The organism is Candidatus Hydrogenedentota bacterium (assembly GCA_035450225.1).
Classification (GTDB): Bacteria; Hydrogenedentota; Hydrogenedentia; order Hydrogenedentales; family SLHB01; genus DSVR01.
Genome location: DAOTMJ010000004.1, coordinates 2,880 through 60,550 on the forward strand (window position 1 = coordinate 2,880; position 57,671 = coordinate 60,550).

General features: G+C 61.4%; 51 protein-coding genes and 1 riboswitch. Of the genes, 28 read left to right on the plus strand and 23 right to left on the minus strand.

What is annotated here, in order from left to right; genetic code table 11:
* From P5540_03975 to P5540_04000, 6 genes are all read left to right on the plus strand, one after another.
* A partial coding sequence (locus tag P5540_03975; GenBank protein ID HRT63961.1) for a PKD domain-containing protein occupies positions 1-2,502 on the plus strand: 2,502 nt, incomplete at its 5' end.
* Between the two features lie 59 nt (positions 2,503-2,561).
* Positions 2,562-2,648, plus strand: a riboswitch (ZMP/ZTP riboswitch).
* Positions 2,621-3,808, plus strand: a complete 1,188-nt coding sequence (gene gcvT, locus P5540_03980) for a glycine cleavage system aminomethyltransferase GcvT (GenBank protein ID HRT63962.1) — start codon at positions 2,621-2,623, stop codon at positions 3,806-3,808. It overlaps the preceding riboswitch by 28 nt.
* A 76-nt stretch (positions 3,809-3,884) precedes the next feature.
* Complete coding sequence (gene gcvH, locus P5540_03985; protein HRT63963.1) at positions 3,885-4,265, plus strand: glycine cleavage system protein GcvH; 381 nt, start codon at positions 3,885-3,887, stop codon at positions 4,263-4,265.
* Position 4,266: 1 nt separating this feature from the next.
* Positions 4,267-5,577 (plus strand): aminomethyl-transferring glycine dehydrogenase subunit GcvPA, encoded by a 1,311-nt coding sequence (gene gcvPA / locus P5540_03990; protein HRT63964.1) that lies wholly within the window; start codon positions 4,267-4,269, stop codon positions 5,575-5,577.
* Entirely contained in the window at positions 5,561-6,997 is a 1,437-nt protein-coding gene (gcvPB, locus tag P5540_03995) for an aminomethyl-transferring glycine dehydrogenase subunit GcvPB (GenBank protein ID HRT63965.1), read from the plus strand. Before gcvPA ends, gcvPB begins: the two co-directional genes overlap by 17 nt.
* Positions 6,998-7,407: 410 nt before the next feature.
* Positions 7,408-8,133 carry a biotin/lipoate A/B protein ligase family protein gene (locus P5540_04000; protein HRT63966.1) on the plus strand — a complete coding sequence of 242 codons (726 nt, stop codon included), beginning with the start codon at positions 7,408-7,410 and terminating at the stop codon, positions 8,131-8,133.
* 79 nt (positions 8,134-8,212) lie between these two features.
* Here P5540_04000 and P5540_04005 read toward each other — a convergent pair whose 3' ends face one another.
* The 4 genes from P5540_04005 to P5540_04020 all read right to left on the minus strand — a co-directional run bounded on the left by P5540_04005 (position 8,213) and on the right by P5540_04020 (position 12,871).
* Positions 8,213-9,622 (minus strand): hypothetical protein, encoded by a 1,410-nt coding sequence (locus P5540_04005; GenBank protein ID HRT63967.1) that lies wholly within the window; start codon positions 9,620-9,622, stop codon positions 8,213-8,215.
* A gap of 26 nt (positions 9,623-9,648) precedes the next feature.
* Positions 9,649-12,207, minus strand: a complete 2,559-nt coding sequence (locus P5540_04010) for a hypothetical protein (GenBank protein ID HRT63968.1) — start codon at positions 12,205-12,207, stop codon at positions 9,649-9,651.
* A 66-nt stretch (positions 12,208-12,273) separates the two neighbouring features.
* The gene (locus P5540_04015; GenBank protein ID HRT63969.1) at positions 12,274-12,432 is read right to left on the minus strand and encodes a hypothetical protein; all 159 of its coding nucleotides are present in this window, start codon (positions 12,430-12,432) and stop codon (positions 12,274-12,276) included.
* Positions 12,433-12,532: 100 nt separating this feature from the next.
* The gene (locus P5540_04020; GenBank protein ID HRT63970.1) at positions 12,533-12,871 is read right to left on the minus strand and encodes a PilZ domain-containing protein; all 339 of its coding nucleotides are present in this window, start codon (positions 12,869-12,871) and stop codon (positions 12,533-12,535) included.
* 206 nt (positions 12,872-13,077) lie between these two features.
* Here P5540_04020 and P5540_04025 point away from each other — a divergent pair, with 206 nt between their 5' ends.
* Genes P5540_04025 through P5540_04035 form a run of 3 tightly spaced genes read left to right on the plus strand, consistent with a single transcriptional unit; the run spans position 13,078 to position 15,763 of the window.
* Positions 13,078-14,109, plus strand: a complete 1,032-nt coding sequence (locus P5540_04025; GenBank protein ID HRT63971.1) for an alcohol dehydrogenase catalytic domain-containing protein — start codon at positions 13,078-13,080, stop codon at positions 14,107-14,109.
* Complete coding sequence (locus P5540_04030; GenBank protein ID HRT63972.1) at positions 14,106-14,324, plus strand: hypothetical protein; 219 nt, start codon at positions 14,106-14,108, stop codon at positions 14,322-14,324. The genes P5540_04025 and P5540_04030 overlap by 4 nt, the downstream gene beginning before the upstream one ends.
* 32 nt (positions 14,325-14,356) lie before the next feature.
* On the plus strand, positions 14,357-15,763 hold the full coding sequence (locus P5540_04035; GenBank protein HRT63973.1) for a neutral/alkaline non-lysosomal ceramidase N-terminal domain-containing protein: 1,407 nt from the start codon (positions 14,357-14,359) through the stop codon (positions 15,761-15,763).
* A gap of 24 nt (positions 15,764-15,787) precedes the next feature.
* On the opposite strand, the gene P5540_04040 is transcribed toward P5540_04035, so the two are convergent.
* Together P5540_04040 and fusA are read right to left on the minus strand one after the other, a co-directional pair.
* Positions 15,788-16,561, minus strand: a complete 774-nt coding sequence (locus tag P5540_04040) for an aldolase (protein ID HRT63974.1) — start codon at positions 16,559-16,561, stop codon at positions 15,788-15,790.
* 92 nt (positions 16,562-16,653) lie between these two features.
* A complete protein-coding gene (gene fusA, locus P5540_04045; GenBank protein HRT63975.1) occupies positions 16,654-18,690 on the minus strand; it encodes an elongation factor G in 2,037 nt (678 codons plus the stop codon).
* A 184-nt stretch (positions 18,691-18,874) separates the two neighbouring features.
* Here fusA and P5540_04050 point away from each other — a divergent pair, with 184 nt between their 5' ends.
* Complete coding sequence (locus tag P5540_04050; protein ID HRT63976.1) at positions 18,875-20,191, plus strand: glycosyltransferase; 1,317 nt, start codon at positions 18,875-18,877, stop codon at positions 20,189-20,191.
* 1,042 nt (positions 20,192-21,233) lie between these two features.
* Here P5540_04050 and P5540_04055 read toward each other — a convergent pair.
* Positions 21,234-21,791 (minus strand): EF-hand domain-containing protein, encoded by a 558-nt coding sequence (locus P5540_04055; protein ID HRT63977.1) that lies wholly within the window; start codon positions 21,789-21,791, stop codon positions 21,234-21,236.
* Positions 21,792-21,952: 161 nt separating this feature from the next.
* Here P5540_04055 and P5540_04060 point away from each other — a divergent pair, with 161 nt between their 5' ends.
* The gene (locus tag P5540_04060) at positions 21,953-22,675 is read left to right on the plus strand and encodes a DUF2161 family putative PD-(D/E)XK-type phosphodiesterase (GenBank protein ID HRT63978.1); all 723 of its coding nucleotides are present in this window, start codon (positions 21,953-21,955) and stop codon (positions 22,673-22,675) included.
* On the opposite strand, the gene P5540_04065 is transcribed toward P5540_04060, so the two are convergent.
* The 7 genes from P5540_04065 to P5540_04095 all read right to left on the minus strand — a co-directional run bounded on the left by P5540_04065 (position 22,657) and on the right by P5540_04095 (position 29,763).
* Positions 22,657-23,496 carry a sugar phosphate isomerase/epimerase family protein gene (locus P5540_04065; protein HRT63979.1) on the minus strand — a complete coding sequence of 280 codons (840 nt, stop codon included), beginning with the start codon at positions 23,494-23,496 and terminating at the stop codon, positions 22,657-22,659. The genes P5540_04060 and P5540_04065 overlap by 19 nt on opposite strands.
* Positions 23,497-23,639: 143 nt before the next feature.
* Positions 23,640-25,283 carry a pectate lyase gene (locus P5540_04070; protein HRT63980.1) on the minus strand — a complete coding sequence of 548 codons (1,644 nt, stop codon included), beginning with the start codon at positions 25,281-25,283 and terminating at the stop codon, positions 23,640-23,642.
* A gap of 35 nt (positions 25,284-25,318) precedes the next feature.
* On the minus strand, positions 25,319-26,740 hold the full coding sequence (locus tag P5540_04075) for a hypothetical protein (GenBank protein HRT63981.1): 1,422 nt from the start codon (positions 26,738-26,740) through the stop codon (positions 25,319-25,321).
* A 1-nt stretch (position 26,741) separates the two neighbouring features.
* Entirely contained in the window at positions 26,742-27,650 is a 909-nt protein-coding gene (locus tag P5540_04080; GenBank protein HRT63982.1) for a thiamine pyrophosphate-dependent enzyme, read from the minus strand.
* Positions 27,651-27,668: 18 nt separating this feature from the next.
* Complete coding sequence (locus P5540_04085; GenBank protein HRT63983.1) at positions 27,669-28,889, minus strand: transketolase C-terminal domain-containing protein; 1,221 nt, start codon at positions 28,887-28,889, stop codon at positions 27,669-27,671.
* Between the two features lie 6 nt (positions 28,890-28,895).
* Complete coding sequence (locus P5540_04090; protein ID HRT63984.1) at positions 28,896-29,207, minus strand: 4Fe-4S binding protein; 312 nt, start codon at positions 29,205-29,207, stop codon at positions 28,896-28,898.
* Positions 29,194-29,763 (minus strand): 2-oxoacid:acceptor oxidoreductase family protein, encoded by a 570-nt coding sequence (locus tag P5540_04095; GenBank protein HRT63985.1) that lies wholly within the window; start codon positions 29,761-29,763, stop codon positions 29,194-29,196. Before P5540_04095 ends, P5540_04090 begins: the two co-directional genes overlap by 14 nt.
* Positions 29,764-30,013: 250 nt before the next feature.
* On the opposite strand from P5540_04095, the gene P5540_04100 reads away from it, so the two are divergent.
* The 4 genes from P5540_04100 (at position 30,014) to P5540_04115 (ending at position 33,821) form a co-directional block, all read left to right on the plus strand.
* Positions 30,014-30,772, plus strand: a complete 759-nt coding sequence (locus tag P5540_04100; protein HRT63986.1) for a HesA/MoeB/ThiF family protein — start codon at positions 30,014-30,016, stop codon at positions 30,770-30,772.
* A 48-nt stretch (positions 30,773-30,820) separates the two neighbouring features.
* Positions 30,821-31,600, plus strand: a complete 780-nt coding sequence (locus P5540_04105; protein ID HRT63987.1) for a thiazole synthase — start codon at positions 30,821-30,823, stop codon at positions 31,598-31,600.
* 200 nt (positions 31,601-31,800) lie between these two features.
* Positions 31,801-32,925: a 2-iminoacetate synthase ThiH gene (thiH, locus tag P5540_04110; GenBank protein HRT63988.1), complete on the plus strand. Its 1,125-nt coding sequence runs from the start codon at positions 31,801-31,803 to the stop codon at positions 32,923-32,925.
* Positions 32,926-33,023: 98 nt separating this feature from the next.
* On the plus strand, positions 33,024-33,821 hold the full coding sequence (locus P5540_04115) for a hypothetical protein (GenBank protein HRT63989.1): 798 nt from the start codon (positions 33,024-33,026) through the stop codon (positions 33,819-33,821).
* A 158-nt stretch (positions 33,822-33,979) separates the two neighbouring features.
* Here P5540_04115 and P5540_04120 read toward each other — a convergent pair whose 3' ends face one another.
* From P5540_04120 to P5540_04160, 9 genes are all read right to left on the minus strand, one after another.
* Positions 33,980-35,233 carry a helix-turn-helix transcriptional regulator gene (locus tag P5540_04120; GenBank protein ID HRT63990.1) on the minus strand — a complete coding sequence of 418 codons (1,254 nt, stop codon included), beginning with the start codon at positions 35,231-35,233 and terminating at the stop codon, positions 33,980-33,982.
* A complete protein-coding gene (locus P5540_04125; protein HRT63991.1) occupies positions 35,230-36,003 on the minus strand; it encodes an MBL fold metallo-hydrolase in 774 nt (257 codons plus the stop codon). The genes P5540_04120 and P5540_04125 overlap by 4 nt, the downstream gene beginning before the upstream one ends.
* A 116-nt stretch (positions 36,004-36,119) precedes the next feature.
* Positions 36,120-36,617, minus strand: a complete 498-nt coding sequence (locus P5540_04130) for a hypothetical protein (protein ID HRT63992.1) — start codon at positions 36,615-36,617, stop codon at positions 36,120-36,122.
* Positions 36,618-36,620: 3 nt separating this feature from the next.
* On the minus strand, positions 36,621-37,136 hold the full coding sequence (locus tag P5540_04135) for a hypothetical protein (GenBank protein HRT63993.1): 516 nt from the start codon (positions 37,134-37,136) through the stop codon (positions 36,621-36,623).
* Positions 37,137-37,301: 165 nt separating this feature from the next.
* The gene (locus P5540_04140; protein HRT63994.1) at positions 37,302-38,639 is read right to left on the minus strand and encodes a glycosyl hydrolase family 28-related protein; all 1,338 of its coding nucleotides are present in this window, start codon (positions 38,637-38,639) and stop codon (positions 37,302-37,304) included.
* Positions 38,636-39,739, minus strand: coding sequence for an MraY family glycosyltransferase (locus P5540_04145; GenBank protein HRT63995.1), 1,104 nt, complete (start codon positions 39,737-39,739; stop codon positions 38,636-38,638). Before P5540_04145 ends, P5540_04140 begins: the two co-directional genes overlap by 4 nt.
* A 12-nt stretch (positions 39,740-39,751) precedes the next feature.
* A complete protein-coding gene (locus P5540_04150; GenBank protein ID HRT63996.1) occupies positions 39,752-40,732 on the minus strand; it encodes a DegT/DnrJ/EryC1/StrS family aminotransferase in 981 nt (326 codons plus the stop codon).
* Entirely contained in the window at positions 40,729-41,415 is a 687-nt protein-coding gene (locus P5540_04155; protein HRT63997.1) for a WbqC family protein, read from the minus strand. Before P5540_04155 ends, P5540_04150 begins: the two co-directional genes overlap by 4 nt.
* Before the next feature lie 128 nt (positions 41,416-41,543).
* Complete coding sequence (locus P5540_04160) at positions 41,544-42,875, minus strand: Gfo/Idh/MocA family oxidoreductase (protein HRT63998.1); 1,332 nt, start codon at positions 42,873-42,875, stop codon at positions 41,544-41,546.
* 228 nt (positions 42,876-43,103) lie between these two features.
* Here P5540_04160 and P5540_04165 point away from each other — a divergent pair, with 228 nt between their 5' ends.
* The 13 genes from P5540_04165 (at position 43,104) to P5540_04225 (ending at position 57,629) form a co-directional block, all read left to right on the plus strand.
* Positions 43,104-45,338 carry an ATP-binding protein gene (locus tag P5540_04165; GenBank protein HRT63999.1) on the plus strand — a complete coding sequence of 745 codons (2,235 nt, stop codon included), beginning with the start codon at positions 43,104-43,106 and terminating at the stop codon, positions 45,336-45,338.
* Positions 45,335-46,468: a glycosyltransferase gene (locus P5540_04170; GenBank protein HRT64000.1), complete on the plus strand. Its 1,134-nt coding sequence runs from the start codon at positions 45,335-45,337 to the stop codon at positions 46,466-46,468. The genes P5540_04165 and P5540_04170 overlap by 4 nt, the downstream gene beginning before the upstream one ends.
* 45 nt (positions 46,469-46,513) lie before the next feature.
* Positions 46,514-46,636, plus strand: coding sequence for a hypothetical protein (locus tag P5540_04175; protein ID HRT64001.1), 123 nt, complete (start codon positions 46,514-46,516; stop codon positions 46,634-46,636).
* A gap of 103 nt (positions 46,637-46,739) precedes the next feature.
* Positions 46,740-47,831 carry an MraY family glycosyltransferase gene (locus P5540_04180; GenBank protein ID HRT64002.1) on the plus strand — a complete coding sequence of 364 codons (1,092 nt, stop codon included), beginning with the start codon at positions 46,740-46,742 and terminating at the stop codon, positions 47,829-47,831.
* A gap of 46 nt (positions 47,832-47,877) precedes the next feature.
* Positions 47,878-50,565: an O-antigen ligase family protein gene (locus P5540_04185; protein ID HRT64003.1), complete on the plus strand. Its 2,688-nt coding sequence runs from the start codon at positions 47,878-47,880 to the stop codon at positions 50,563-50,565.
* Positions 50,566-50,575: 10 nt separating this feature from the next.
* Entirely contained in the window at positions 50,576-51,010 is a 435-nt protein-coding gene (gene aroQ, locus P5540_04190; GenBank protein ID HRT64004.1) for a type II 3-dehydroquinate dehydratase, read from the plus strand.
* Between the two features lie 12 nt (positions 51,011-51,022).
* A complete protein-coding gene (locus P5540_04195) occupies positions 51,023-51,412 on the plus strand; it encodes a diacylglycerol kinase family protein (protein ID HRT64005.1) in 390 nt (129 codons plus the stop codon).
* A 78-nt stretch (positions 51,413-51,490) separates the two neighbouring features.
* Positions 51,491-51,946, plus strand: a complete 456-nt coding sequence (gene ndk, locus P5540_04200) for a nucleoside-diphosphate kinase (GenBank protein ID HRT64006.1) — start codon at positions 51,491-51,493, stop codon at positions 51,944-51,946.
* A gap of 259 nt (positions 51,947-52,205) precedes the next feature.
* The gene (locus P5540_04205) at positions 52,206-52,664 is read left to right on the plus strand and encodes a DUF1844 domain-containing protein (protein HRT64007.1); all 459 of its coding nucleotides are present in this window, start codon (positions 52,206-52,208) and stop codon (positions 52,662-52,664) included.
* Positions 52,665-52,673: 9 nt separating this feature from the next.
* A complete protein-coding gene (locus tag P5540_04210; GenBank protein ID HRT64008.1) occupies positions 52,674-53,963 on the plus strand; it encodes an adenylosuccinate synthase in 1,290 nt (429 codons plus the stop codon).
* A 16-nt stretch (positions 53,964-53,979) separates the two neighbouring features.
* The gene (locus P5540_04215) at positions 53,980-55,278 is read left to right on the plus strand and encodes an extracellular solute-binding protein (protein ID HRT64009.1); all 1,299 of its coding nucleotides are present in this window, start codon (positions 53,980-53,982) and stop codon (positions 55,276-55,278) included.
* Positions 55,279-55,400: 122 nt separating this feature from the next.
* Positions 55,401-56,585, plus strand: coding sequence for a hypothetical protein (locus P5540_04220; protein HRT64010.1), 1,185 nt, complete (start codon positions 55,401-55,403; stop codon positions 56,583-56,585).
* A gap of 21 nt (positions 56,586-56,606) precedes the next feature.
* A complete protein-coding gene (locus P5540_04225) occupies positions 56,607-57,629 on the plus strand; it encodes a formylglycine-generating enzyme family protein (protein ID HRT64011.1) in 1,023 nt (340 codons plus the stop codon).
* The last annotated feature ends 42 nt before the right edge of the window (positions 57,630-57,671 follow it).

The window sequence follows — 57,671 nt, forward strand, 5'->3', positions numbered from 1 at the left end:
TCGTTCAGCGTCGAGGCGACGGGGAGTTGGCCTTTGAGTTTCCAGTGGCGCAAAGGCGCGGCCAGTATTTCGGGTGCGACGCTCAGCCAATATGTCATTGCGAACGCTCTGAACTCCTACGAGGGCGCATACACGTGTTACGTGTGGAATATGGCGGGCAGCGTTACATCGAATGCGGCAACACTGACCGTGAACGATCCGCCGCAGATCACTTCCCATCCGCAGTCGCTGACGGTGAATCCCAGCGCCTCGGCGTCGTTCAGCGTCGAGGCGACGGGGAGTTGGCCTTTGAGTTTCCAGTGGCGCAAAGACGCGGCCAGTATTTCGGGTGCGACGCTCAGCCAATATGTCATTGCGAACGTTCTGAACTCATACGAGGGCGCATACACGTGTTACGTGTGGAATATGGCGGGCAGCGTGACGTCGAATGCGGCCCTGTTGACGGTCAACGATCCGCCGTTGATTACAGCGCATCCGCAATCATTGACGGTAACGGCGGGATCTTCCGCGTCGTTCTCCGTTGCGGCAAACGGGACCGCACCGTTGAGTTATCAGTGGAAGAAGAACGGAACAGACATTTCGGGCGCCACGTCCTCGGCCTATTCTATTGCGTCGGCGCAGACGGCGGATTCGGGATCGTATGCCTGTGTGGTGTCGAACATGGCGGGCAGCGCGACATCGAACGGGGCGACGCTGACGGTGAATGCGGCGGCACAGCCGCCGGTGGCGGATTTCGGCGGGTATCCGCTGTCGGGGAGCGCGCCGCTCGCGGTGCAGTTTACGGACTATTCGGACTACAGGGGCCGGACGCCGCAATCGTGGGCGTGGACGTTCGGCGATGGCGGGACGAGCGCGCAGCAGAATCCGAGCCGGACCTACCAGTCGCCGGGCACGTACACGGTTTCGTTGACGGTGACGACGGACGCGGGCAGCGACACGGAAACGAAGACCGGTTATGTGACGGTCACCGAAGCGCCGCCGCCGGTGGTGGACTTCACGGGCGTGCCGCAATGGGGCGTGGCGCCGCTGACGGTGAACTTCACGGACGCGACGCTGACGTATGGGCGAACGGTGCTGTCGCGTTCGTGGACGTTCGGCGATGGCGGGACGAGCACGCAGCAGAATCCGAGCCGGACCTACCAGTCGCCGGGCAAGTATTCGGTTTCTTTGACGGTGACGACGGATGCGGGCAGCGACACGCTGACGAAGGCCAACTACATCACGGTGTCAGACACGGGCGAAGGGATCTCGATGTGGATTCCGGACCGATCGGCAACGGCGGGCAAAAACGTGGTGATTCCGCTGAACATGTCGGCCCCGGGCGGTGTTGTCCTGAAGGGCGTGCAGATCGAGTTCTACTATGACGCGGCCATCCTCGATCCGGCGACGGTACAGGTGCAGCCCACGGCGCTGACGGGCCGGATGAGTTTCGCGGCCACGGTGGGCACGCCGGGCAAGGTGATCGTGAACGTGATGGGCGCGACGGGCGAGATTCGGGGCGTGGGGCATCTGTTCGACGTGGAGGGGCGCGTGCGCACGAATGCCGTGGCCGATGCCTGCGGCGAAATGGGATTCGACGCGGTCTACCTGTACGACCAGAATGTAAGCCCGCTGCCGGTGAACTTCAGCGACACGGGCACTCTTTGCGTGGACGACAACTGCATGGTGGGCGATTTGAACGGAAACGGCGCGGTGGAAATCGGCGACGCGCTGCACGCGCTGCTGATCGCCGTGAAGAAACGCGACATGGACGCGTGTTCGCTGAAGGCGGGGGATCTGAACGGCGACAACGTGATTGACAGCGCGGACGCGGTCATGCTGCAACGGATGGCGGCGGGCATGTCCATCAATCCGCGGGCGGTCGCGAAAGCGGGCGAGGCGGACGAGATGCTGCTGAGCGTCATTCTGGAGGGCCAGGATTACGTCATGGTGTCGCTCGAAAACGGGGCGGCGCCGGTGGGCACGAATGTGGACGTCCCGATCTGGATTGACAATCCGGGCGGGCTGAGCGGTTTCGACGTGTGGATTTCCTATCCGCCCGAACTGACGCCGCTTGAAAAATTCCCCGGGACCGTGCTGTCTGGGGGCCAGATTGACTACAAGGCCGGCGACGGGATGGTCAACGTCAGCATGGGCCGGAAGGAAGGCGTTGCGCCGATGAAGGCCGGGCCGAGCACGCTCGCGACGGTGCGGTTTTACGTGAACGCAATGCCGGCGGGCGGCAAGGCGGAGGTGCGCATCGAGAAGTGCGCGCTCAAGGGCCAGTACGGCGACAGTTTCTCGTGGTACACGGCGGTGCAGAAAGTCAATGCGACCATCGCCGTCCGCGAGGGCGAAGGCGGGGATGACAACGGCTGTTTCGGCGGCACGCTCGATGCCGCGCCGCCCGTGACGCCGTCGTCCGGCGCGGGCGGTATATTGCCGCTGGCGCTGCTGCCCGTGGCGATCGCGGCCGCGTCGCGTCTGCGGGTGTTCAATCCGCGCCGGATACGCAAAAGTTGATGGTTGGCGCGGGGTAATTTGACACGCGCCGATTCGATATGGCAAAGTGATCGCATGAAAGGCGTCGTTGCGACTGGCGATCGAACGTGGAGGTAACCACGAGGGAGCAACGGCTGCTATGACCGCCGTTCGCCTGGGCGCCGACGCGGGAAAGTGTTCCGCGCCGGAGGCTTTGACCGTTGGAACGCGCGGCGAATCGCGTGAAGGCGCGCGGTTCGTGGGCGTATCCAGGGAGGCGAATATGCGGCGGACTCCACTTTATGAGGAACACGTTGCCCGTGGCGGAAAAATGGTTGATTTTCACGGGTGGCTGCTTCCGATCCAATTCAGGGGGATCATCGAGGAACACCATCACACGCGGTCGAAGGTCTCGTTGTTCGATTGTTCCCACATGGGCGAGTTCCTACTCAAGGGCGCCAAGGCGATGCGCGCGCTCGAGGGCATGGTTTTCAACGACATGATTTGCCTGCGCGTGGGGCGTTGCCGTTATTCAAGCATTCTCGACACCTGCGGCGGCATTATTGACGACGTCGTGGCCATGAAATTGTCCGAGGACGAACTGTTCATCGCGACGAACGCGGGGCCGTACCCGCGCGTCGCCCGGACCTTGTATCGCGTGTGCGGCGCACAGGATTTGTCGCCCGCCACCGCAAAAATAGATGTCCAGGGGCCGCTTTCGCGGCAGGCCCTGATTGACGCCGGACTCGGCGAAGTCGCCTCGCTCAAGTACTACACGGTCTGCCGGGCCAAGTGGGGCGGGGCGGACATCATTATTTCACGCGCGGGGTATACCGGCGAGTTGGGTTTTGAACTTTTTGTGCCGAACGAACTGGCCGTGCCGATTTGGCGGCGCCTGTTGGAAGACGAACGCGTCGAGCCGGCCGGCTTGGGCGCGCGCGACACGCTCCGGCTGGAGATGGGCTACACGCTTTATGGACAGGACGTGGATGATTCGCACACGACGCTCGAGGCCGGCATGGGGCGCTTCATTGACTGGGAGAGCGACTTCCATGCCAAGGAATTCCTCGTCATGCAGCGCCAAATGGGCAAGTACAAAATTCGCACGGGCATCCGTTCGATGAACCGTCAGGCGCCGCGGCAGGGTTATGAGGTCTTTCACGAGGGCCAGCCGGTGGGTGTCGTCACCAGCGGCTGCTACGGACCGAGCGTCGGATATGGCATCGGCATGGCCTATGTGCCGGTCGAACTGTCCAAACCCGGCGTCCGTTTCACCGCGGGACCCAAGGATATGGAAATTGAAGCGGTCGAATTGCCATTCTACAAGCACGGAACCTGCCGCGCCTGAACCGGTTTCGGTTCGGATCGCGCAGGGGCATAGGATCTTTGGATTGAAGCCTGTGGCCTGAACAGGAGGAACAAGGATGTATCCGGAACATTTGCGTTACACGGAAAGCCACGAATGGATCCGCGACGACGGCGGCGTGTATGTCGTCGGAATCACCGATTTCGCGGCCGAGCAGTTGGGCGACATCACCTACGTCGAGTTGCCGGAAGTCGGCGAGGAATTTGCCCAGGACGGCGAAGCCGCGACGGTTGAGTCGGTGAAGGCGGCCAGCGACGTCTATGCGCCGATCGGCGGGCGCGTGGTCGAAGTGAACCGCGCCCTCGATAACGCCCCGGAAATCGTCAATCGCAGTCCGTACGAGGAGGGTTGGTTTTTCAAACTGGTCGATTGCGACGCGGCGGAATTCGACGGCCTTATGACGGCCGCCGCCTATGCCCGTTTCGTGAAGGAAATCTAGCATGGGCTGGATTCCGACAACGGACGCCGAACGGATCGAAATGCTCGACGCCATCGGCGCGCCGGACCTCGATACGCTTTTCGAACCGATTCCCGAAAGCGTGCGCCTGAAATCGTGGGAGGTGCCGCCGGGACAATCCGAGATGGCCGTGCGCGATCTGATGGCGCGCATCGCGGGGCGCAATACGGCCGGCTACGTGTCGTTTCTCGGCGGCGGCTACTACGACCATTTCATCCCGGCGGCGGTGGATGCGCTGGCCTCGCGCAGCGAGTTCTACACCGCGTACACGCCCTACCAGCCGGAGTGTTCGCAGGGCACCCTGCAGGCCATCTACGAATACCAGTCGGCGGTATGCCGCCTGACGGGCATGGATTGCGCAAATGCCTCGTTGTACGACGGCGGCACGGCGGTCTTCGAGGCGGCCACGATGTCTATCCGCATCACGGGACGCCGCCGCCTTGTGTGCCATCCATCGCTCGGCCCGTTGTACCGCGCCATGCTCAAGACGCACACGGCCAATCTTGAGGTTGAAATTGCCGACGGCGATGCGCCGGATTCCGAAACGGCCTGCGTCATCGTGCAGAATCCCGCTTTCCTCGGCGGCGTGGCCGATTACTCGGTGCTGGCCCGTGAATGCCATGCATGCGGCGCGTTGCTCGTGGTTTCCTTCAATCCGGTTTCGCTCGGCATTCTGAAGACGCCGGGCGAAATGGGTGCGGATATCGCCGTGGCCGAAGGACAGTCCCTCGGCCTTCCGCTCGGTTTCGGCGGCCCGTATCTCGGCGTGATGGCGGTGCGCAAGGCGCATGTCCGCAAGATGCCGGGGCGCATCGCGGGCGCCACGCAGGATGCCCGGGGACGCCGGGGGTTCGTGCTGACGCTGCAAGCGCGCGAGCAGCACATCCGCCGGGAAAAGGCCATGTCGAACATTTGTTCGAACGAGGCCCTCTGCGCCTTGCGCGCGCTCATCTACCTCTGCCTTGCCGGCAAGGAAGGATTGCGCGACGTGGCGGTGCAATGCCATGCAAAGGCCGAATACCTCAAGGGCAAGTTCATGGTTCCCGGTTCGCACGTGACCGTGTTGAATGCGGAACCCACCTTCAACGAGTTTGCCGTGCGTCTTGAATCGGACGCATCCGACGTCGCGGACCGCATGCTGGGCCGCGGTTTTGTCGCCGGCTTGCCCCTGGCGCCGCTGGGCGCGGGCGAGTCCGGCGATTTGCTGATGGCCGTAACCGAAAAACGCACGCGGAAGGAGTTGGATGATTTCGCGGCCGCGCTGGAGAAGGAATCGCATGGAACTCGTGTTTGATCGCTCGCGTCCCGGAAGGCGCGGCATGCTGCTGGATCCGCTCGATGTGCCGTTATCGCCTTTGCCAGACGGGTTGTGCCGGCGCGAACCGGCCGCCTTGCCGGAATTGAGCGAGTTGGACGTCGTCCGGCACTTCACGCGCCTGTCGCAACGCAACGTCGGTGTGGACTCTACCTTTTACCCGCTGGGTTCGTGCACGATGAAATACAACCCGAAAATGGCGGAGGCCGTGGCCGGTCTTTCGGGATTCGCCGGCCTGCATCCGCATCTGTCGTCCGTGCCCGTTTACGAACCGTGCTGCCAGGGGGCGCTGGCGCTGATATACGACACCGAACGTCTGCTGGCGGAAATTGCCGGCATGCGCGCGGTCAGCCTGCAACCGATGGCGGGCGCGCACGGCGAACTTGCAGGCGTTTTGCTCATCGCGGCCTACCATCGCGACAAGGGCAATGGCAAGGACACGATCCTGATCCCCGACTCGGCGCACGGCACCAATCCCGCCAGCGCGGCCATCGCGGGATTCAAGGTCCTCCAAGTGCCGTCCGGGCCGGACGGGACCATCCATCTCGACCGTTTTATCGAAAGCCTCGACGAACGGGTTGCGGGCGTAATGTTGACGTGCCCGAACACGCACGGCCTGTTCGAGCCGGAGGTGAGCGCCATTGCCGACCGCGCCCATGAAGTGGACGCGCTCATGTATTACGACGGCGCGAACCTGAATGCCATTATCGGGAAATGCCGTCCGGGCGATCTCGGATTCGATGTCATGCACTTCAATCTGCACAAGACTTTCGGAACGCCGCACGGCATGGGCGGCCCCGGATCGGGGCCGGTCGGCGTGAGCGATCGCCTGCTGCCGTTCCTGCCCACGCCGCGTGTTGTCCTGAAAAACGACATCTTCACGTTCGAGACGCCGGAAAAAACCATCGGAAAGATGGCGCCGTTTTTCGGAAATTTCCTCATTGCCGTGCGCGCATACGCCTACATCCGCTGTCTGGGTGGCGAAGGCCTGAAGGCCGTTTCGGAACACGCGGTCCTGAACGCAAACTATATCTGGGCGCGCCTGCGCGACGCCTATCAATCCGCGTTTGACGGCCGATTCATGCACGAATGCGTTTTTACGGCTTCGCCGCAGGCGGAGCGCGGCGTTCACGCGATTGACATCGCCAAGGGATTGATCGATCGCGGATTCCATCCGCCCACGATCTATTTCCCGTTGACGGTGAAGGAAAGCCTCATGATCGAGCCCACCGAGACGGAATCGAAAGAGGCGATGGACGCCTTCTGCGACGCCATGCTGGAAATCGCCGATCTCGTCCTTCGGGATCCGGATTCGCTGCATGCCGCGCCCGTGACGACGCCCGTCGGCCGTCTCGACGAGGTCAAGGCCGCCCGCGAACTCGACTGCGCGTGCATCTGATTAATTGCAGATACTTGTCATCTTGAGAGTACCGAGTTCTGCATGTATTCACCTGCCCTGAACGGGCACGGGGAGTCCCTCGGGTGCGAAACGTAGGACAGACTGTCCAGTCTGTCTTTTCCGAAGCCACGCCATGCCCGCGGACGGACAGGCTGGACAGCCTGTCTCACATACTTGCCCCTATTTCTGCCATGTTGGGCTACCATGATGGACGCTTCAATACGATTCCGGAATCCATTCAACCGAGAAACGCCACTTTTCGGGGAATTGCAGCATGCAACAGGGCCCGAGAATTCGGTACTCGTGTTGTCATCGCAAAAAGTAGAATACCGGCGGGTTTTCCTGCTAATCTTGCGCTCCCGTTGCGGTGAATCATTCATGATAGGCCTGATGGCGAGGACTATTTTTCAATGCGGTTGTTGGACATATCGTTCCGGTGGCCGGAGGAGAATCTCGCATTCGACGAGATGCTGCTCGATGCCGCGGAAAACGGGAAAGGCGGCGAAACGCTCCGTTTCTGGGAAAGCCGTACCCGATTCGTCTGCCTGGGCGTGGCGCAAAATTGGCGGCGCGAGGTCTACGATCTGAATTGTGCCGAAGACCGCGTGCCGATTCTGCGGCGCGCCTCCGGGGGAGGATGCGTCCTGCAAGGCCCGGGATGCCTGAATTACACACTGGTGCTCGGCCATGAATTTAGAAACGGCATCGAGACGATCCGCGGTTCCTATTGCTATATCCTGGGACGGATTGCCGCCGTACTGCGCGAAAAAGGCCTGCCGGTCCACCACAAGGGCATTTCAGACCTTGCCATGGGCGGCAAAAAAGTGTCCGGCAACTCCCAGAAACGACGCAAACGGTTCATCCTGCACCACGGCACCTTGCTTTACAATCTCGACGTGGATCGAATGGAACGCTATCTTCGGGAACCGGAAACACGTCCACAATATCGCGGCGCGCGGACGCACCGCGGATTTGTCCGGGCGCTCCCGCTGGATGCGCGGGCGTTGCGCGAGGCGATCTGTGAAGCGTTCGACTTGGCGTATCGTCCCGTCGAGCCGGGCCGCGGCGAAATCCGCGCCGCCAAAATTCTCGCGCGAGACAAGTATGCCCGCCCGGAATGGACCTACCGGCGCTAATGCGGTGAACGAAAGGCGAAAGGCTTCCGCAGCGGTTTTCTCCTTCCGGACAAAATCCGCCGGGCTTGCCACGTACACCTCATTCACGGGACATGCGGAGCCCTTTGGCGTTTTCACGGCTGATTTTAAATTCATGCTCGTGAAACGGAGGTTGCCGGGCGATCATGCCCAGCAGGTCGCGTGACGAATCGAAAAGGATGGCTTGGGCGATGGCGATGGCGTCGCGTTCGGTGTATTGTCCGCGTTCGATCTTGGCCGCGAAGACTTCCGCCATGAGCGCGCGGACCATTTTGGCCTTGGCGTAGGCCCAATCCACGCAGTAGGCGTCGCTGAAGAAGCCGATTTGCCTGTTGACAGGGAGCATGTCGAGGCGTTCTTCCATCACTTGGCGGATTGCACCGGGGAAGAAGTTGTGCCACCAGTAGCCGGCGAGGGCGAAGTTGGGCAGTTCACGGGCGAGGGTGCACATCGCCTGGTTGGCGTGCCGCGTCGCGAGGAAGCAGATGAACCGCAGGCGGGGATGCCGCGCGACGAGTTCGGCCACCTGGCCGATGGTTCGCTGGTTGAGGCGGCTCGACGACTCGAAGGGCAGGCTTTCCGCGCCGATGCTGAATTGAAACACGATTTCATGGCTGTGTTTCTCCAACTCCGACAGAAACAGGTTCGTGATGTAACTTGCGTAGATATCACGTTCGCGATCCGTTGCATGGGCCCGGTTGCGCAGGGCTTCGTCCATCGCGGCGTCGTCCGGTGTCGAGTAATTCATGTCCGTCGAAATGTGGGTGGCCGTCGCGATCACGCGCCCGTAAGGGATGAGCGCGCAATAGTGCCGGACGGCCTCGTGAACGTCCTCGACGCGCCGGATGGTCTTTTCCAGGGGCGGCGCGCTCTTGCGATCGAATGTGACCGGGATGGCCTGTCCCGGTTCGGACGCATTCCACGTCCGTTCGAGTTCGAACAGGGGAATGTCGGGCTGGCCCCATTGCGTCCGCGAGAAGAAGGCCCATTCGAGCGCGTATTGGAACAAATCGTCGCACGATCCGTCGCGTCCGCGCCACAGTTCGGTGCCCGTTCGCGCGATGCCGGCGCGTTTCAGGATTTCGCGCGGCCATGCGGCGTCATGGGCGCGCTCGGCGATCCGCACATCGAGTTTTCGCCAATTTTCCGGCGTCACGGGTTCGCGCCAGTCGTAGAGGTCTTCGAGGATGATGCGGACGCCCCAGGAGATAAACGTGTTGCGCGTCTTTGGCAGGAACGGCACGGCCCCGGCAAGACGCCGGTGCGCCTCGACCGTCGTTCGGTCTTCGGGCACGCGCGCGCCGTCCGGACACCCCGCGGCGTACAGGTCGCTCACCGCCATGTGATACAGCAGAATGTCGTCCAGCCCGCGCGCGGACAGGTGCGCCGCGTCAATGTGCGAATGCGGATCCATCCACGGAAACGACGCGAAGGCCTCTTCCAACGAACGAATCGTGTCGGACAGCGCCACGGCCGGAACTCCCTCCCCGGATTCCGTTACCGTTCCCAAGAACGCCGGACTGTTTTGGGCTTGGCGGGACCGGCGGCATCCTGTCGTTCCCATGCGCGCCGCACCTGTTTCACCTTCTTTTTGACGGGTATCGCCGTAGGATCAAGACGTATCAGCATTGGATCGAGGGGAGCGAGATTCACCGGGAAACGAACATCGCGACCGCCGATCAGGTCGCGGCCCGCGCACGGGCCATCGTGCATGTGGCAGACTTGGTCCGTTTTACGCAGGTTGACAAGGTACAGATAATCGTTGCCTTCATGCTCGACGTGCAGCGATTTGACGCCTTCAAGCGTATATCCGAACGAATTGACGATGCGCGGTGTTCGGGGAAGCGTGCCGAACCGCATGACGCCGTCCATCGCGTGCAGATACTCGGCGGGCAGATTTTCGCCGCGCACATGGATGGTGCGCCGCCCGGGCGTGATGATGTCGCGGCGGCTACGGCCGCGCTCGTCGAACGTGATGGACGTGGAGGTCCGAATCACGCATTCGTCGCCCTGCATGTATTCCTTGATCAGTGGAAATGCCGCCTCGGATACCGCCGGCGTGTCGGGCACGACCAGCACCTTCACCGATTTCAACCCGCCGGCCGCGATCTGTCTCTCGGAAATGTAGCCGGTCTTGTATCCGGCGAACGAACAGCCCTCGAACGCGAATCGGGCCGAGGAAAGATGGGGATCGCCGTTATTGTATATCTTCGAGGAGTCGCTGAAGAGCACGCGGACCATGGCGGGCGCATTCTGGAAGGCCGTGACGATCGGGGCGAGACGGTTCAGATCGATCGCGGCCGCCGCGTATCCTTCCAGGCCTTCGGGGCGCATCAGGGCGTCGGGCACAACCAGCCCCGCCGCATCCAGGCCGGCCATCGCCGCTTCCCACGCCGCCGTATGCGCGCGCGCAAACGAACACGGCGTTTCCCACGTATCCCCGTCGAACAGGCGAAACGCCACGTTCACGAGGGGCTTGTCCGGCGCAAGCGAATTCAGCAGAGTGTAAAGGGCAACCTGTTGGGGATAACCCAGTGCGTAATACAGATCGCCCGGCGCGTTGCCGGCCAGACAGGCCGACACATCCATTGTGGCGGCCAGCGATTCGCGATCGATCGCCAGCGCGACCTCCTCGGACGCAAACGGCGCATCCGGCGTCGCAATCGTCACGGGCAATTCCGGCGCGCAGGATCGGGCAAGCACCCGCGTCGCCTCGGCCCATTGCGCCACAAGCGACAGGTGATGGGTCTGCCAGTCGTAGCGGTACGCGGAACTGTCCTGGTAGCGTGGATTCACATAATTCCAGCCGATTTCCAACTCGTCGAAACCGGCAAAGAGACTTTTCCATGATCGGTTGAGGGCCGCCGGATCGGCATATTGGCTTTTGACGGCGTCGAGAAAGCCCTTTCGGACTGTATCGCCCGTAAATTTCAGAAAGGGCGCTTCGGCAAGACAGACGGCCGCCACGTTGTCGCGCGCCGCCAACAAGGGCAAGGTCGCGGCAATGTGGCGTTCCATGAGTCCCCGCGCCTCCGCATCGGCCAGGTTGACGCGGCCGGAGGCTTCGTCCACGGCCGCGAGGTGCGCCGCGCGTTCATCGCCCGTCCATGCATCGGGCGCCAGCGATGCCAGCAACACTATCCGCTGCTGCGCCGCCTCGTCCAGGAAAGACGCCAGTTGTTCCGGTTGGCTGTTGAGTGCGGGCGGCACGGCCATCACGGCGAACGGCGTTCCGTACTGGGCAATGCGAGCAAGCGTTTCCGGAACCAGCGAAGCACCCGCGTGAAAACCGAACAGGAATCGCGGAAGCCCCCCGCTCTCGAACCCGGCGCCGGCCACGCGTACGGACGCCGGCGGCGCCGGCGCCTCGCGCCATTCGGGCGGCACGGCATCGGGTCCGGATTCGCGCAGGGCGGCGATGGCCGCCGACTTGGCGTAACGCATCAGCCGCGCCGCGCGCGCCACCGCGCCCGCATCCAAGGCGTGCCGCGCCGCGTCGAGCATGTCCACGGCGAAAGCCGCCCGCATCGCCGGATACGGCGAACCCTCGCCAAGCGAAGTACGGGCTTGGGCAAGATGTTTAACATGCACGACATGCGCGGCCGCTTCGTCCATGCCGGCGCGCAGTTCATCCACCGTGGATTTGCGCACGGTGTAAACCTGTTTCAATACCTCCAGCGCGGGAGGGCGTTTCAGCGAAAAGAAAAGGGTGTAAACCCCGCAGGGAACGGCGGACGCATCCCACGAAAATGAATACGGCCGGAATTCGGTGTCGAGCAGCAGGTTCCTGCGATCGTCCATGATCGTTTTTCCGTCTGCATCGCAAATCGCGATCGTCAGATAGGCATTGTCAATGGCGTCGTTTCCCCGGACGGTCACATTCAATCCGACGGGCGCATCGCCCGGCGCCGCCTCGTCCCATGCCAATCGCAAGGCGAAATCGTGGCCGGCATAGGGCTGGCAGTCTTCGATCCACACTTGGGTTTCGGCCGCCCACGCGCCGCTCATACACGCCATCAGGGCCAATCCCGCCGCCCACCGCATTCGCATACCCATCCGTTTTCTCCGTCTCCGCTCGTTTGTCGAGGCAAGCCCAATCATAAGAGTTTCCGGGATGACTTTCTAGTTTTTGATACCACGATAACGTTTTTCCAACCCGTCCCGTTGACCGGTCATGCCTTTGAACGGCCCCGCCGTGAATACCAGGAATCCCAACAGCCACGGACTGATGAACGCATACCCGATGACCTTTTTCTTGAGCAGCCGGTTTTTCATACGCATGAAAGGTACGTGGGTGGCTTCAACCGCCGAATCGCATGGCTGGCGCCCTAGACGTACGCAAAGCCTCTTGCGGGCAGATTGGGATAGCGATGAACCGTCTTTACAAGTCGGCTTTGCCGAGATAGGCTTCGAGGTAGGCGCGTTCGTAATCGTTCATTTCCATGAAACGGACGCCCAGCGTCCAGCGTTCCTCATTCAGTGGACGCACCCAGCAGACGAGTCCCTCGCAGCCGATATTTTTGTCCGGCAGCAAAATGTGGACATGGACGCGGCTATTGACCTTCATTTCGCGGGGAAACTTGATGCGCGCGCCGGTGGGGCTGAGATCGCTGGGCTTGCCTTTGTATACGGTGCTTTCCCCGGGTATGGATACACGAAGCAAAACATCCAAGCCCAGCCGGTGATGATGCCGTTTCTCGATATTCGGGCTGCTGTCCATGGGCCGATCCTCAACACGCGGCTTTCGCCGCACGCATGCGTTCGACTTAACAACCTTCGAGAATACAGGGCCAACTTCATGTCAAATTATACCATACCCGCATAGAAGTCCGAAATAGGCGGGAAAATTGAAAAATACAGGCGGCGTTTTCGGCGATTGTGCTATGATTGTCGCGGAAGAACCGGGTTTGGTTCGATGGGAGTGAAATGAAAGCAGCCCAGTGGTTTGCCCCGCGCGACATCCGGCTGGTCGAGGTTGAAAAACCCGTGCCCAAGCCGCACGAGGCGCTGATCAAGGTCGAATCGGTCGGTATTTGCGGTTCGGACCTGCATTACTATCTGGACGGCCGGATTGGCTCGACGGTTATCACCCGCCCGATCATTCTCGGCCACGAGTTCGGCGGAATCGTCGAATGCGTGGGGGAGTCGGCCGATCCGTCGCTGATTGGGAAGCGTGTCGCCGTCGAACCCGGCATCCCGTGTCTGAAATGCGAATGGTGCCGGACGGGCCATTACAACGTCTGCGCGGATCTCTTTTTTCCGGGTGGGCCGCCGTACGACGGCGTTCTCTGCGAATATACCGCCTTTCACGCCGATTTTTGTTTTCCGGTTCCGAACGATCTGGGTGCGGTCGAGGCGGCGATGATCGAACCCCTGGCCGTGGCGGTGCATACGGTCGAACTTGCGCAACTCAAACCCGGCGAAACGGCCGCCATCCTCGGACTCGGTCCCATCGGCCTGTTGACGGCCCAAGTGGCCCAGCGTGCCGGGGCGGGATTGCTGATCGGGAGCGATCGGCTCGATTATCGCGTGGCGGCAGGGCTGCACTATGGGCTGGATGTCGCCTTCAACGCCGGGCGGGAAGACACGGTCGAGGCGATACTGGATATTACGCATGGGCGGGGGGTGGACGCGGCCTTTGACACGGCCCGATCCTCTGACACACCGGCCTTGGCGTGCAAAGTGGTGCGGCCGGCCGGCCGGTGCGTGTTTACAGGCATTTCGGGCGAGGACTACGACCCGATTCCCGTCGGTGTGGCCCGGCGCAAGGAATTGACCATCCGCTGGTGCCGCCGATTCCGGCACGACTACCCCCGCGCCATCGAAATGGCCGCCTGCGGAATGGTTGACGTGAAATCCCTCGTCACGCACAGTTTTTCCTTGGAGCGCACCCGTGATGCCTTCGAACTGGTCGCGGCCAATGCGGATAACGTCTTGAAGGCCTCCGTGGATTTATGAGGAATTTCTGGCGCTCATTCCTCGAAAACACGATTCTCGCGATGGGTATTGCGTCGTTTTGGCCGATTGTTCTGGGATATGAAGCCTTCTGGTACCAATGCCTTCTGGTGTTGATAGCGTTCGGATTGGCCGTTCTGGCGCTGATGCGTTTCCGGCGGATCAAGCGGGAATACGAGGATGCTGAAACCGTTGATATCGAAAGACAGGTCAAATGACTGTTTGAACCATCGTGAAGGGAGTATGCAGCATGCGGTTGTGGAAAAAGATTCTCATCGGATTTGTCGCGTTCATGGTCCTTTTGGCGGGGCTTTTCGTTGTGTTCATCGGCCCGTGGCCCACGTACTCGGCCGGTTTCGAGGGCGCCGGTTATTTCAAGAATACGATGGCCCGCCTTGACCAAGCCGCACAGTCGGTCAAACCGCAAGACAATCCCGGTCCGCTCAAGGTGGGGTGGGGGACGGCGTTGATTACCCCGCCCATCGGCACCCCGCTGGCCGGATACAGCGCCCGCATGAGCAAGCCGTCCACGGGCGTCAACGATGAACTTCACGTGAAAGCGATTGCCATTAGCGACGGCACGGACACGGCGGTGCTCATTGGAGCGGACATGCTGCTAATCCCGCCCAACATCGCCGAACCGGTCCGAGAACAAGTGGCCCGGGAAACGCCTTTGAAGGCCGGCAACCTGTTTTTCACGGCCAGCCATACCCATGACGGCGTGGGGGCGTTCGCGCCGGGGCTTGTCGCCGAGTTTTCGTTTGGGAAATACAATCCGGCAATCCCGCCGATGCTCATCAGCGCGTTTACGAAGGCCATTGTCGAGGCATACAACGCCATGGAGCCGGCAAAACTGGCGCATGGCGCCATAGATGCGCCCCAGTTTATCCGGAACCGCGCGCGCGATGCCGGGGTGGATCCCGTCCTGAATTGGCTGTTGGCCGAGAAGGCCAACGGGAAGCGGTGCTTTGTGACGCGCTATTCGGCGCATCCCACGATCCTTGACGACGACAATATGCTCTTCTCCGCCGAATATCCGGGCTATCTCCAGTCCGCCATCGAAAAGGCCACCGGTGCGACCGCGATTTTTCTGGGGGGAGCGGTTGGCAGCATGAGTCCGCGTGCGCCCGAGGCGGCCGATCCCATTGGCCGCTGCGAGGCCATGGGGCAAGGACTGGCCCAACTCGTTCTGGAGGCCGCCCAAAATCCGGTCTTTGTGGAACGCGCGGATGTGGCCAGTATTGGCATTCCCATAGACTTGCCGCCGTTCCAGATGCGGCCGCTCAGCACGAAGTGGCGGCTTTCGCCATTGGCAAGACGGCTTGTCGGTCTTAGAGCGACGGGTTGGATGACCGCGGTCCGGGTCGGCAATATTGTCTTTGTGAATACCCCCGGCGATTTCAGCGGCGAGATTGCCGTTACGTGGCGGCAGATGGCCGCAAACAAGGGGCTGGATCTCTGGGCGTCGGGTTTTTCCGGCGAATATGCCGGCTATATTTCGCCGGATCGCTATTATCTCGATGTGAGGGACAAACGCGGCAATCCCCAATACGAGACGGCCATCATGTCTTGGTTCGGCCCGCATTTGGAAGGATACCTGACGACCCTCATGGCGCGCATGGTGGATTCCCTCGGCAAGCCGTCGTCCAAGGGTTGACGACCGGGGTCGGCGGCGCGTGTGTCAGTCGGCGATTCCCAGCGCTTCCTTGAGGTGGCGGATTGTTTCCTTGATAGGGGGAAACCCCCAGACATTGCGCCCGACGGTGCTGCCGGCGGCGCCGCTTCGGACGACATCGCGCATCATGGCGGCGGCCTCGGCGATCGTTTCGCATTTCGGTCCTCCGGCGGTCACGACCGGCACGGGGGTGGACGCTACAATGTCGCGAAACGATTCGACATCGCCGGTGTAGGGCGCCTTGATCACATCGGCGCCCATTTCGAGCCCCGCGCGGACGGCGTAGAAAACGTCTTCGGGCGCGGTGCTTACCGCCGGAACGCCCTCTTTCGACGCGATAGGATAGATATGGGTGATGACCGGCAGGCCGAACCGCTCCCCTTCCCGGACCGTCGTCGCGAGGCGCTTGAGATTATCCAGGTCCCCGGCGCATTTGACCAGAATCGCCACGGCAATCGCGTCCGCACCCAGCGCAACCGCTTCCTCGACCTCGACATGGTCGGCGAATCCCGGACGATCGGGCGTCAGGGCCATCTGCTGGACAATCAGCGGAATCCGGCCCGCAAAGGGCGCGAAACAACGCATGGCCGCCCCTTTGTTCAGTGTGATGGAACTTGGGCCCGCCTCGACAATTTCCCGGATGGTCTCTTCTATCTTGCGCAGTCCCGGGGGGATGCCGTCGCGATAATTGATCATGTGATCGGCGGCCACCGCCAGGATCCGGCCCGACGGATGACTGAATATCCGGTTCAACCGGATTTGTTTTCCCAATGCGCTCATGTTGGTTTCAATTTCTGGCCTTGTATGCGTCTTGACAACAAGCCAAAGCGCGAATGTCCGCTAGGGGGCATTCGCGCTCGAAAAACAACACATTACTCTCCGGCGGCGCGCGCCTTTTCATAGGCCGCAATCAGGCCGGAGGCGACATGTTCGGGCACTTCGTCGTAGTGGCTGAACGTGAGATCGTACGAGCCGCGTCCGCCGGTCATGCTGCGCAGATCCGTCGAATACCGCAGAATTTCGGCCTCGGGAACGTTGGCGCGGATGATCTGTTTGCCCGGTCCGCCGGATTCCATGCCGAGAATGCGGCCGCGGCGGCTGTTCAGGTCGCCGGTGATGTCGCCCATGTAGTCCTCGGGCACCGTGACCGCGATTTCCATGATCGGTTCGAGCAGACAGGGCCGCGCTTCCTTGACGCCCTTTTGGATGGCGATCGAGGCGGCGATCTTGAACGCCATTTCGGACGAGTCTACTTCGTGGTATGATCCGAAAAAGAGTTCGACGATGATGTCCACGACGGGAAATCCCGCGATGACGCCGCGCTGCAACGCCTCGATACAACCCTTGTCCACGGCGGGAATGTACTGGCGCGGCACGACGCCTCCCACGATGCTGTCAATGAATTGGTAGCCGCCGCCGCGTTCGTTCGGTGATATGCGCAGGTGGACATCGCCGTATTGGCCATGCCCGCCCGTCTGTTTCTTGTGCTTGCCTTGGACCTCGGCCTTGCCCCGGACCGTCTCGCGATAGGCAACCTTCGGCGTTCGGGTTTCGCATTCGACGCCGTACTTGCGTTTCATGCGATCGAGGAAAATTTCAAGTTGGAGATCGCCCATGCCGCGAACCACGTGTTCCTGCGTGTCCTTGTCGCGGTAATGCGAAAACGTCGGATCCTCTTCGGCTAGCCGGTTCAGGGCTTCGCCAAGTTTGTCCTCGTCGGAACGCGACTTGGGGTAGATGGCCAGTTTCACCATCGAATTGGGCAGGGGATGCTTCGGCAACTCATATTTCACGCCGGACGCGGCTATGGTGTCGCCGAAATGCGTGTTCTTGAGTTTGGCCATGGCCGCCAGATCGCCGGGGATGACTTCCGGCGTCTGGGTTTGTTCCTTGCCGCAGAGAAAGAACAGTTTCCCGGTGCGTTCCTTGGTCTGTGTCGTGACGTTGTAAAATTCGGAATCCGACTTCAGCGTTCCGCTGATGACGCGGAACAGCGTCAATTGCCCCACAAACGGGTCCACGATGCTGCGAAAGACCTGCCCCACGAAAGGACCGTTCACGTCAGGAACGATTTCAACCTCGGTTCCATCCGGATTTTTCGCCACAAATCGGCGTTCCAAGGGCGAAGGGAACGAATGGGCCACGACATCCATCAATTCTTCGATGCCGATGTCCTTTTCAACGCTGCCGGCCAAAATGGGGACAATCTTGCCGGAAGTAATGCCCCGCTGAAGCCCTTGGGTGAATTGCTCGGAAGTCAACGTGCCCGTTTCAAGATACTGCTCAAGCAACGCGTCGTCGGACTCGGCCACGACGTCCATCATGCCTGCCTTCAAGGTCTCGATTTGATCCGCCACCGCGGCGTTTTCACCGGACAGGATGTTCACCACGCCCGTCAATGACGCCGAAAGGCCGACCGGAATGACCAAGGGGACGCATTGCAACCCGTAGAACTTGCGGATGCTTTCCACGACCGCGTCGAAATCCACGTTGTCACGGTCAATCTTGTTTATGAAGAATGCGCGTGGCGTGCCGTATTTTTCAGCGTACTTGAAGGCGTTGTCCGTGCCGACCTGCACGCCGGTCGTCGCGTCAATGACGATGATGATGCCGTCCACCAGCGGCGTCGAAGCCGCGACTTCCCCGAGAAAATCCACATAGCCGGGATGATCCACAAGATGGATGCGCGATCCTTTCCAGTCCACGTGCATCAGTTTCATGCAGATGGTCTGCTGGCGTTCTTTTTCCTCGTCGAGATAATCGCCCGCCGTGTTGCCGTCGGCAATTCGGCCGATGCGGCTCGTTTTGCCGGCCTTGTGCAGGATATGCTCGATGAGCATGGTCTTGCCTGCGCCGCCATGCCCCAATATGCCCACGTTCCGCACTTTACTGGCATCCATGTTCGCCATTTCGTTCTTTCCTCCAAAACCGTCCTGTTCGAGTCTGCACTTGGATCCGGGTTGTTGCGAGGATCAAATTGCCCGCCGGTATCATTCCGGCGGGACGGATTTATCCATCACGCATTGCCACAATCGAAGGTAAAAGTATACTATTTTTTCGTCCCGTCCCTCAAATGAAGCCCGGAGACGCGCTGTGGCCTCCCTGAGCATTGTGATGATTGTGAAAAACGAGGCGGATTGCCTTGGCGAATGCCTCGCAAGCGTTTGCGCCTTGGCGGATGAAGTCGTTGTGGCCGACACCGGTTCGACCGACGACACCGTCTCGGTTGCCCGGCGATTCAAGGCGCGCATTCTGCATGTTCCCTGGCGCGACGATTTTGCCGCCGCGCGAAATGAGGCGCTGGCGGTCGCGACAGCCGATTGGGTACTCCATATTGATGCGGACGAAGTCCTCGATCCGTCCGGCGCGGAAAGGATTCGGGCCTTGATGCGGGCGGACGGCGACGGCGCCGACGCCATCGAGGTGACGCTGCGCAATTACTCGAACGACATCCGTTCGTGGCGGTTCATGGCTGTCGAACCCGGCGATCCGTTCGCGCGCGGTTTCGCGGGCTATTTGCCGGTTCCGCTGCTCCGGCTGTTTCGCAACGGATGCGGGTTCGAATACCGGGAGCCCGTCCATGAAAACATCACGGAAAGCGTCGTTGAAAAGAAGGGCATAATCAAACCTTCAACCATTGTCATCCATCATTACGGTTTTGAAACGAATCCCGAAAAGATGGGAAAAAAGCGCCGGCGCTATTATGCGATCGCGCTGGCCAAATCCGCGCGCCAACCCGAAAATCCCAAAACATGGCATGATTTGGCCGAGCAGGCGTTCGCTGTCGGCGAGGCCGCCGTCGCCGAAGAAGCGGCCCGCAAGGCGCTCGAACTCGATCCCATGCATCTTCCCGCCGCAACCATGCTCGGAAACATTCTGCTCAATCGCGGCGATCTGGACGCGGCGCGGACGCTTTTCGAGAGGATGGAAGGGCAAGGCTGCCGCGCGCCGCATATTGCCACCGCGCTGGGGGCGATTGCGTGCAGGCAAGGCCGGCTCGACGAGGCGCGCGCGAGACTTGAAAGCATTGCGCAAGAATGCCCAAAAGACATCCCCTCCCGGCTCTATCTTGCCCGTGTGGACGACCTCCGCGGCGAATTCGGTTCGGCGCGCGCGCGCCTTCTTGAATCGCTGGCCATTGCTCCGGTCTTGTCTGAGCTTCGGAATCGGGTCCGCGCGCACGAGTTGCGCGAAGAAGCGCGAAAAGTGCTGAACAGTGCGGCGGATCCAGGGGCTGTCGCGCAAGCCATGCGGACATTGGTCGAATCCCTGAGGCTCGATTCGGAAGACCCCCTTACCTACCGCGCGCTCGGAATGGCGCTCGAATCGCTCGGCCAACACGATCAAGCGCAAATACAATTCGACCGCGCAAACCGCCTCGCAGGCTCGACAAGACGGCCGCCGGTCTGAACAACGCGAGCATCCTGGGCGTGGAACGGGCAACCTTCGACGCCGATCAAGCCGTCGCGGCCAAGGCCGAAGGCATTGCCACACATACGGAATCCGTATCCTCCCAAAAGCCGACAGTCGGAAGGCCGAATCACGCAGACGTGCATGGCAAATACCCTTGCCATGCTGGGTGCCTGCGCCGGTCGAAGCGTCGCTATCTCATTCTCCGTCATACCGCATCCTTTCTTTGCGCCTTCGCGTCTTTGCGTGAATCCTCGTTCTCACGCCAAGACGCCAAGACGCCAAGATTTCTGGCTCTTCCGGTTTTACCGTACTTGAACTGCACGCGGATGCCAGCGAACCGGCAAGTAGACGGCGGGAGACCCCGAAAGGGTGCGATGTCAATAGCCGTGGGTGCGAACCCACGGCTGCGGGTTTCCTCGCCACGACCGCCGGGCGACTGAAAGGCGGTACGGGCGGAAGGGATTCCGGGACCACGGCCCCAACCGGGCACGGAAGAAAAATGGTGAGGAATAAAAAGGCGGCCTGTTTTGTCAACCGCTCAAATCCTTTCGCCTGTTGTGCGTTGTATTACAGCACAGACCGTGAACATGTTTCACATGTCATTGTTGGATCATCCGGCTCCTCCGTATTTTTTGAAAGACCTTGCAGCCCGGCATAACGGTTGAAAACCAGCCGGGTTTGTTTCTCTTGCCGTACCCGCGCGTGCATGTTTGCGCATCCGCCCCGCAAATGCGCCTCCTCCATTCTGATTGCGCCAATACGGTTGCCCTTTCCGTCTCCTCATGTCGCCTTGACGGGGCGCTTAGAGCCTGCGGGACAATCATCCCAACGGACTCCGGTCACAAATTTCATACTGGTAAGAAGGTCCGGATTGCAGGGCGCCACCCCTGTAAACGAATGACGAAAATCCATCCGTTTCCAGAAAGAAAAAGAATACGGGGACGCTTCGTTCCAGATGCCGAGAAGCGTCCCCGTCCGATCTTCAAGGGGACGATAGAGCAGTATTTTCCTTAAAAGGCCCTGGCGAACGGCGCCACGGTTACTTTTTCGGCGGTTCCGCCGGCGGCGCCTGTTCGGGCTTCGCGGGTGGCGGGCCTTGACGGTGGCCAAGACCCGGTCCGCGGCCCATGCCGGGGCGCGGACCCATGCGCATCTCGTCGAGCGTCAACACGCCGTCCTTGTTCGCGTCCATCATGTCGAAGCGTTCCTTGGTCATGCGGGGCCGGGCAGCCTGCAATTCCTCGAACGTCACCTTGCCGTTGGCGTCCTTGTCGGCTTCCTTGAACGCTTCGGCCGGGCTTGGAAAATCGGCGGCGCTCAACACGCCGTCCTTGTTACGGTCCATCATGTCGAAGCGTTCCTTGGTGATTTCCGGGCGGGCGGCTTTCATCTCTTCGAACGTGGCCTTGCCGTCCTTGTCGGCATCGGCCTTCCTCAACATATCGAGCATTGGATGGGGACCTCCCGGACCCCGGAGATGCCCGGCTTTGGGCGGCGCCGCCGGGGCGGCGGGAGCGGCCGGGGCGGGATCTTGCGCCCATACGGCGCCGGCCACCAGAAAAATTCCCATACATACGGCAATGATCGTCTTGTTCATGTCAAGTCCCTTTCGTTTTTGTTCATTCTGTCAAACACCGGGAACGCGGCAAGGTTCCCTGTACTTTTTACGCCCGCGGGGCTATGATGACGCGCATGTCCGATTCCGAGACGATGCCGATGACTGGAAAGAACAAGATCCCGGGAACAAAGTAACCGACGATGCCGCGACATTCCATCATACAATCCGAACGCGAACTGTACGGTCCCGTGCGGGATTATCTCGTTGCGCGGGGGTATGTCGTGCGCGGCGAGGTCAAGGGTTGCGATCTCACGGCCACGCGGGGAGACGATTTGCTGGCCGTGGAGTTCAAGCGTGAATTCAACACGGCGCTTCTGATTCAGGCCGCGCAACGCCAGCGCGCGGCGGATTCGGTGTATGTGGCCGTGCCGCGTCCGCCGGAAGGGCTTCGCACGAAACGCTGGCGCGGGATCTGCCATCTGCTGCGCCGTCTCGAACTGGGTTTGTTGCTCGTGAATCCTGGCGGCCCCAGACCTGCCGTCGAAATTGCGTTTCATCCCCTTCCCTACGAACGCAAACGCCTGAAGAAGGCAAAACGCGCCATCCTCGACGAGATGTCGGGCCGATCCGGCGATTTCAACGAAGGCGGCTCGGTCCGGCGCCGCCTGATTACCGCGTACCGCGAAAACGCCATCCATATCGCCTGTTGTCTCGCGGAATGCGGGCCCCTGTCGCCCAAAACATTGCGCGCCATGGGAACGGGGCCGAAGACGTTGTCCATCCTCGCCGGCAATTTCTACGGCTGGTTCGAGCGCGTGGAACGCGGCGTCTACCGGCTTACGGCGCGCGGCGGCGAAGACCTCATGGCCTATCCCGAACTGGCGGATCATTACCGCCGCCGAATTCAGACGAATGCGCGATAGGCGGTTTTAATCCGTTCGAGCAACGCGCGGGGATCTTCGGCCCAGAGTTCGTCGGAGAAGATTTCGACTTCGATGGCGCCGTCGTATCCGGTTTCCTCGACCCAACGGCGAATCCGGCGAATTGGAATGCAGCCTTCCCCCATCAGTCCGCGATCGTTCAGCAGATCGCGCGTGGGACACCGCCAGTCGCAGACGTGAAACGATAAAATGCGCGGCCCGGCGCGGCGGATTTCCGCCTCGAGATCCGGATCCCACCACAGGTGATAAACGTCCACCGTCACGCCCACAACCGGCGTCGCAAGGCGTTCCGCGATGTCGTTTGCCTGTCTCAGCGTGTTGACGGCGCAACGGTCGCCCGCGTACATCGGATGCAGCGGCTCGATGCCCAGACGCACACCCGCCGCTTCCGCATGGGGCACGACGGCGGCAATTCCATCGGCAATTTGCCCACGCGCTTCTTCGAGCGGGAGGCCCGGGACGGCTCCGCTGACCAAGACCACGAGCGGCGCACCAATGGCCGCCGCTTCGTCAACGGCGCGGAGGTTGTCCGCGATGGCTTTCTCGCGTTCGGCGGCGGTGCGCGCGGGGAAAAATCCTCCCCGGCACAGACTGGCCACACGAAGCCCGGAATCGCGAAGCATCCGCCCGGATACCACGGCTCCCTGGGGTTCGAGATGCTGCCGCCAAACCGTGATGCCGGGAATTCCGGCCGCGGTAAAGCCTTCGATGGCCTCCGCCAAGGACCAGCGTTTCACCGTCATCGTATGCACGCACAACCGGCGCAGGTCCGGCGGCGCGTCTTTATCGGTTATGGTTGTCATATTTTTTGGGTTCCCAACAATTGCAACACAAAGAGGCCGCGCGTGCCATTATCCTGAAAACGGCATTTCAATCGCGAATTGATGCGAGTAGCGGACGCAACCGATCATTCTCCAATACAGGGGGCGGTTTTCGGTCTGACAAGTCACGGTCGAAAATTCGCCATGCGGCAAAGATAATCTTCGAGATTCGTATAGCCGTTGCCGTCGGAATCTTGGGCGCCGTCGGCCGGATCCTGTGGATTCAGTCCATGGCGGCGTTCCCAAGTGTCGGGCATGCCGTCGTGATCGGAATCGTCCGGTGCGGGAAGCGAACGGAGTTCGGGCCAGCCGCCCACGGCCGTCTGGGAGTCTATCAGGCCTTTGCCGCCGCCGCCGTAGGTTTCGCCGTAACGGGCAGTCCCTGTCCGGATTTCCTCGATGATGCGCGCATCCACCGCGTCGCGCCTGATCGAACAACCCGCCTCGCGCAGCACCCGCTTGTATGCGCGCTTTGCCGATTGGGTCTTGACCGGCGCCACGACGTACGGTTCATGCGCGCGCAATGTCTGTTCGGTGGCTTCGCCGTCTTCGGCGAAATCAATGCCGCCGGCCCAATTGTCTTTCGAAACAAGGGGGAATCCCCACACATAATTCCCCGCGCAATACATTTTCCCTCGGGGATCTTTCTGAAGAAAGATGCGATCGCGAACATTCTCCGAGGTGGCGGGGCCGAATTTGTAGTAATTGTTGATCCAGTTGCGGGGCCACCGTTCGCCTCCGTACGCGCTGTTGAAGCCCCAGTTGTAGATGACGTTGTTCCGCAGATCGAGCAGGCCGGATTCCTCGTTGCCGGAGGCGCGCGGATTCCGGCTCGAATGGTGCGCCAGGATGTTGTGGTGGAACGACGCGCCCGGACCGCCCCACAACCCGCCGTAACCGTGCGAGCCCTTCTTGTGGAGCGATTTCGTGAGGCTTTCCGTGACCATGCACCACTGCACCGTCACATTGGAGGCCTTGTTGATGGAAAGCGTTTCGTCAACGCCCCAACTCACCGAGCAGTGGTCCACGATGATGTGATCGCCGTTGCCCCCGAACGCATCCTGTTCCTTACGTTTCTCGTCGCCGGGACGGAACCGCATGTAACGGACGATCATATGTTGCGTGTCGAAATTGAACTGGTAGTTTTTGATGCAGATTCCATCGCCCGGCGCCGTCTGCCCGGCTATGGTGATGTACGGGTGCCGAATCTTCAATTCGCGTTCGAGCGGGATCGTGCCCGAAACACGGAACACCACCGTCCGCGGTCCCTCGGCCTCGCACGCCGCGCGGAAACTTCCCGGTCCGTTGTCGTTGAGATTCGTCACCTCGATTACGCGTCCGCCGCGTCCGCCGAGGGTGTACTGGCCGAAGCCTTCCGCGCCGGGAAAGGCGGGGGCGCGATTCGGGCGAAATCGGCGCAGGATCACGCTTGCGGGCTTGCGGCGGTATTCCACATCGCACAGCCAACCTTCCGGAAGCCGAATTTGGTTGAACTTCCCCTGAAGGGCCTCGACGCCTTTTCCGAATACCGGGCAAACCGTGTTCTCGTGCGGTTCGATGCGTCCGGCGAACCGCACTTCAAGCACGCCCGACAGCCGCCATCGGCCCGATGTGATGGTATCGCATTCACCGCCGTCGGTTATCGTGAATTCGGTCCGTTCGCCGGTTGCCTGCCAGCCGGAAGCGATTTCGGACGCGGCCGCTTTTCCTGCCTCTCCCGCGCAGGCGCACAAAATCGCCGCGAAGCCCAACAGGTGTTTCACGTGCATGAAAAACGCCTCCCACGGTTCATGCAAACGACCGTTCAGTTCCCGGCTTGGGCCGTTACCTCGATCGGATTCGTCAGAATCCACGGGGCCATGTTTCGGGCGTAGTGTTCGCCGACGACGGCGATTTCGCCGGGAACGCTCACATCCGCTTGAATGCGGTATTTGCCCGGGGCCGTCACTTCGTACTCGAAGGTCCTGCCGCTCTGCTCGGTCACGCGATTGCCGTCGCGCACCAGCGTGAACCGGCAGGGCAGCGGCGCCTCGGCGCGCAACTTGAGACCGGGCGCCAACGCGATGCGTTCGCCCATTGTCACGCGCTGTCCGCCGCCCTCCGCCACATAGGCGAACCCGCCGGCGTCCGCGATCATGTTGAACGCCACAAAAGCACGCCCCGTCCGGACGGCGTCGAGCAGGGCCGGTTCGGTCAATTCTTGGGCAAGCAGGTGGGTATTGACGAATCGCGACGAACGTTCATACGGATCCATATCAATCCGGAACAATTGTTGGCCCGCTTCGAGTTTCCCGAAAAACAATTTCAGGAGCGTCCGCGTCACGGCGTTCAACTTGAACTCGGCGATCTTCTTCTTCGGATCGCTGTGGCCGGTATCCAGCAACAGCAGCGAGTCTTCCGCCGTATAGATGCCACGGGCGCCGACGTTCTGATGGCAGTCGTTGGCGGCGATGCCCGTGAGTTTGCGATGCACGTTTTGCTCGTCCCATTTCTGCACCAGCATCGCCAGCACCCACCAGTCGAATACCGAACGGAGCGTCTGTTCGGGATACGCCCACATGTTGATCAGGAGTTCCTTGACGACCTCGAGCCGGGAATGCTTTTCCATCATTTCATCGAGGAGGTCGGTGTGGATGTTGTAGATTTCCATGCCGTCAATTTCGGGAATGTGCCACGGACGCCCCGCCTCGCAATGTCCGAGGCACAGCACACCGCCGAGTTGGTGAATCTTTTTGGCCAGTTCCGCCGGATCCTCGCTGTTGGAAAACACGGTGTCGTCCGGAAGCCCCCACGGCATGAACCCGTCCCGCATCTCGAACCCGCGCACGAAGAGGATTCCGTCGTGAATACCCTTCCAGCCGAGCGAATAATCCGCCTTGCCGTCCACGACGTGATCCGTCATGAAAATGAATTGGCATTTTGCCTGGTGCAGCGCCTGGACGATTTCCGGAAACGTGACCTCCGAGTCGTGCGAGACCTCGGAATGGCTGTGCATCACCCCGCGATATTCCTGCCAGCCCGTTTGGAGCGACACGGGGGTTCGTTGCGCCGCGAGTTGCTTCCACGCCTCCGCCTGTTTCGGAAACAAATAAAAGCGATGATAGAGTTGCGGAGCAAAAAAGCCGCCGAAGGCCCCTCCTAGAAACACTACGAATAACACAAACAGACGCGCGCACCACCGCGCGAAGACAAGCAGGCATCCCTTCTTCTTTTTCTGCGTTTCCACGTCAGGACTCGTTTTCGGCGGCACGAGCCATGTAATTTTCCCAGCGGGCATCCACCCATTGCTGAAATTCGGCGAGACGTTCGGGATCGGGCTTGCCGAACCGTTTCTGGGCCGCGAAATAGGTTTCGATCGGCGCGCGCTTGTTTCGCTTGGCGATGGTGCGGCTCTTGCTCGTCAGGCGAAAAACGCCGTTTTCGATTTCATATAGGACCACCGCGCCGGTTTCGACGGCAAGACGTCCCACTTTGATGGTGTCGGTCGTCGGGAATACCCATCCGGGCGGACATGGTGTCGAGATGTGGATGTAGCGCGTGCCGGAAATGGCGCGGGCCTTGCGCACCTTGTCGAACAAGTCCGCGGGATACGACGGGCTGGCCGTGGCAATGTAGGGAATTCCGTGCGCCTCCATGATCCGCACCATGTCCTTCGAGTGCTGCTGCTTGCCGAGGATCGGCGTTGTCGCGGTCTTGACGTGGATCGGCGTGGCGCTCGAACGTTGGGTACCGGTGTTCATATAGGCTTCGTTGTCGTAGCAGATGTAGAGGATGTCGGCGTTGCGCTCGGCGGCGCCGCTCAATGCCTGGATGCCGATATCCAGCGTGCCGCCATCGCCCGCAAAAGCCACAACGGTCGTGCCGGTCTTGCCCAGCGCCTTCAGTCCCGCCGCCACGCCCGAAGCCGATGCCGCGGTGCTCGGAAACGCGACATTGAGCCACGGCATCCGGACCGACGATACGGGATACATCCCGCCCAGCACGGTCAGGCAACTGGCCGGCACCACCAGGATCGCTTGGCCTTCCAGCGCCTTCGAAATGTAACGCAAAGCCACCGCCAAACCGCAACCCGCACAGGTTCGGTTGCCCGAAAGCAGGTATTCTTCGTCCGGCAAATTCAACAAACTCGTTTCCATCGTTCACCTACCCGGTTTCTATATCCGGCAGTTGATCCAGCGCAGTCCTTGACCAACAAGGCCCGTCGTCTGATCGTGCATTGCATCGCGCGCGGCTTCCGCAAGTTCCGGGGCTTTCACGTCGCGTCCGCCCAGTCCGCATATACAACTCTGAACGGCGGGCGTTGACTCGCTGCCATAGAGCGCCGCCTTCAAATCGGCGGCAATCGGCCCTTCGTATCCATAACTGAGGCTTTTGTCGAAAACCACCGCAAGTTTGGCGCAGCGGCATTTTTCGACAACGGCTTGGCGCGGAAACGGCCGGTACACACGAATGCCCAGCACGCCCGCCGCGACGCCTTCCGCGCGCAATGCATCCACCGCGACCGTCGCCTCGCTGGCCAGACTGCCCGCCGCGACCAGCAACACATCGGCGTCTTCGGCGCGGTAGTCCCACGTCATTCCGCCCCAGTTCCGGCCGAACATCCGCTCGTATTCTTCGCCGACCGATACAATGGTTTCGGGCGCCTTTTCGAGCGCTTCCTGCAAGAGGTAACGCAGTTCCAGATAGCCGTGGCAGAGCGTGCCTTCGGCGTTCATGCGCGGATCGGCCAGCGTCACCTGGTTCAGGTTGCGCGGGTCCGCCGGATCGAGGATGGTATGCGGCTTGTACGGCGGCAGGAACCGGTCCACATCGGCCTGATCAGGCACTTCGACCGGCATCACCGTATGCGACAGCAGGTACCCGTCGTAACACACCATGACCGGCACATACACCGATTCCGCGATGCGGTACGCCTGAATTACCGTGTCAATGATTTCTTGGTTGTTGCGCGCGAAAATCTGAATCCAGCCCGCGTCACGTTGCGACATCGAGTCCTGCTGGTCGTTCAACACGTTCCACGGGGCCGCCATGGCGCGGTTCACGCATCCCATGACGATCGGCAGCCGGGCGCCCGCCACCCAGTGGATTTGCTCGCACATGTAGGCGAGGCCGTTGGCGCTCGTCGCCGTGAAGGCCCGCGCGCCCACCGTCGAAGCGCCGATGCACACCGACAGCGCGCTGTGCTCGCTTTCGACGGTCACATACTCTGCGGCCAGTTGGCCCGATTCGACATAATGGGACAAGGCCTCGGTGACCGGCGACTGCGGCGTAATGGGATAGGCCGCCACGACCTGAACCCGGCACAGCCGCGCGCCGATGGCCATGGCCTCGTTGCCGGTGATGACCACCACCCGCGATGTTTCCTTGACTGCCACGCCCGTCTACTCCCGCGTCGTTGGCGCGTCGGAACCGGTTTCGGGAACCATGGAAATGGCCCCCGACACGCACTCCTCGGCGCAAATGCCACATCCTTTGCAATATTCCAGATCGATTTCGATCGGAATCGTCCGTTTGATTACCGCTTCCGGGCAATACATCCAGCAACTGAAACAACCGGGACGATTGTTCTTGGCGGGGATGCACTTGGTGTTGTCCACGACCGGCCGCTGCGTCCGCCAGTCGCCCGTGCGGCCGGCCTCGCCGAAACTCGGCGTCGCCATGGCCGACGTGTGTTCGCACTCACGCGTTCCCATGTTCATCCACCCTTGTTTGCTCATACGTCATGCGCACCGCCTCGAAATTTTTCTTGGCAAGGGTCGGCGCGAATTTGTGCCCGATGGCCTCGCGGATATTGTCCAGGGTCACCAGCCGGGTGGCCCGGGCAAACGCGCCCAGCATCGCCGTGTTGACAATGACCGAACCCGCCACTTCCAAGTCGTTTTCGATGGCGATACGCGTCGCGTCGGCCGTCGCGACCCTGAACCCGTTCAGTCCCCATTCTCCGGGGCTTCTGGTCGTGTTGACAATCAGCCAACCCCGCGGGCGAAGCCCGGCCGTGGCGTTGGCGCATTCCATCAACGAATCATCCAACACGATTACAATATCGGGATTTACAATCTGGGAAAAGAAACGCAACGGCTCCAGCGACAGCCGCGTCGAGGCCGTAACCGGCGCGCCCCTCCGTTCGGCGCCAAAGGTCGGGGCGGAGGTCACGCCGCGAAATCCGCCATAGTAGGCGGCCTGCGCCAGAAGCTGGGCCGACGAAATCGCCCCTTGCCCCCCGCGTCCATGCCAACGAATCTCACACAGCCCTTCACTTAACTTCGCACTGCCTGCCATCGCCTGCTCTTCCATTCCTGCCATGTTCGCAATAAGTCCTTTATTATGCCATACACCCACAGGGGTTTGGCAATTCCCATCGAAGGCCCGAAGGCCCACAATCCGCACGTAAGCGGATCGCGTAAGGCGCAACGATATGTCGAGCCTTCCAGCGGATAGGGAAAACTCGCTTGATTGCGGCCCATGCGTTCGTCTGATAAGATCCCCCCAAGGTGATTGAATGAGTCTTTCGGACCAACAACGGGCGCGGTATGCGCGCAATATTCTGGTTCCCGGTTTTGGGGAAGCCGGCCAGGAGCGATGTTTCCACGCCCGTGTGTTGATAGCCGGACTGGGCGGCCTTGGCAGCCCGGCGGCGTATTATCTGGCGGCGGCGGGCGTGGGCACGCTGGGCCTGCTGGATTTTGATGTGGTGGATGTCAGCAATCTGCAGCGCCAGATCTTGCACACGACCGATCGAATCGGCGCGAGCAAAGTGGACTCCGCCGCGGCGGCTCTTTCGGCGTTGAACCCGGACCTCCGAATCGAACGGATTTATGAACGACTGACGGCGGAAAACGCACAGGACATCCTGCGTCCGTACGACGTGGTCATCGAGGCAAGCGACAATTTCGCCGCGAAATTCATCGTGAACGACGCATGCGTCGCGCTGCGGAAACCTTTCACCACGGCGGGGGTGTCGGAATGGGGCGGGCAAATGATGTTTGTGTGCCCCGGCCTGACGGCCTGCCTCCGGTGCGCAGTGCCCGAGGAGCCGCCCGCGCCCCCGGCGCCGTTTGGCATATTGGGCGCGGTCCCCGGCATTTTCGGCGGCATCGAGGCGCTGGAAGCGCTTCGGTATCTTGCCGGACAATGGGCGCCGCGTTCGGACGGCGCCGCCCTCCTGCACACGCTGGATGGTACGGTCATGCGGTTTCGGACCCTGCCGCTGCCCCCCCGGGACGAGTGTCCATGCAGGGACGCGGCGAACAAGACATGAGAAACCCCGCCGCCCTCTTTTGGTCGGCCATAAAATGGAATCGTGAACATGAATGATCCCCTGATAATCGCGGGGCGCGCGTTTTCCTCGCGATTGATGATCGGCACGGGCAAGTTTGCTTCCGCGGAGGCGCTGGAAGGCGCGCTCGAGGCATCGGGCGCGGAAATAGTGACGGTCGCGTTGCGCCGCGTGGACCTGTCGAATCCCGACGAGGGCAGCATCCTGCCGGTGGTCGCCCGGTCGAAACGCCTGATTCTACCGAACACATCGGGCGCGCGAAACGCCGACGAAGCCGTGCGGCTGGCCCGTCTGGCGCGCGCTTCGGGACTGGAGCCGTGGGTGAAACTGGAGTTGACGCCGGAGCCTCGTTACCTGTTGCCCGACCCGATCGAAACCCTTCGCGCGGCGGAGATCTTGGTGCGGGAGGGATTCGTGGTGCTGCCCTATATCCAAGCGGACCCGATTCTGGCCAAGCGGCTTGAGGAAATCGGCGCCGCGACGGTGATGCCGCTGGGCGCCCCCATCGGCAGCAACCGGGGACTTCGCACACGGGATCTGATTCGCATCATTATCGAGCAGGCCGGCGTGCCGGTCGTGGTGGACGCCGGTCTGGGCGCTCCTTCGCACGCGGCGGAAGCGATGGAAATGGGCGCGGATGCGGTGCTGGTCAATACGGCGTTGTCCGACGCCGCCGACCCGGCCGCCATGGCGAAAGCATTTGCCATGGCCACCGAAGCCGGGCGGCTGGCGTATCGCTCCGGACTGGGACCCGTCCGCGATGCCGCCGCCGCGTCGTCGCCATTGACGGGATTTTTACGAAAAACGTAACGCGGTCCGAAAAAACCGTGGAAAACCGGAAATTTTCCCTTCACGGCGGATGTCCACGGAGTCCGATTCATCCACCGTTTGAACGAATGAGCCGCTTTCAACCGGCGATTCCGGGTTCAATTGCGATTCCGCACGCCGGCATGGAACTTTACCGTATGGTTGCCGCATAGTACACTGAAAAAGAGCATGTGGAGATAACAATGGATTTGGCCGACGAACTGGCTTTGTGGCCGGCGGAGCGCGTGGCCGGCCTGATGGCCGACATGCAGCCGCACCATGTCGAGGCGGCGATCCATCGGGAGAATCGCAGTTTGCGAGATCTGGCCGCCCTGCTTTCCCCGTGCGCGCAGGCCTTTCTCGAACCCATGGCGCAGGAGGCGCAACGCATTACGCGCCGGCAGTTTGGCCGCGTCATTACGCTCTACGCGCCCCTTTACCTGTCGAACGCATGTGCCGCGGATTGCCTGTATTGCGGTTTTGCGGCGCAATCAGGCATGCGCCAACGCCGGATTACACTCGATGCCGGCGCCATCCGCGCCGAATGCCAAGCGCTGGCCGAACACGGTTTTCGCAGCGTGTTGCTGCTGACCGGCGAGGCCCCGCATGTTACGCCGTTGTCCTATATCGGGGAAGCCGTGGCCATCGCCCGCGACTTTTTCCCGTCCGTTTCAATCGAGATGTTTGCGATGGATCGCGACGCCTACGGCGCGCTTTGCGAACGTGGCCTCGAAGGCGTCACGCTCTATATGGAAACATACCACCGTCCCACCTACGCGCACGTCCATCCCGCAGGGGAAAAAAGCGACTATATGTACCGATTGGGCGCGCTTGAACGTGCGGGGCAGGCCGGGGTCCGCCGCTTGAACCTTGGCGTCCTTCTGGGATTGTTCGATTGCCGGATCGAGGCGTTTTGGATGGCCATTCACGCGCGCCATCTGCAAAAGGCGTGCTGGCGCAGCGCCGTGGCCCTCTCGTTTCCCCGGTTGCGAAGCACCCCGCCCCGGTTCGACATTCCCGCGCCGGTCGGCGACGCCGATTTGGTCCAACTGATCCTGGCGTTGCGGCTGTGCCTGCCCGAGTGCGGGTTCACCCTTTCGACCCGCGAATCACCGGAGTTCCGCGACGCCCTTGCGCCCTTGGGCGTTACCATGATGAGCGCCGGATCGTCTACCCGTCCGGGCGGATACGCCACCTGCGGCAACGAAACACTCGAACAATTTGCCGTTCAGGACTCCCGCACGCCTGAAGAAGTCGTAGCGGCGATTCGCGCCGCCGGATACGATCCGGTTTGGAAAGATTTCGACAGAGCTTTCTTCGCCGCCTGATGTCCAGCGCCGTCTTTTCGGATTGGGGTACGGCGAAAGAAATAACTGGACAATAAAGGGATATTATGCGAAAATCATGCAGGAGGAACTGATCGGCCATGATCGAAGAAAGGCCTCGACAACAGGCGCCTATCGAGCGCATTGACGCGGACGCGGTATGCGAGCAGTGCGGGATGGTCAATCCGGAAGACACGTTGCTGTGCAAGACATGCGGCAACAACTTGCGCGATCAACGTCTGCGGCGCGTGCGCGTGGAAACCCTGAGCGACGAAGGACCGGGCGAAGGCATACGCCTGTCTTTTTTAACAAAAGTATTGAGCGTGGCGGGCGCCTTGCTCATTATTTTCGTTGCGATCAATTTTGGGCGCATTGAGCAGGCCATGACGCGCGCCAGCCTCGGCGACACCGGCGATCCGAACCAATTTTGGCAGGGGGCTTCCGCCGCACCGTTCATGCAGCTTGCCCGCGAACTCGAATCCCATCCCGTCACGCCGCAGGAAGCCGAGTCCGCGATTGGCCGTCAAACAATGGATGACACCGTGGAGGGACGCTATGTCTTGGTGGATCGAGACAGCGATAATCAGGTCGGCCAGGCCATTGTCCGTTTCGAGAATGATACATACTATTTCGTGGCGCAGCTCACCAAGGGCGCTGCCGAGGTGCGGGGGTATGGATATATCGAGGGAAGCGCTCGGATTGCCTCGCGCGAAAAGAGCGCGGTGCAGATGGGCGGCCAGCGCTATTTGGCGTCGGGCTTCGCGCAACGCATTCCGGACGGCGCGTTCGAATGTTTCGGTCTCAGCCGGGCCGGCAACGACAGTTACGCCGTGCTGGCATACCGAATCAAGGAAGGGGTCCGGGACGAACAACCCCTCGCGCTCGATCAGAATCCGTAACCCCTACCGGTTTCGGGGCGAATAATCGGGACACCGCACGGCGTTGGGCCGTTCCGGATGGCTGCAAGCGGAAGGATGATCGTACCGGCAATGGTCGCAGAGGAATTCTTCCGGACAACGCATTCGAAGCCACCACGAACGAAGACGATCGAATAGGCTCATTTTTGGCTCCCGAATTGATTCCGATATTCGAGGGGCGTCATTCCTTCGAATTTCCGGAACAATTTGCCGAAATTGCTCACGTCGCGAATACCCACGCGCCGGGCCACGTCGCCGGCGGACAATTGGGTGCGGCGCAACAGTTCCTTGGCCTTGTCCACCCGCAAACGTCCGAGATATTCGCTGAACGACATGCCGAAATGGCGCTGCAGCCGGTGGGTGATCGCGGTCGGATGGACGCCGAGAACCGCGGCCACTTCATCCAGTGTAATCCCTTCCTCGAGACGGCCGATCACCAGACGGTTCAGTTCGGCATACTCCGGCGCTTGCGGCAAGGCGCGGGCCGTCTCGCGCTTGAGCGCGCCCAACAACTCCATCACGGCTTCCGCGAGACGCAGATCGGTACCGGCGGCTTTTACGGTCTCGATAAACGCCGGGAAACGATCCCAGCACGCATCGCACGCGAGTCCCGCCTGTTCGGATGCTTCCAGCGCCGCGGCGGCCAAGGCGATGGCGCGCGCGCGTTGCGCAGGCGCGCGCTTGCGGGCCGGAGCCCGGCTTTCCGCCAGCGCCGCCATGGCCAATTCGCGCGCCTTGCCGGGCATGCCGCCGGCCAAGGCCGCGGCGATGGGGCCGGCCTGGTAGGGATCGGCCCTGGCTTGACGGACCGGCTTGCGCGCCCGCTCCATGACGGCGCCATTGTCTTCCCGCGAAGTATCCTCGGGCGTGCCGGCCGGCTGCAACGTCGTGCGCAAGGCCATCAACCCTTCCCGCATCCACGCAAGAATGGCCGGGAAAACCGTCGCCGAGGTTGCGGGAATATCCCGCAACGAAAAAGGCAACTGGACCCGATCATGGGTTTCGACGGCGCGCAGACCGCGCCGAGCGTCCGGTTCGAGGGCCTCGAGGCCTTCAGAGGGACAGTACGGGCCTATCGTGACGGCCATGCCGAATTCGGGTTCGAGCAGCGGCGCAGAAAGGCACGCAAACCCCATGTGGCAAATGAATGGCGTGACGGCGCCGCGCCGCAAGGCGTTCGTTTCCGCTTTCAGCCGATTCCGTTTGCACTGGGCATGGCCGCGTTCGAGGGCGTTTACATAACGGCACGCGACGCGTGCGCCATGGGAAAAAATGCACGCGGGATCTTCCTTTTCACCATGATCGTGCACGCTCATCGCGGTGCCCGCGGCGCGCGATGCGCGTTCGAGCAAGGCCCGGACTTCGCCGGAGGCCACAAACGCCGCGGCGTTCATGCGTGAATCTCGAACAGCGGCGTCGGCGTGTCCTGCCGCGCCACCGCCAGCCGGGCGCCATGCCGTTCGAGCACTTTCGCCGCCATGCCCAGCGCCAGTTCAGGCGTGTTGTTTTCCTTGCTCACATGCGCGAGCAGGACAATTTGCAATCCCTCGTGCAGCAAATTCGACAACAGGCTGTTCATCTCCGCGTTCGAGAGATGGCCCTGGCGTCCGCGTATGCGTTGTTTCAGGGCGGGCGGATACGGCCCCCGCAAAAGCATTTCCGGACAGTGGTTCGATTCCAGAATCAGGCCGTGCGAACCGTGCAGTCGTGCGCGCACCAATTGCGAGACATGGCCGAGATCGCTTGCCATGCCGAGTTTTGCGCCCGCATGTTCGATCGTGTAACTAACCGGGTCTACGGCGTCGTGTGAGATGCTGAAACTTTCAATCTCCATCCCGTTGATCCGGAAGCGATCGCCCGCATCGAATGTCTCGATGGACGCCAACCCGCCGAGTTCCGGCGGCAGGCCCGCCCGCGTGCCGGCCGTCATGAAAACGGGCACGCCCAATTGGCGCGTCAGCACGCCGAGGCCCTTGATATGATCATTGTGCTCGTGCGTGATAAACACGGCCCGCAAGCCGTCCAGCGACTCGCCCACCGCCTGCGCGCGCAGGTTCAACTGTTTGAACGTCAGGCCGCAATCAATCAGCACTTTGGCCCGATCCGTCGCAACCAGCAAGGCATTGCCGCCGCTGCCGCTGCCCAGCAATGAAAAACGAAGCACGAAACACGACTCCCTGCCACAAATGTCATTCGGCGGATCTTACCATATCCGGACGCATTTCTCCCTGCCGGGCGGTCATCGAACATCCGGCCGGCGGGACAGCCATGACCGGCCCATCAACCCGTGGCGTCAAGACCGTATATGCGCCGGCCAATCCGCGCGATTCGGGCGAGAAGACGACCCTTGCCCGAGCAGTCGAACCGGCCATCCGTTTCGACGATCCATCCGTATTCGACCATGATGCCCAACCTGCGATGGATCATTTCTTCCTTCGGGTAGGCGTTTTCCAACTCGGCCAACGTCAGGCAATGTTTCGGGGAACGGGCAAGGGCGCCCAGCGTTCTCACCGAAACCGATCGATCCACGCCGAAGTAGAAGTGAAAATACAACACCGCGAGAAACAGGAAGACGGGTGCGGATACGGGTGCATGCGAACCCCATGAAACGTCGTGCAGACCTGCCCCGAATGCGGCCACGCCATATCCGGCGCACGCGGCCATCGCAAGCGTCGCGACATTCTTGCCCGAAGGCGGCAACAAGCGCCACACGATCAAATGGACCAGCAGGAAAACCGCCCATCCGGCGATTCCGATGGCGACAGTGATCGCCGTCATGACTCAGCCCCCCGGTCCCATGTTCAACAGCCGCTTGGTCCACAGACCCATCAGCCCCGCGCACAGGCCCAAGGGACGCAGCGCGATGGTGGAGCCTTCCCCGCGCCGGATCATGCCCACGGATTCCAGTCCGGCCAAGCGCTTTTCGAACATCCAGTCCAGTCCGCGTCCTTCACTGTATCCCGCCATAATCTGTTCCACAGTCAGTGGGCCGCGCTCGTGAATGTCCACCAGAATCCGAAGCGAGAAGCCGCGAATGGTGAGCGAAAAGACCTGGGCATACGACAGACAAAGAAACCCTATCAGGGAAACCCCTGCAATCGTCTGGGCCGCGTTGGGCATGCCGCCGCTCCGCCATGCCACCGCCAATAACCACACAAACGCATGGAGGAGCGCAGCCGGCAACAGATGAATGTACATCGGACTGCCGCCGTATCGGCGAAACAGAACAATATGGCTTGCTGCCTGGACGGGGAACAACGCGGCGGCCGCGGCAACGCTTTCAACCGTGTTGATCAAGGGCATGTCTCCAAGGCATTCAAACAAAGCAGGCCGATGGTACAGTAGAAAAAAAATGAATGCAAAATGCCCGTTTGCGGCCCCGTGCCCCGGTTATTTCGACAACGTATCGAAGCACCACTCTGTTCGCGCTTCCGCGCGCTCGAAGATCGCGGATTCAGGATGTCAGAAAGAATTTCGCGGGGTTTTCCGGGTGCGGGCGGGTTTTTCCCCCGCGGCTTTCACGGACAGATCCAACACGACGTTGTTGTCAATGATCGCGCGGCCTTTGGCCTTGTTGGCGATGCGCTTTTCGCCCACGAGGAGATTGTCGGTGACAACGGCGCGCTTGACGCCGGGTCCGATGCTGATTTGCGGCTTGTTCTCCTTGAATTCGCAGCCCCGGACGAGGATCGATCCCCCTGTGGCTTCGATGGAATAAAAAGGCTTGTTGTGACAGGCCCAATTCACGAAGGTGCAGTCGCTGAATCCGATGGTCCCGTTGCCGCCGATGACGGCATTGCGGTTGGCGGGACCCCAAAATGCGCAGTTGACGAACCGGACGGTTCCGGTGTTCGTGTCCGCGACGCGCACCATCGTCGGGTCGGGGCCGTCAATCGAGACGAATTCGCCGTTGGTGATTAGAATGCCCATGGGCGCGCTTTGTTCGATCACGACGGAAGTGCGGCAGTCGTCCGCGCCGATGCCGAGGAAATTGCCGTTGGTTGCGCCGGCCTTGGTGTCTATGAATTTGTAGCCCACGTTGTAGCCGAAGCAGAAGGTATTGAGCACATAATGCCAATCGGTTTTGCCGAAGATGAATGCGATGCCGTTGGATTTCTGCCATTCGAACAGGTCCTTCTGCATGGACCACCACGGGTTCCAGTGTACGTTTTCGAGGCGGCCGATGTCGTAGATGAGGTCAATGAACACGCCGACATGAAGGGGCTGGCCGTGTATGTTGCGGATCAGCGCGCGCTGGTTCCGGCTCGCGTCGATCGCGTTGAAGGGGTTCAGCAGTTCGCAGTCCATGATCGCGGGATTGTTTCCCCGCAGGGCCACGGCGTAGGGATAGGCGGTCGGCGGCGCCGCGTCGGGTTTCTGATCCGGGTAGAAGATGCACACGCCCTGCAGCACACTGTTCGACTGGAGGAGGATGAACGGCGGCCCGTCGGGCACGCCCGCGTTGGCGTACGGCATGAGAACCGTCCCATAGACCGGCTTCTCCGGACTGTTGTCGCGGATGCCGGCATGGGCGGGCGCGTAGGAATAGACCCCGCGCAACGCCACTTCCTTCGGGACCGTCAGCGAGCCGTCGAAACGGAAACGTCCGGTCGGAACCGTGACCACGCCGCCGTTGGCCGCGCCCGCGGCGTCCAATGCCTTCTGGAATGCGGCCGTGTTGTCCGAAGTCCCATCCGGCATCGCCCCAAAATCCATTACGTTCCACGTGGAATTGCCGTTCCTGTCCGTGCCTCCCGCGAGCAGGCTTGCGCCCGCGACCATGGCCGCCCACCAGATCATTTGCCGTCCTTTCGTTGTTCCGTTGTTGTGCGTTGCGTTTCACGCTGCCGGTTGCCGATGGCCATGAGTATCACAACGATCGCCAGTATCGCAAGGCCCTGCACGATGCCGAGGGCGCTGTCGAGCAGGTTGCTGCTGTTTCGGACGAGTACGCCGGAGGCGGCGAGCGCCACGGCAATCAGGTAGATGACGAGGACGGTCTGGCGTTGCGTGAAACCCATCCAGGTAAGGCGGTGCGAGAGGTGATCGGGCGCGCAATGGTTGATCACGGCCACGACGGTTCGCGTCTCGCCTTTCAGAATGCGGGCCACGATGATGTAGGCGAAATCGAACAGCGGCACGCCGAGAATCAGGATCGGCACGAGGCACGACACGATCCGGTTTTCGGTCCATTCGCCCATGACGCCCAGCGCGGCCAGCATGAATCCGAGAAAGAAACTGCCGGAATCGCCCATGAATATCCGGGCCGGCTTGAAGTTGAACAGCAGAAAACCGAGGTTGGCGCCAATCAACCCCGCCGCCAGCATGCCGAACCATGCCAGGCTGGTTTCGGTGCGCGTGACGAGCCATGCCTGCACGGCGATAAAGAGATAGGCGGCGGAGACGATGATCGCGATGCCGCCCGCGAGTCCGTCCATATTGTCGGTCCCGTTGAACGCGCTGGTCACGCCGACAATCCACACGAGCGTGAAGAGCAGATCCAGCGCGCGCGAATGGAACAGATTCAGGCGGACCCCGTAGCGATGCAGGATGAGCGTGACGGCCGCCAGCATCAGCAGTTTCCAGAATCCGGGGATTTTCCCGCCGGTGAGATCGTCCAAACCACCCAAAACCAGACAAAGAAACGCGCCGATCATCACGCCGTTGAAGGGATGGCTACGGTATCCCGGCCACATCACCGCCACCGCGAACGCAAAGAAAATGACGATCCCGCCGCCGCGTGGAACGGGCCGCTCGTGAATCTTGTTGGCGGCGACCGCGTCCATGATGTTGAAACGCCGGAGGAGAAAAATGGCGATTGGCATGCACGCCGCGCTCAAGACGAACGCCGTGGCAAATACTTGAAGATAGGTCGAAGGCCAGTAAGTCAGCCAGTGCATTGGACGATCCGTTCAGAAAAAACGACGCACCGATTCTATCACATGCCCGATTTCGGCATCGATCAGCGCGGGATAGAGTGGCAGCGACAGGATTTCCTCATGGGCGCGTTCCGCGTTCGGGTACACGCCGCCAAGATAATGATGGGCGGGGCGATACACGGGGCGCTTGGCTTCGATGCCGCATTTTTTCAAGTGCGCTTCGAGCGCGGCGCGCCGCGGTGTCGCGACCACATAGCGGAAACAGGCGTGATCCGACAGGTCCGGCAGGCGCAAGGGCAGATCGGCGAAGGCCTCGTTGTACGCCGCCGCGATCCGCCGGCGCCGTTCGAGAAACGCCGGAAGGCGACGCAGTTGGACCCGCCCGATGGCCGCCTGCAGGTCGGTCATTTTGTAGGGATACCGTGCAACGAAATCATCGCGGTTGTCGTAACTGCGCCGGTCGCGGACATGGGCCGCGATTCCCTCGTCATCGGTAAGAACCATGCCGCCCTCGCCGGTGGTCATGAGTTTCGTGGCATAGAAGGACGTCACGGCAATCCGTGCCGCGCGTCCGGTTGTGCCGTCAAACCGTTGCGCAATATCTTCAACGACGGCTTCGTGCCGGGGTATCCGCGCGCGCGCGCCGAACAGGTGCGCGACGATTGCCGCGGCGCATCGGGCGGGCACGGCGGACGGATCAATTCCCAGATGGTCGTCCACATCGCAGAGGATCGCGGCCGCGCCCTGAAGCCGCACGGCCGTCAACAACGCCGCGCAGACATACGAAGGCATCGCCACCGAATCGCCCGTGCCCACCCCCAGTGCGCCGAGGGCCAGATGCAACGCCGCCGTGCCGCTGCTGACGGCAATCCCGTAACGCCGTCCGCAGAACGCGGCGCATTCGCGTTCGAACGCGGCCGTTTCCTCCCCCTCCGCGATGTGACCCGACGCCAACACACGCGCGGCGGCCTCTTGTTCTTCAATGCCCAGAAAGGGTTTGCTGTGCGGAATCATGCGCGGCCTCCCAGGAGAATGTCGAGCGACTGCGGACCACAGTTGAAAAGCAGATCGATGATGGACAGGTCCGGTTCAAAGGGGCCGTATCGTTGCGGATACACGGGCGCGGTCCATTGCTGCCATTCGAGGACGATGCCCGCGTTTGCAAACAACGAGGCGTCCAAATAGGCGCCGACCGCATACGCGCCGCTGAAATAACGGTCGCCGCCGGCGGCGCGGACAAGTTGGACGAGGCGCTCCGTGGCCGTTCCCGGCACATGGAGTTCCGACGCGCGGAGTATCCGCGTGCGGATGCCCAGCGCCGCAAGGAAATAGCCGAGCATGTAAAAATTGAGATCGTTCAGGCGGGTCCAGTCCCTTTGGTACACATCGTGCAGAAATGCGGCGTGTTCCGCGAAGAAAGGGGCGCCGCGGTACGCCTGTTCGATGGATCGCAGGTGTTTGCGCGCCCACGGTATCTCATTGTCAATGCGGACGTCGTCGAGGGATTGACCGAAGCGATCAAACACGGGAACCGTCAACAGCAACGGACCGTGGGCGGTCTTGATGCGGTTCCGGTTTTGCCAGCCGTTCTTGTTGTACTGAATCGTGTCCAAAACAATGAACACGTCGCTGCGCGCGATCTTGTCGAAGTAGCGCAGCCACGGCAGATAATGCGGTTGATGGATGCTAACGCGCATGATCGAAAGACTGAAGGCTGAGGGCAAAAGGATGGCGATCGCGACGGTAACGCGAAACCGGGATCCGAAAGATACTGTCCATTGCGTCCATCATGTTCCTATCACCCATGCATTGATGGTGTGCACGGTCACACTTTCCATCCGTCGCGGTACGAACCGTTGATCCACGGATCCGCTTCCGGCAGGTTCTTGGCCTTCATGTGCGCGGCATCCCATTCGATGGGTTGTTGGGCGCGTAGGGCGAGATTGCCGAGGAGAACGAGTTCGGTCAGGCCGCTGGCATAATCGAAGTTCGACACGGCGGGCTTGCCCGACTTGATCGAATCAATCCAGTTCTGGTGGTGTCCGGCGGGCCGATCGAAATCCTGTTTGGACGGTTTGTAATCCTTCATGGCGGATTCCGGGATAAGGCGTCCGCCATTGCCGTACGTGCCGGTCATGATTTTGCCTTTTGTTCCGACGAACAGCGATCCCCCGTCGTCGTCGCCCATGCGCCGTCCCTCCTCGAGTTCGGGGGGGCGCGGCGGCATCTTGCCGCCGTCGTGCCACGTGAGGGTCAAGGGCGGCATCTTGCCGCGTTTGGGAAATTCGTAGCGGATGACGGACCACGCGGGCGCGGATTCATTGTTCACGCCGGAACTCTCGGCGGTGATGCGCGCGGGCGCGCCGAGGTCGAGTATCCAATGGGCCGCGTCCATGATGTGGCAGCCCATGTCGCCGAGCGCGCCCGTGCCGAAATCCCACCATCCGCGCCAGTTTCGCGGGGCGTATGCGCGGTGATACGGGCGGAAGGGGGCCGGTCCGAGCCACAAGTCCCAATCCAATGAGGGCGGAACCGGCATGGTTTCGGCGGGACGTTCCATGCCTTGCGGCCAGATGGGGCGGTTTGTCCAACATAGGACTTCGGTCACGTCCCCGATGGCGCCGTCTTCAATCCACGCCTTGGTCATGCGGCAGCCAAGGAACGAATGCCCCTGGTTGCCCATTTGCGTGACGACCTTGTGCCTGCGCCCGGCCTCCGCGAGTTTTCGCGTTTCGTAAATGCTATGCGCCATCGGTTTCTCGACATAGACCGCCTTGCCGAGTTCCATGGCCGCCAAGGCCGCGACGGCATGGGTGTGATCCGGCGTTCCCACAATCACGCCGTCAATGTTCCCGGCTTCCTTGTCGAGCATGACGCGGAAGTCCTTGTACCGGCGCGCGTCGGGAAACTTGTTGAAGGATTCCGCGCCGCGCTCGTCGTCCACGTCGCACAACGCGACGATGTCCGCCCATCGCGACACGGCGGCGATGTCGTGCCCGGCTTGTCCGCCCGCGCCCACCGACGCGATATGGGGCCTGTCGGATGGAGGCGTCTTGCCGGACTTGGCAATCACATGCCTCGGCACAATGGTGAAGACGGCGGCGGCGCCGGCCGTCCGTTTCAGAAATGAACGGCGCGAAACGGATTTCGTGTCCATGAGGCGTCCTTTCGGCGGTTTGGCTTCTCGTTTCCCATGACAATACCATGCGGAACGCCGTTTTCGCTATCAGCCCCCGCGCGGCATGTTGAAAAGGGATTGCCGCCTATATGATGATGGGGCGCGTACAAGAAGGGAAATGCCGATGCGCAAACCAGACGGAACCAACGCCGTGGCCGCGGCCGATTTTGTGCAGTCCTTCTGCTTCCGTGGAAAGCGTCCGCAATCATGATTGTTCTGCCCAACACCCAATCGATTGCCTTGGCCAATCTCGTTGAAAACGCGCGCGATTCGCTTCTCGCGGCGATGGAACGGTATTTCACGTTTCTCCGTCCCGAAGTAGCGCGCGCACTGGCGGTGGAATGGTGGGATTTGCAGGTGCAATACCTTCGCAAGGGCACGGTTCCTCCGCTGGAATGGACCGCGGCCTATGTCGAAAGCGTGCGCAGCGCGGGCGCGGGCATCGAGGAAATACTGACGGCGCTGCAAGCCGTTCGCGGCATGTTCATACAGTATTGCGAAGCGCATGCAAAGGACGTAACCCCGGCGCAAATTCTCGAGATCGCGCTGTCTGTCGAGGATCCGTTCCTGCGACAGATCGGCCTTGTGTACAAGGAAAAAGAGCGCCAGCAGGAAGCGGCGGGCCGCCGCCGCCAGAAAGCGATGGCGGAATGGATGGATCGCGCCTTTGTCATGCTCGACAACGAGGGGACCATCGCGCTCGCGAATTCTTTTTTTTGCGGCATGATGGGCGTGTCGGAGGATCGCGCAATTGGCCAGCCTTTCGCGTCCTATTGCGACGCCGATACGGCAGCCCGCTTCCGCCAGATTCTGCGGCAAAAGCGAGCGGTCAGCATCGGATCGTTCGAGGGAACGCTGATCTCCGCCAAAGGCGGCCACATGGCGTCGCGCTTCTGGACGATGGCCTTGTTCGATCCAGACGGATTGCGCGAGGGGCTGGCAGTGGCGGTGACGGACACCGAAGGCGCCGCCGGCAGCGTGGCCGTCAAGGCGCGGATGTTCGAGAATCTCGCCAACATGATGGGGATCGGCTGTTACATCATAGACGACACATACCGCGTGGTTTCGGCAAATGCCCATGCGCGTGAATATGTCCAGGCCGGCATGGAGGACGACGTGGCCGAGTGCTGCCGAAAACACCTGGATGAGGCCGGCCGGTGCGGAGACTGCCTGCGATCGCGCGTGTTCGATAGCGGGGAGCCATACCGCGCGGTCGTGCAATGCGCCCTGTTGTCCGGCGAAACGCGCTGGACCGAGATTACCGCCATCCCGCTGCGGGGCGAACATGGTACGGTCACGCATGCCGCCAAAATCGTGCGCGACGTGACCGAACAAAAGATGCTGGAAGACCAGATTATCCGGCAGCAGCGGACGTCGCTGGCCTCGCAATTGGCAATCGCCGTGGCGCATCAATTGCGCAACCCGCTGGGCGTGATCATCGGGTTTGCCGAAATGCTGGCGAATGGGATGCCGGCGGGGCAGGCGCCCGCCGCCATGGATCGCATCCTGCGCAATGGCATCCGCTGCAAGGAAATCGTGCAGGATCTCCTCGAATTCGGGCGGGGCAATCCGCGCGAATATGTGCCCGCCGACCTCGGCGTGGTCATCCGCGATCGCGTTCAGCCGGCCTACACGGGAGTCGCAGCCCGGCGCATCGAGTGGTCGCTCGGCGAATCGCTCCCGCCCATCGAGTGCGCGGCGGATCAGATGGCGCAGATCGTCATGAATCTCGTGGACAATGCCTTGGCGGCTTCGGCTTCCCGCGTGACCGTGACGGCGGGCGTGGAATCCGACCAGGTCGTGGTGCGTGTCGCCGACGACGGACCCGGGATTCCGGAAGAGGATCGGGAACGTATCTTCGAGCCGTTCTTCACCACGCGCAAGGATTCGGGCGGCGTTGGACTGGGGCTGTGCCTGAGCCGCACCGTCGTACAGGAGCATCACGGTTCCTTGACGCTGGAAGAGACGACGGGGCCCGGCGCCTGCTTTGCGATTCGGCTGCCGATCGCAAAAAAGACCGTGGAAGAACCGCCCGAGGAACCGCCGCCGCCCGCGCGAACCGGCCGCCGTATTCTGATCGTCGAGGACGAGACGGATCTGCAGTTTCTTTTGGGCATGGCGCTGCAATCGGAAGGACACGAGGTGGATTCCGCCACTACGGGCGCACAGGCCATGGAATATTTCCTTGGCGGCCATTACGACGCGGTCGTGATAGACATGCTCCTCGCCGACGAACTGGGCGGACACGACCTCTACCAGTATCTCCTCCAGGCCAATCCCGAACTGGCGAAACATTCCCTTTTCGTGACAGGCGACATGATGAAGTACGAGACGCGTCATTTTCTCAGCGAGGCAAAGCGTCCCTATCTTGAAAAGCCCTTCCTGATTTCCGATTTCATGGCCAAAGTGGAAGCGTTGTTCGAACAACGCCCGGCCCCATGAGAATCGTCCACGTTTACAAGGATTTCGATCCGCCGGTTCATGGGGGCATGGAGCGCCACATTGCGCTGATGTGCCGGTTTCAGCGGCAATGGGCGGATGTCGAGGCGCTGGTATGTTCGCGGACCTTGCGCACCCGGATGGTCGAGCGCGATGGCACGCGCGTGACCGAAGTGGGCGAATGGGGACGCTTCCAGAGCGCGCCGGCGTCGCCCCTGTTTCCGTGGCGCATGCGCCGTGCGCGCGCCGATGTCCTTGTCGTGCATGTGCCGAATCCGACCGCCGAAATCGGCTGGCTGATCGCCAGGCCGCCGGGCCGTCTCGTCGTGCGTTATCACAGCGACGTCGTGCGCCAGGCCGCCGCGATGAAAGTGTACGGCCCGATCCAGGCGGCGTTTCTGCGCAGGGCCGAGATGATTATTCCCACCTCGCGTCCGTATGTGGAGACATCTCCCATGTTGCAGGCCGTGATGCGCCCGCTTTCGGAAGAACAACGCAAATGTGTGATACGCGTGGTTCCACTGGGCATATTGACCGAGGAGTTCGAGCACGCGGACATGGCGCACGTAGCCGAGTTGCGGAAACGCTATGGCGGTGGCTACATACTGTTTGCCGGACGCCACCGGTATTACAAGGGCCTGGAATATCTCGTGCGGGCTGCGCGGGCGATTCCCGCGCCGGTGGTCATTGCGGGCGACGGACCGGAGCGTCCCGCTCTGGAGGCGCTTGCGCGCACCGTCGGCGGCAACATCCATTTTCCGGGATCCCTGAGCCAAGCCGATCTCGTGGATCATCTGCACGGATGCGACGTGTTCGCGTTTCCATCCGTGGAACGCAGCGAGGCGTTCGGCATGTCCATTCTCGAGGCGCACGCCTGCGGAAAGCCGGTCGTGGCGACCCGGCTCGGCACCGGGGTCGAATTCGCGAATCTGGACGGCGAGACGGGCCTGAACGTGCCGCCGCGCGACCCGGAAGCGCTGGCCGCCGCCATCAACCGCTTGCTCGGCGATGCCCACATACGCGACACTATGGGCAACCGCGCGCGGGAACGGGTGAAACGGGAATTCCATGCCGAGCGCGCCGCGCGCGATGAGTTTGCTTTGTTTGAAGAAGTATTGCAGGTAAAGAACTAGGGCCTGAGAATGAAGACGGACCCGATCTGGAACGAAATCCACCAAATGAAAAAACTGATTGCCCGAGAAGTAGGCAAGGACGCAGGCAAGCTGTGCGCGCTCTTGCGTGAATCGGCCAAACAACATCCCGAACGCATGGTGAATCCGTTGTTGCAGGAAGCCAAGTGAAACGTTCGCCGCGCCAAGCGTGGAAATGGTTGAAATAAAGGCCGTTTAAATTTCCGGATTCGCGCATCGGAAGATTGGATCTTTCGCCCGCTGAGTGTTGAGTATGTCTGAAAACTGGTATCTGATATTCGCGTTTTTGCTGGCGATGACGTTTGCGACGTCGCTGCTGCTGACGGAGCTGGTGCGGCGGCTTGCGTTGAAATGGCGGTTCATGGACCATCCCGGCGAGCGCAAGATGCACGAATCGCCGATCCCGTTGATGGGCGGGGTGGCCATCTTCACGACATTCTACGCATGGCTTCTCGTCAGTTTTCTGGCGCCCCGGCTGTTTCTTGAATTCGGTTCGGAATGGTGGGCGGAGCGCTTTCTGGCCGGGCTGGGCGAAAACGCGGGCGCGAAACTGACCGGCATTTTGGCGGGCGGGGCGCTGATTTTCTTGTTGGGGGTGGTGGACGATCTGAAGGTGCTGACGCCGGAAGTGAAACTGGCGGGCCAGATTGCCGCCGCGCTCGTGCTGGTTCTTTCGGGCATGCGGATCGAGTTGTTCGTGTTGTCGAGTCCCTGGATCGGCGGCGCCGTCACGGTACTGTGGATTGTGGGGCTTACCAACTCGCTGAATTTTCTCGACAACATGGACGGACTGGCCGGGGGCATATCGGTCATCGCGGCCTGTTCTTTCTTTCTTGCCGTTCAGGCGCACGAGCAGTACTTGGTGCGGCTGGTCCTGATTATTTTCATGGGCGCGGTGGCGGGATTTCTCTATCACAACCTGAATCCGGCGCGGATTTTCATGGGCGACGCCGGCGCGATGTTTTGCGGCTACATCCTCGCGACAGTGGCCATCATGGGCACGTTTCACACGGAGCAGACGCCATCGCGCGTGGCCGTGGCCGCCCCGTTGCTGGCGCTGAGCGTGCCGATATTCGACACGATGAGCGTCGTGTATATCCGGTGGCGCAAGGGCGAATCCATCATGAAAGGCGACAAGCGCCATTTTTCGCACCGGCTGGTGCGGCTGGGCATGTCGCAGCGGCAGGCGGTCGAGTTCATCTATCTGGTCGCCGGCGTGACGGGACTTGGCGCGGCATTGCTTCCGAAAGTCGGGCTGGGCGGAACGATCATCGTGCTTGCGCAGACCGTCGGCGCGTTTCTGCTCATTGTGCTGTTGATGAATGCAGGACGCAAAAACGGGTAAACTACACGCGTTTTCGGCGGCAAAACCGGCAGGCAAAGGCGTTGGCATGGCAAAAAACGACAAGATCCGTCCCGTGGCATCCCGCATTTCCGAACCCGCGGGACAATCCGCGGATCTCCCCTGGTGGCGCGCGGCGATGCGCGAACCCATCGCGTTGGGGCTCGGCGCGCTGATCGTCGTGCGGCCTTGGCTGGACGGCATTACATACCCCACGGACAATTTTTATTTCGTGTGGGGTATTTTGCTGTTGTTCACGCTGTGGGCCTCGCAAGTTCTGCTGCGCGGGACGCCCATCCGTTTCGGCATCCCCATTTTGCTGTTGTCGGGATTCTGGCTTGTCGCGGCCGCGACCGCCTGGACCACGATCCAGTTCGACGCCACGTACCGCGCCCTGATTGTGTGGGGCGGCCATCTGTGCCTTTTCATGCTGGCATGCAACGCGCTGCGGACGCGCATCGCCGTAGGCATTGTCCTGACGGCGTTCGTGGCGAGTTCCATCGCCGAAACCGTCTGGAGCCTCGTCCATTTCCATTATGTGCTGCCCTACGTCCGTGAATCCGTCATGCGGACGCCCGCGCTCCTGAAACAGTATTTCGGCACGACGAATCTCAGCCCCGAATTGGTTCACCGCCTTGAAGTCAATCGCGCGTTCGGTTCGCTGTTGTTTCCAAACGCCCTCGCGGCCCTGCTCGTCATCGGCATTCCCTACGCGTTCGCGGGCAGCATCCACGGCGCGACACGCCTTTTGCGCGAATTGCGGTCGGCGCGCCAGACCCCGCGCGGGCCGCGGGCGTCCTCGCTATCCGTGCTGCTGGTTTCGGGTCTCATGTGGATGGGCGTGACGGCCATCGCCTATTTTCTGTTTTCCTTTATCGCGACCTTTGAGATTGCAACCCATCCGGGCGTCCAGCGCATCACGTTTCTTCCGCTGGTGTACGACCCCGGCTCTGGATACGGTTTTGATAGGCCGGTCTACATCGCCCTATGGATATTGTTCGTGGCCATTCCGCCGTTGATCGCGGCGGGCGCCGCCGCGCGCATCGTTCAGCGTTACGGCATCGGGATGCTCGGCCGCGCCATTGCCGTCTGGACGCTTCCGCCCTGGTTTCTCCTGCAACTTGCGGCGCTTTGGCTGACGTATTCCCGCGGCGGCCTCATGGCGTTGTTCGCGGCCTCCGTGACCAGCGCCGTTTTGTATTATTACGGCAAGAACAAACCGTTCGTCCCCCGAGCCGCGGCCATGGCCGCGGCGCTCATTCTGGTGTGCGCCGCCCTGTTTTCGGCATGGCATGCCCACGCGGAACAACCCGCCATGGAGCAAGCGCAGGCGGCCGATCCCGGGGCCGCCCAGCCGTCTCCGCCGCCGATTCGCAAGGAAGGCGTGGATTTGACCATGAAAGACTTGGCTAATCCCGCCTCTTTCAAACTACGGTTGGGTTACTGGAAAACGGGCCTGCGCATGGCGATCGACAATCCCGTGATCGGCGTCGGGCTCGGCTGCTTCGGATTTGCCTACCCGCGCTACCAGCAGGTGGGCATCGGTGACGTCAAGGCCGCACACAACGATTATCTCCAGATACTCTGTGAAACCGGACTGTTGGGCTTTCTTGCGTTCTGCGGGTTCTGGGCATGGTTCATCTGGGCCGGCGCTCGGCGCATCCTGCGGGAAAACGACGCCATGAAACGCGCGACGCTTGCGGGACTGTATGCCGGCCTGCTCGCGTTTCTCATCCATGCACTCGTGGATTTCCCGTTTTACAATCCCGCGCTGGCCTTTTTCGCTTTCTTGTTGGCGGGTTTGTTTCTGGCGCTTTCGGATCATGCGGTCGAGGGCCATACGGCCGGGATTCGAACCGGGCGCGTGCAGGTGCTGGCCCTGCCGGTTCTGGCGGTGGCGGCTTTGCTCGCCGGCATGGCGGCCCGCGCCTATCTCTGCGACTACAACATCGGTGAACGCCGTTTGGTCAACGTCAGCAACCACCGGATGTTGACACGGCTGTTCGACATAACGCTCTTCTTCGTCAAGGAAGCCAGCGCGCCGCAGCCGGAAGGCCGATTGCCCGCGAAGGAAATCATCGCGGTCGCTTCCCTGATCCCGGACCGCGCCATGCTCGAATCGTTCGGCACAATCCGGATACCCGCACCGGAAGCGCCGGGAGGCCATCGCGCGCTCGCTCCGGGCGAACCCGTGCCGGAAAACGCCTTTTTCGTGGTTACGAAGCCGGCCGAGGCCAAGCAGCGCGCGCTCGATCATATCGAACTCGCCTTGGCCCGCATCGAGGAAATGGACGCCATTTTCCCGCACAACCCGGATATTGCCACCTTTATGGTCCAGTGCTATGATGTGCTGGCGGAAAACGTTTACCGGCCCGATCGCAAGCAACGGTATACACTGGAAATGCTGAAATGGGCCCGGGAAGGCGTGCGGCGTTCCCCGTGGCAGCCGCTGTTTCACGAATGGCTGGCCAAGGCCTATTGGCTTCGTGCGGGGCTAGAGGCGGCTTCGGCCCGGCGTCCCTATTATGAAAAAGGCCTGGCGGAATACAAAACGGCCACGGAGTGCTACCCGATTTCGGCGTCGTCGTGGCGCAAGTACGGCGAGGCGCTAATCCGTTTCGGCGAAGCGCTTCAAAACGGCATTGACGCCGCCGAGGGCGAAAGCTATATTGCCAAGGGACGCCAGACGCTTGAAAAGGCCGGGGAACTCGAACGGGCCATCGCCTCGATGCGATGAGGAGATTACGATGAATGTATTGGTGGTGCACGGACCGAATCTGAACCTGTTGGGATCGCGCGAGCCGGAAGTCTACGGGCGCGTGACGCTTGACGCGATCAACGCCATGCTCGAGGCGGAAGGCCGAAAACTCGGCGTCGAAGTGCGCGCGTTTCAATCCAACATCGAAGGTGAACTCGTGAACGCCATACAGGATGCGCGCGGGTGGGCCGATGCAATCATCATCAATCCCGCCGCCTACACCCACACAAGCGTTGCCCTTCGAGACGCCATCGCCGCCGTTGGCATTCCCGCCATCGAGGTCCATCTTTCCAACGTCAACGCGCGCGAGGCCTTCCGGCATCACTCGTACATCGCGCCCGTTGCCGCCGGCACAATCTGCGGATTCGGCGCCGAGGGATACCGTCTCGCCCTGATTGCCGCCACGACGCTGGCCAAACGCTGATCGGGACCGGTCATGGATCTTCGCCGGCTTGCGCCCGCCGAACGATTGAGAAGCCTCGGCTATGCGCTTCGCGGGATCGCACATGTTTTTCATACCCAGCCGAACGCATGGATCATGGCAATGGCCGCCGCCGTCGTTTTCATGGCGGGCATCTTTTTCCACGTGGACCGTATCGAATGGGCGCTGCTCGCGTCGGCGGTCTTTCTGGTGCTTGTCGCCGAAACGATCAACACCGCCATCGAACATCTGACCGACCTTGCCTCGCCCGAACGCCATCCCCTGGCCGGCCACGCCAAAGACGCCGCCGCCGGGGCTGTTTTGCTCGCCGTGATTTTTTCCGTTTTGATCGCGGCGATCGTATTCGGAACCCGGTTTGCAGGGATCGTCCGGCATTTGTTATAGTATTTCCCGCTTGCGAGGGCTGCTTCCGCAAAGTGGAAGGGCATGCCCTGTCCCTTGACCAACGGGTGGTGTTGAATTGTGTTTGAACGGACCTTTGTGATGATCAAGCCGGACGGCGTGGGCCGCCGGTTGTGCGGAGACATCATCCGCCGCTACGAATCCAAAGGGTTGCGTTTGGCCGGATTGAAAATGCGGATTTTGACCCGCGAGGACGCGGAACGGCTTTACGCCGCGCACGCGGATCGCCCTTTTTTTGCGGGGTTGATCGATTTTATGATTTCCGGTCCGACTATCCAGATGGTCTGGGAAGGCCCGAACGCCGTGAAGATGGCGCGATCCATCAATGGCGCCACCGATTGCCAAGAGGCGGCTCCCGGCACCATCCGGGGCGATTACGGCGTCAACACGCGCAAGAATCTCGTGCATGCATCGGACTCGGTCGAGACCGCGCGGCGCGAAATGGCATTGTATTTTACGGACAGCGAATTGTGGAATTATTCGATGCCCGATGGACACTGGCTGGCCGAGCTCTAACCGGCTCGCGGCACAATAAGGAGAACGATGCATGGCAGGTGGACGAAAGGTCCGGCGCGCTAAAATCGCGAAGCACAAGAGGAAGAAGAAGCGGCGCGCCAATCGTCACAAGAACAAGTAGGCAGACGGCATGGCCGCCTGCGCGGACGTTCCCCGTGCGGAACGCTACCGCGGCGCGAAGATACGAGCCGGTCCCGGCCGCACGGGACCGGCTCTTTATGGCCAGAAAAAGGGCGGAAACAGACAGGGAGACACACCCATGCCGGATGACAACGGCCCCAAAATCATCATTGACGAGGACTGGAAAGCCCGCGCCCAGCGCGAAAAGGAAGAGGCTTCCCGGAAGGCAGCGGAACAAACCGGAGAATCCGTCGGCGAACAGAAAGCCGAGCCCGATCCCGTGTCGTTTCCGGGATTGGTCAATATGTTTTCCATGCAGGGCTTGATTGCCCTGGGCATCCTTGTCCCGCGAGACGCCAAGGAAGTCATGGTCGATCTCGACGAAGCCAAATACATCATTGATATGCTGATGATGCTGCGCGACAAAACGAAGGGCAATCTGACGCCGGAAGAGCAGGGTTTGCTGACGGAAAGCCTAGCCCAGTTGCAGCAGGCCTATGTGTTGCGCGCGCAGCAACTACAGGAATCCGCGATGCGCGAGGCGGGCTTCGGCGGCCAGCCCATGGGCGGATCGGGATTCGCTCCCGTTTCCATGTGAGGATAATCCATGCCAACGAATGTCGTAGTGGGAATGCAGTGGGGCGACGAGGGCAAGGGCAAGGTCGTTGACTACCTGACCCGGTACGCCGACATGGTGGTGCGCCATCAAGGCGGCAACAATGCCGGGCATACGGTTGTCGTCGCCGGCAAGCAGACCATTCTGCACCTGATTCCCAGCGGTATCCTGCACGGCGGAAAAGTGTGCCTGATCGGCAACGGCACGGTGGTCGATCCCGCCGTGCTGATTGAGGAACTCGACGCGTTGGCCGCAACGGGGCACCACGTCGAGGGGCGTCTTTACGTCTCCCTGTCCGCGCATGTCATCATGCCGTACCACAAGACGCTCGACAAGTGCCAGGAATCGCTCCGGGGCAAGAATCGCATCGGAACCACCGGACGCGGTATCGGCCCTGCCTACGCGGACAAGGCCGACCGGTTCGGCATCCGCATCGGCGATCTGCTCGATGCCAAACTCTTCGAGGCGAAACTCGCCGCCATGCTCGAATACAAAAACCGCATTCTCACCCGTGTGTTCGACGCCGAACCGCTTGCGTTCGAATCCGTCCGCGACGAATACCTCGGTTACGCGGAACGGATCCGGCCCTTTGGGGCCGATACCGTCGCCATGCTCCATGAAGCCATCGCCGCAGGGAAGCGCATCGTTTGCGAAGGCGCGCAGGGCACGATGCTCGACATAGACCATGGCACTTTCCCCTTCGTGACCAGTTCCTCGACCGTCGCCGCGGGCGCCTGTTCCGGCGCGGGCATCGGCGCCACCGACATCCAGCGCGTCATCGGCATCGTCAAGGCCTACACGACGCGCGTCGGTGCGGGCCCAATGGTGACCGAACTGACCGACTCCGTCGGAGATTACCTCCGGGAACGCGGTTCCGAATACGGCGCGACCACGGGGCGTCCCCGCCGTTGCGGCTGGCTCGACGTGGTCCAACTGCGGCGCGCCGCCCGATTGAACGGCGCCACGCACTTTGTCGTGACAAAGCCGGACGTTCTCGGCGGACTCGAAACCGTCAAGATATGCACCGCGTACGAGATAGACGGACAAACGACCGGCGAGTTCCCGTCGCAAACCGCCGTGCTCGAACGCGTGCGGCCCGTTTTCGAAGAACTGCCGGGCTGGGCCGAGGACATCTCGCTCTGCACACGCTGGGAGGAACTCCCCGCCAATGCCCAAGCCTATTTCACCCGCATGGAACAACTCGTCGGCGTGCCCATCGCCGCCATCAGCGTCGGCCCCGGCCGCGAGCAGACCATCGAACGCTTCGATCCGCTGGCATAGCGCAACCTGTCGCGCATTGGCCACGGGAAGAGAACAGTACAGCTCATGGTTTCCGCTGTGCGCGGTGTTGCTGCTCCTTGCCGGTTGTTTTTCCGCCCCGCCGCCCCTCCCGCCTCATGAGGCCCTTGCAAGGACTGCCCAGCGCATTCAACAAATCCTCGATGAGGAACGAAAACTCCTCTCCGATCCGGTGCGTTTTCCGGAAAGCGCCGCGAATCCCCATGAGACCGCTTTCTGGTACTGTTCGCATCCCCTGATATCGCATGCGCTTCTGGCGCATCCCGAACGGGTCGCGGCTTTCCGCTCCGCGCATCCGGCCTGTAAATTCGACCTCCAGTATATTGGCGACTGGTCTGTGGCGATCCAAAAATTGACCGTGGCGATTGCGGCCGGCGACGTGCCCGACGTGGCGCTGGTGAAACGCGGATGGTTCGCACGGTTGGCCGACAGCGGCTGGGCGGCCCCACTCGACGATCTCTTGCCGCGTGAATTGATCGACGATTTCCGACCCGTCGCGATCGATTCGCTCAAACGCAATGGGCGCCTGTATGCCCTTCCAGCCGATGGTTTCTGCTCCGTGCTCTTTTACAACAAAGAGAAACTCGGCCCGCCTTGCCCGCCATCCACTCCCGGCCACCAGCCCCCACCCATCACCCCGTCCACTTGGAACGATCTCCGCCAGCGGGCCCGCGAACTTTCAAAGCCCGGTGAAGATCCTCAAAAGACGGTCTACGCTCTCGGCCATCTTCCGTATCTTGAAACGATCTGGTCGGCCGGCGGCGATATCTGCGACGAGACCCGGTGTCTCCTGGATTCGGAGGCCGCGCGCGAATCGCTCGATTTTCTCCTCTCATTGCGGACGGACGGTCTTGCCCACCCCCGCGTCCTTGCCGATTGCGGCGGCGCGTTGGCCCTCTTTCTCTCCGGACGCCTCGCCATGACCGTCGCCGGCAGCGAATACATGCCTCAAATCCGCAACGCCCAGTTTCCCATCGGCATCGCGCCCGTTCCCGGCAAGAACGGCCCGGTCTCCCGGCAAAGCGACGATGTCTTGGTCGTCTTTGCCAAACACGCCCACGCCAAACGCGCTGCGATCGCTTCCCTGCTTGATTTCCTCACCGGCCCTGCCGTTCAGGATCAAGAGGCGTTTCAGAACGGTTCCGCGCCCACACGAAAAAGTCTTATGAAAGATGCCCCGCTTCCCGAAGGAATTGACGCGGCCTATAATCTTTCCCGCAACACGCCCCTGGTTTCCGCATGGTCCGCCATCGCCTTCGAACTCGACGCCGGCCTTGGCCGATGCCTTGCCCCATGATCGCTTTTATTTCCGTGTGCGCCATACGGGCAGGCATGGTATACTTGGATTTTCGGCCCGGCTGGAATGCGCGTGGCGACTCCCGGTGGTGTCGGGCAATCATGGGTTGCAAAGGAAGGCACATGAGAATCGCTGTTTGTTTGACGCTTGCCGCGGCGGCTTTTTCGGCATGGCCGCAGGCGGTGAATGATTTTCCGGCACGCGAGGATCCCCTGAACGTCCGCGCGGAACGCTTCGGCCAACTTGTCCGGGGCAACCACCTCAACGAGGGGATTGTTCTGCCGATGGTCGTGTTTCCGCCGGCGGGTTCCGCGTTACCGTCCGTCGGACGGCATGAAAATGCGGCGCTGGAAACGGGCCTTTACCTTGCCGCTCTTTCCCACGAATACGCCGTGACCCAGTCGCCGGAAACCCGCGCGCTTGCGGATCAGGTCATGGACGGCATTCTGAAATTGGAAAAAGTGACCGGCCAGGACGGATGCGTCGCCCGAAGTTTCTATAAGGCGGAGGGTCCGTCTTGGCACGAGCGATGTTTTTTCATTCCGGCGGCGTGGCGCGACTCGGCGTCAATGGCCGGATACCGCTGGCTCGGCATGATGGGAACGGATCACCTGGCCGCATTGATCGCGGGCATCGAAACGTATTGGGATCTGTGCGCGGACAGTGCGCATCGGAAGATCGCCGCAGCTTTCGTGGACCGCGTGATGGGGCACTGCATCGAAAACAACATGCGCATTGTCGAACCGAACGGCAAGACCAGCCTTTTCGGGAATGCCAGCCCCGATCTGCCACACGAGCCGGCCAAATCGCTCCATATCCTATCGAGCCTGAAAATTGCGCTCAAATTGACCGGCAAAGTCGCATACCATGCGGCGTACAACCGCCTGATTGTGCGCTATCGCTACGACGACGAAGTCATCCTTGCGCGCGATCTCGCGTCGAACGACACCTCCGGCGACCGGCCTGCCGCGCTCGCCCTGCAATCCCTGATACAGAATGAGGACAATTCCGGAATTCGCCCCAAGTATCTTGCCGGCCTAAACCGGTACTGGCACGTCTGGCGACAAGGCGGCGACCCGTTTTTCGCGATGGTGTACGAAAAAGTGGCCGGCGAGAAGACGATCGATGAGGCGCGCCTGAATGCGATCAAGGCGCTTTGGGACGCCGACCGGCAGCGTGGAACGTGGCGGATCGACACGCCGGAGGGCGTTCAGACCGTGGAGGCTGAAAGCGAGGAAAGCCCCGTGCCCTTTCTTCACGCTTACTGGTACGGACGGCATGCCGGCGTCATTGCGCCGGAATGGTAGCAACACGCAGGAGAACGAGCGATGCATCGCGTGAATCGTGAAATATTCAGGCCGTTTTTTCCCATGTTGGCGGCGCTTCTGTTGCCCGTGTGGGCGATGGCCCAGGTTCCGGCGCCGTCCGATGCCGATCTGACGGAACAAACGTTCAGGAGCGGCCTGGGCGGCGGTTCATCAGTCATGCTCGTGAACAACGGCGAATTCAAGAAGTTCCGTCCCGGCATGAAATTCGAGGCCCGGCAGGAAGGCGCGCCCGTTCTGATGACGCCCCGCGAAGCCGGGGATTATGCCGCCTTTCTCGGCAAGCGCCTCGGAACGGATTTCTTCTGGAAACAGGCCCCGCGCAAAGAAACGGGCTATCTTATCGTGGCGGCGCCGAACCTGAATCTGGAATCGCTTCCGTCCGTGGAATGGCCGCCGAAGGCCCCGGAAGGAATGATCTATATACCCGAACGGCCCTTCATCATGGGCAGCGACAAGGGCGACGCCGACGAAAAGCCGCAGCGCACGGCTACCACCGGTCCTTTTTTCATGGATAAATACGAGGTTTCCAACGCCGAATTTAAGGCCGTTTTCCCCGAATTTGAATTTCCCCAAGGACAGGAGAATGTCCCCGCAGTCGTCAACTGGCGGCAAGCCGCCGACTATGCGGCAAAGGTTGGAAAACGCCTGCCCACCGAGGCCGAATGGGAAAAGGCCGCGCGCGGATGGGACGGGCGCACATTCCCGTGGGGCGAAGTATTCGATCCGAGCCTCGTATGCGCCGGCGACACGACGCCGCGCGGCGGATCCATCGCCGCCGCGGCAAGCCCTTACGGGTGTATGGACATGGCCGGCGGCGTGTGGGAGTGGACCGCCGACTGGTACCAGCCCTATCCGGAAAACGACTCGCCCTCCGAGGATTACGGCGAAACCTTCAAGGTCTTGCGGGGCGGTTCGACCGGCGCGGACGCCGCCGCGCTACGCACCAGTTTCCGTTATTACCTGCCGCCCGACACCACCGGCGGCCTTCGCGTGGGTTTCCGCTGCGCCAAGGATATCGAGTAAGGTATCCGCGGCCGAAGGCAAAAAAAGGACCAACACAGCAAA

Bases quoted from the DNA above. Each gene is read 5' to 3' on its own strand.
- fusA (HRT63975.1), bottom strand. From the start codon at position 18,690: ATGGCGAACATGGATGCCAGTAAAGTGCGGAACGTGGGCATATTGGGG.
- P5540_04175 (HRT64001.1), top strand. From the start codon at position 46,514: ATGAAAAAACTGATTGCCCGAGAAGTAGGCAAGGACGCAGGCAAGCTG.
- P5540_04195 (HRT64005.1), top strand. From the start codon at position 51,023: ATGGATCTTCGCCGGCTTGCGCCCGCCGAACGATTGAGAAGCCTCGGC.
- P5540_04160 (HRT63998.1), bottom strand. From the start codon at position 42,875: ATGGACACGAAATCCGTTTCGCGCCGTTCATTTCTGAAACGGACGGCC.
- P5540_04105 (HRT63987.1), top strand. From the start codon at position 30,821: ATGAATGATCCCCTGATAATCGCGGGGCGCGCGTTTTCCTCGCGATTG.
- P5540_04060 (HRT63978.1), top strand. From the start codon at position 21,953: ATGCCGCGACATTCCATCATACAATCCGAACGCGAACTGTACGGTCCC.
- P5540_04170 (HRT64000.1), top strand. From the start codon at position 45,335: ATGAGAATCGTCCACGTTTACAAGGATTTCGATCCGCCGGTTCATGGG.
- aroQ (HRT64004.1), top strand. From the start codon at position 50,576: ATGAATGTATTGGTGGTGCACGGACCGAATCTGAACCTGTTGGGATCG.
- P5540_04030 (HRT63972.1), top strand. From the start codon at position 14,106: ATGAGGAATTTCTGGCGCTCATTCCTCGAAAACACGATTCTCGCGATG.
- P5540_04025 (HRT63971.1), top strand. From the start codon at position 13,078: ATGAAAGCAGCCCAGTGGTTTGCCCCGCGCGACATCCGGCTGGTCGAG.
- gcvT (HRT63962.1), top strand. From the start codon at position 2,621: ATGACCGCCGTTCGCCTGGGCGCCGACGCGGGAAAGTGTTCCGCGCCG.
- P5540_04205 (HRT64007.1), top strand. From the start codon at position 52,206: ATGCCGGATGACAACGGCCCCAAAATCATCATTGACGAGGACTGGAAA.
- P5540_04210 (HRT64008.1), top strand. From the start codon at position 52,674: ATGCCAACGAATGTCGTAGTGGGAATGCAGTGGGGCGACGAGGGCAAG.
- gcvPB (HRT63965.1), top strand. From the start codon at position 5,561: ATGGAACTCGTGTTTGATCGCTCGCGTCCCGGAAGGCGCGGCATGCTG.
- P5540_04165 (HRT63999.1), top strand. From the start codon at position 43,104: ATGATTGTTCTGCCCAACACCCAATCGATTGCCTTGGCCAATCTCGTT.
- P5540_04115 (HRT63989.1), top strand. From the start codon at position 33,024: ATGATCGAAGAAAGGCCTCGACAACAGGCGCCTATCGAGCGCATTGAC.
- P5540_04000 (HRT63966.1), top strand. From the start codon at position 7,408: ATGCGGTTGTTGGACATATCGTTCCGGTGGCCGGAGGAGAATCTCGCA.
- P5540_04155 (HRT63997.1), bottom strand. From the start codon at position 41,415: ATGCGCGTTAGCATCCATCAACCGCATTATCTGCCGTGGCTGCGCTAC.
- P5540_04040 (HRT63974.1), bottom strand. From the start codon at position 16,561: ATGAGCGCATTGGGAAAACAAATCCGGTTGAACCGGATATTCAGTCAT.
- P5540_04225 (HRT64011.1), top strand. From the start codon at position 56,607: ATGCATCGCGTGAATCGTGAAATATTCAGGCCGTTTTTTCCCATGTTG.
- P5540_04220 (HRT64010.1), top strand. From the start codon at position 55,401: ATGAGAATCGCTGTTTGTTTGACGCTTGCCGCGGCGGCTTTTTCGGCA.
- P5540_04080 (HRT63982.1), bottom strand. From the start codon at position 27,650: ATGGAAACGAGTTTGTTGAATTTGCCGGACGAAGAATACCTGCTTTCG.
- P5540_04015 (HRT63969.1), bottom strand. From the start codon at position 12,432: ATGCGTATGAAAAACCGGCTGCTCAAGAAAAAGGTCATCGGGTATGCG.
- P5540_04140 (HRT63994.1), bottom strand. From the start codon at position 38,639: ATGATCTGGTGGGCGGCCATGGTCGCGGGCGCAAGCCTGCTCGCGGGA.
- P5540_04055 (HRT63977.1), bottom strand. From the start codon at position 21,791: ATGAACAAGACGATCATTGCCGTATGTATGGGAATTTTTCTGGTGGCC.
- P5540_04130 (HRT63992.1), bottom strand. From the start codon at position 36,617: ATGACGGCGATCACTGTCGCCATCGGAATCGCCGGATGGGCGGTTTTC.
- thiH (HRT63988.1), top strand. From the start codon at position 31,801: ATGGATTTGGCCGACGAACTGGCTTTGTGGCCGGCGGAGCGCGTGGCC.
- P5540_04070 (HRT63980.1), bottom strand. From the start codon at position 25,283: ATGCACGTGAAACACCTGTTGGGCTTCGCGGCGATTTTGTGCGCCTGC.
- P5540_04100 (HRT63986.1), top strand. From the start codon at position 30,014: ATGAGTCTTTCGGACCAACAACGGGCGCGGTATGCGCGCAATATTCTG.
- P5540_04185 (HRT64003.1), top strand. From the start codon at position 47,878: ATGGCAAAAAACGACAAGATCCGTCCCGTGGCATCCCGCATTTCCGAA.
- P5540_04035 (HRT63973.1), top strand. From the start codon at position 14,357: ATGCGGTTGTGGAAAAAGATTCTCATCGGATTTGTCGCGTTCATGGTC.
- P5540_04150 (HRT63996.1), bottom strand. From the start codon at position 40,732: ATGATTCCGCACAGCAAACCCTTTCTGGGCATTGAAGAACAAGAGGCC.
- P5540_04145 (HRT63995.1), bottom strand. From the start codon at position 39,739: ATGCACTGGCTGACTTACTGGCCTTCGACCTATCTTCAAGTATTTGCC.
- P5540_04020 (HRT63970.1), bottom strand. From the start codon at position 12,871: ATGGACAGCAGCCCGAATATCGAGAAACGGCATCATCACCGGCTGGGC.
- P5540_04065 (HRT63979.1), bottom strand. From the start codon at position 23,496: ATGACAACCATAACCGATAAAGACGCGCCGCCGGACCTGCGCCGGTTG.
- gcvH (HRT63963.1), top strand. From the start codon at position 3,885: ATGTATCCGGAACATTTGCGTTACACGGAAAGCCACGAATGGATCCGC.
- P5540_04120 (HRT63990.1), bottom strand. From the start codon at position 35,233: ATGAACGCCGCGGCGTTTGTGGCCTCCGGCGAAGTCCGGGCCTTGCTC.
- P5540_04180 (HRT64002.1), top strand. From the start codon at position 46,740: ATGTCTGAAAACTGGTATCTGATATTCGCGTTTTTGCTGGCGATGACG.
- gcvPA (HRT63964.1), top strand. From the start codon at position 4,267: ATGGGCTGGATTCCGACAACGGACGCCGAACGGATCGAAATGCTCGAC.
- P5540_04090 (HRT63984.1), bottom strand. From the start codon at position 29,207: ATGGGAACGCGTGAGTGCGAACACACGTCGGCCATGGCGACGCCGAGT.
- P5540_04010 (HRT63968.1), bottom strand. From the start codon at position 12,207: ATGGGTATGCGAATGCGGTGGGCGGCGGGATTGGCCCTGATGGCGTGT.